We start from the raw sequence: 50,163 nt of genomic DNA, 5'->3' as shown, positions 1-50,163 counted from the left end.
CGCTCGGCGACCGCGATCTGCTGATCCTTGGTGGCCAACTGAGCCGACGGGGCGTACTCGCCGCCGCCATGCCCGGCGGCGGAAGCGGCGCATCCGGGGGAGGCGCGTCTGCCGGCGGAGCGTCCGGCGGTGGCGGCGGCGCCAGCCAGGGCGGTGGTGCCAGCGGCCCGCCGTTGAGCCAGGGCAGATCAAGGCCGGCCGGTGCCGGTGCCGGGGCGGGAGCCTCGCGCGGCGTCGGGCCCGACAGCGGACCACCGCACACGGGCCAGGCGCCGCGGCCTTGGGTGGCCAGCACCCGCTCGGCGACCGCGATCTGCTGATCCTTGGTGGCCAACTGAGCCGACGGGGCGTACTCGCCGCCGCCATGCCCGGCCCAAGTGGCCGCGGTGAATTGCACACCGCCGTAAAAGCCGTTGCCGGTATTGATTCCCCAGTTGCCGCCCGACTCGCAACGGGCTACTTGATCCCATTCGCCATCGGTGGCCGCTGCGGCCTGGCCGGCCAGGGCGATGCTGCCGCCGCCAAGAACCGCCCCCGTGAAGGCGATCTTGGCGACGCTGATGTTGGAACTAGTGGGCTTACGGTGCCGTCCACTCATGCGCGCCGAAATTTCCTCTCTCGTACGCGCCTGCGAGGTCAGCTGTCGGGTTCGGGTGGGAGAGGCTACCCGGCCGGCGTCGTCCTGCCGACGACACCGGCTTCACCCCAAGGAGCCGCATGCGACTCCAGTCCGATCACGGTGGACCGTGGGTCCCCCGCCTCCATCCAGGTACGGATTCCCCGCCCTATTGGATGGAGCTCGGCGCGATAGGGAGGGGAGGAACGCCACCGGTAACTTGGCGAGCCTCCGCAGACGCTAGCGGGTTCTGTTGGTCTCGTCACGTTGGGCGACACCGGGCGTTTCCCTCACGGTCACGGGGAAAACCGCCAGGAACGTCGCGCGATCGCGCAGGTCAGAGCGCCCGAGATCGGAGCGTGTCCGCGCCGTTATCAATCCGTTATGTGACGCGTTTCACACCCTCAGCCGCCGGCGAACGGGGGCAGCACGTCGACCGTGTCGCCTGATCGCAACGCCTTGGTCTCGTCGCGAACGGCGATTCCGTCGCACAAATACGAGCATCGACTCAGCACCGTGGCCAGACGAGTACCCGGAACCGCCAGTCGTTCAACCAATTCGGCCACCGTGGTGCCCGGCCGCAGGATCACCGACTCCGATTCGGCTCCGGCGGCGGCGCGCGCGGCGGCGAAGTAGCGAACCGTGACCTGGATTCCGTCAGGTTCGACAGGCAGTTCAGCCACCGATCGAACTCATCGGCCGGTCGGGCTGGATGAAGTTGGGGTCGTTGATGCCGTGCCCGGCGGGCTTGCCCCACATCGCGGTACGCCAGGCCGCCTCGATCGCGTCATCGGGCGCGCCGCTACGCAACAGGCCGCGAAGGTCGGTCTCCTCGGCCGCGAATAGGCAGCTGCGAATCTGGCCGTCGGCCGTCAGCCGGGTGCGATCACACGTCGAGCAGAAGGCGTGCGACACCGATGCGATGACGCCGAACTTTCCGGCCGGCGTGTTCGGGCCCGTGTCCACCAGCCAGAGCTCGGCCGGCGCCGAGCCACGCGGCGCGGGATCGGGCCGCAGCCGAAAGTGCGGGCGCAGCGCCTCCAGCACTTCGTCGGCCGTCAGCGCGGCCTCCCGGCGCCATTGGTGCCCGGCGTCCAGCGGCATCTGCTCGATCACCCGCAGTTGGTAGCCGTGCTCCAGGCAGAACCGCAACAGCTCGACCACGTCCTCCCGTCCGGTAGCGGGATCGAGCACGGCGTTCACCTTCACCGGTGTCAGGCCGGCCTCCTTGCAGGCGGCCAAACCGGCCAGCACGTCGGTGAGCCGGTCCCGGCGCGTGATGGCCGCGAACCGTTTCCGGTTCACGCTGTCCAGGGAGATGTTGACCCGGTCCAGTCCCGCCTCGGCGAGCGCAACGGCGCGGCGCGCCAGCCCGACGCCGTTGGTGGTCAGCGAGATCTCCGGTCGCGGCCGCAGGCCGGCCGCGGCGGCGACCACCTCTTCGAGATGGCGGGCCAACAGGGGCTCCCCGCCCGTGAACCGCACGCTGGTGATGCCGAGCCGGGTCACCGCAATGCGCATCAGCCGGGTCAGCTCGTCGGCCCGCAGCAGTTGCTCCCCGGGCAGCCAGTCCAGCCCCTCGGCGGGCATGCAATAGCTGCAGCGCAGGTTGCAGCGATCGGTCAGCGACACCCGCAGGTCGGTGGCGGCCCTGCCGTACGTGTCAAGCAGCGGGCCGTCGGTTGGGGCGTCGCTGGTACGGCCCGCGTTCGTTCCGGGCACCGTCGGGACACCGAGCGCGGTCAGCGTCATGCGGCCACCAGTCCTACGGCCGGCGAGTCGACCGGAACGATTTCCTTGCCCAGCGGCATCAGCGACACCGGGATCAATTTGAGGTTGGCCAGCGCCAGCGGAATGCCGATGACGGTGATCGCCATCGCCACCGCGCTCACCAAATGACCGATCGCAAGCCACAATCCGAACAGCAAGATCCAGATGACGTTTCCGATCAGGGCGCCCGTGCCGGCCGTCGGCTTTTCGACGATCGTCCGGCCGAATGGCCATAACGCGTAGGACGCGATCCGCAGCGAGGCGAAGCCGAAGGGGATGGTGATGATGAGCAGAAAACTGATCAGCGCCGCCACCAAGTATCCGGCGGCCATCCAGAGGCCGCCGAACACAAGCCAGATAATGTTCAGGATCAGGCGCATATCTCCTCCAGCGGTCCTCCCAGCCTACCGAGTAACCCCTAAACGGGGGTGCTGGGCGGGCGGCCACCCGAGTAGGATCTGAATCCGCATCGCGTCCTGCACAGGCGGGGCGCTTCTTGTGTTGTCCATTCCTAGTTATCCGTCAGACAAGCAGGTGAGACGAGTGCCGACCGGCAAGGTGAAGTGGTACGACGCCGACAAGGGGTTTGGCTTCCTGTCGCAGGAGGACGGCGAGGACGTCTACGTCCGCTCGTCGGCGTTGCCCGCGGGTGTCGAGGGCCTCAAAGCCGGGCAGCGCGTGGAATTCGGTGTGGCCTCGGGCCGGCGGGGACCGCAAGCGTTGAGCCTCAAGCTGATCGATCCGCCGCCCAGCCTGTCCAGGCCGCGCCGCGAGGGGCCCGCCGAGCACAAGCACAGCCCCGACGAGCTGCACGGCATGGTCGAGGACATGATCACGCTGCTGGAGAGCACCGTGCAGCCGGAGCTGCGCAAGGGGCGCTACCCGGACCGCAAGACGGCCCGCCGGGTCTCCGAGGTGGTCAAGGCAGTCGCGCGGGAGCTCGACGCCTAAACCCCGACAACGACCCAGAACGCACTGCCCCTCGAAGCTACCGGGTGGTAACTTCGAGATTCGTAGGCGTGGTATCCGGGCCAGTATTCACGCGTCGTGTGAGTCGTTAGCGAGGAGGCTGCGATGGCACAGCAAGCGCAGGTCACCGAGGAGCAGGCGAGAGCACTCGCCGAGGAATCCCGCGAAAGTGGTTGGGATAAACCGTCGTTCGCCAAAGAGTTGTTCCTCGGGCGTTTTCCGTTGGAGCTCATCCACCCATTTCCCAAACCGTCCGACGCCGACGAGGAGCGCATCCGCGCGTTTCTCGACAAGCTGCGGCAGTTTTTGGACACCGTCGACGGCAGCGTCGTCGAGCGCGACGCGCAGATTCCCGATGAATACGTGAAGGGCCTGGCCGAATTGGGCTGCTTCGGCATGAAAATACCGGCCGAATACGGCGGCCTGGGCATGTCGCAAGTCGCCTACAACCGCGCCCTGATGATGATTTCGAGCGTCCATCCCAGTCTTGGCGCGCTGTTGTCGGCCCATCAGTCGATCGGGGTACCTGAGCCGCTCAAACTCGCCGGGACCGACGAACAGAAGCGGAAGTTCTTGCCGCGCTGCGCCGCTGGGGCCATCTCGGCCTTTCTGCTTACCGAACCGGATGTGGGCTCGGACCCGGCGCGCCTGGCGTCGACGGCGACCCCGATTGAAGATGGCAAGGCGTACGAACTCGAGGGCGTGAAGTTGTGGACCACCAACGGCGTGGTCGCCGAACTGCTGGTGGTCATGGCCCGGGTGCCCAAGAGCGACGGGCACCGCGGCGGGATCAGCGCCTTCGTGGTCGAGGCCGATGCGCCCGGGATCACCGTGGAGCGGCGCAACAAGTTCATGGGGCTGCGCGGCATCGAGAACGGCGTGACTCGGCTGCACCGGGTGCGGGTGCCCAGCGAAAATCTGATCGGCCGCGAAGGCGACGGGCTCAAGATCGCGCTGACCACACTCAACGCCGGACGGCTGTCGCTGCCCGCGAGCGCGACGGGGTCGGCCAAGTGGGCGTTGAAGATCGCCCGCGAATGGTCCGGGGAGCGTGTGCAGTGGGGCAAGCCGCTGGCCAAACACGAAGCGGTGGCCAGCAAGATCTCGTTCGTCGCCGCGACGTGCTACGCGCTTGATGCCGTGCTCGAGTTGTCTTCGCAGATGGCCGACGAGGGGCGCAACGACATCCGCATCGAGGCGGCGTTGGCCAAATTGTGGGCCAGCGAAATGGCCTGCGTGATCGTTGACGAGGTTTTGCAGATCCGGGGTGGGCGGGGCTATGAGACCGCGGAGTCGTTGGCCGCGCGCGGCGAGCGCGCAGTGCCGGTCGAACAGGTGGCCCGGGACCTGCGGATCAATCGCATCTTCGAAGGCTCTAGCGAGATCATGAGGCTGCTCATCGCCCGCGAAGCGGTCGATGCCCACTTGAGCGCGGCCGGCGACCTCGCCAAGGCCGACGCCGGTCTGCGGCAGAAGGCCGCCGCGGCGGTCGGCGCGAGCGGGTTCTACGCAAAGTGGTTGCCTCAGCTGGTCTTTGGTGAAGGGCAGCGACCGAAGGCCTACAGCGAGTTCGGCCCGCTGGCAACGCACCTGAGGTTCGTCGAACGCTCGACGCGCAAGCTGGCGCGCAACACCTTCTACGGGATGGCACGGTGGCAGGCCAAGCTGGAGCAACGGCAGGGATTCCTGGGCCGCATCGTCGATATCGGTGCCGAGCTGTTCGCGATGTCCGCGGTGTGCGTGCGCGCCGAGGGCCAGCGGGCCGCCGACCCGACCGTGGGGAAGCAGGCGTACGAGGTGGCCGCGACGTTCTGCCAGCAGGCAACCCTCCGCGTCGAGGCGCTGTTCCACGCGCTGTGGAGCAACACCGACAGCACGGACGTCCAGCTGACCCACGACGTCATGGAGGGCCGCTACACCTGGCTCGAGGCGGGGATCGTCGACCAGTCGGAGGGGACCGGGCCGTGGATCGCGCACTGGGAACCGGGCGAGTCGACCGAGACCAACCTGGCTCGGCGGTTTCTGACGGTGTCCGCCGCGCCGACGGAGGCGAATCTCTAGGAGGCGCAGTCGTCGTCATGGCCACCTACGTTGCCGGGGCGGGTGAATTCACTCGCGACACCAACTACATCACCACCCGCATCACTGCCGACGGGCGCGATGGTTATCCCGTAGAGCCGGGCCGGTATCGGCTCGTGGTTGCCCGCGCCTGCCCGTGGGCCAACCGCACGATCATCGTGCGGCGGCTGCTGGGCCTGGAAGGCGTTCTCTCCATTGGTTTTTGCGGTCCCACCCACGACGAGCGCAGCTGGACTTTCGACCTCGACCCGGGCGGCGTCGACCCGGTCCTGAAGATCCCGCGGCTACAGGACGCCTACTTCAAGCGGTTCCCCGACTACCCCAAGGGGATCACCGTCCCGGCGATCGTCGACATCCCGACCGGCGCGGTGGTCACCAACGATTTCGCGCAGATGACGCTGGATTTCTCCACGGAGTGGACCGCCTACCACCGCGAGGGCGCGCCGCAGCTATACCCCGAGCCGCTGCGGGCCGAGATCGACGAGGTGAGCAAAAGGATCTACACCGAGATCAACAACGGCGTCTACCGCTGCGGCTTCGCCGGGTCGCAGCAGGCCTACGATGCCGCCTACGACCGGCTGTTCACCGCATTGGATTGGGTGAGCGATCGCCTGAGCGCGCAGCGATACCTGGTGGGCGACACCATCACCGAAGCGGACGTGCGGCTGTTCACCACGCTGGCCCGCTTCGATCCCGTCTACCACGGCCACTTCAAGTGCAATCGAAGCAAACTGTCCGAGATGCCGGTGTTGTGGGCATACGCGCGCGACCTGTTCCAGACGCCCGGTTTCGGCGACACCATCGACTTCGTCCAAATCAAGCAGCACTACTACATCGTGCACGCCGACATCAATCCCACCAGGATCGTTCCCAAGGGGCCGGACCTGGCAGGCTGGCTGAGTCCACACGGCCGGGAAGCGTTGGGAGGCAGGCCTTTCGGAGACGGGACGCCTCCCGGGGCGCCGCTCGAGGCTGAGCGGGTCCCGGCCGGTCACGGCGCGTAACCCCTCCGCCGAACGTCGACTTGTTGGGCGAAATCGAATCGAGTGTGCGCCCACGGCGGCGACACGCCGCTGGAGGCCGCCCTGAGCGCACACTCAACGCCCTAAAGGGCTAAGAAACCAGGCGCACTGACCATTCCGCGTGCGGGGCATCGCGCAGCTCGCCGGAGGGATCAACCACCAGCGTCAGCAACTGCACCACGATCCCGGTCAATCGCCCCCGATGCGGGTCGACCGTCGGAATGGTGACCGCGAGCCGGGTCCCCGGGCGAAACATGGTGGTGGCCGTGTTCGCGGGATCCTCGTACACCTGCAGCAGCCGCCACGGTGCCCGCGAAATGGCCTCGGGCACCGAGAGCTGCACCGGATAGCGGTCGGTGACCTTCAATTCGCCCTGCGCCTGCGGTGTTTGACAGTCCTCGAGGTTGAGCACGTTGCAGTAGAGGTACGGCCCCACCCGGGTCAGATGCCCATGCGAATACACGCTGATCTCGGGTCGCTGCGGGCCGGGCCGGCGCACGAGTAGCCAGGTTCCCACCCCGGCGCCCACGGCCAGCAGTGCCACCAGGGCCGTAAGCAGAACGGCGACACCGCGTTTCACTCCGGCACCGCCGCCGGACGCCGGCCGTGACCGCGGTGCATGCTCTCCTGCTCGACCATGACCGGCCGGTTACCCCCGAGGCCGGGAATCAACGAGTTGCCGCGGAAGCTGACGACGGTCTGCGCCAGCCCCAGAATGAGCAGGGCGCTGACCGCGGTGAAGCCGACCCACAATTCGGTGTAGACCATGACGCCGAGCGCACCGCCGAGCACCCAGGCCAGCTGCAGCGTCGACTCCGACCGTCCGAACCCCGATGCCCGCGATTCCTCGGGCAGGTCGTGTTGCAACGACGCGTCCAGGGACGCCTTCGCGATCGCGCTGGAACCCGAGGTGACCAGGGTGGCTATCACGGCCACCAGCAGGTTGCCCGCCACGGCTGCGGCCAGGGCGACCGCGCACACCGCCACCGTGCAGCGCACCACCAGCACGGCCGGCCTACCCAATTTCAGCCGTGCGCTGGTGAAGTTGCCGGCGAAATTGCCGATCGCGGCCGCGGCGCCGATCATCCCCAGCATGGCGAGCTGGGCCCAGCCGTTGGCTTGGTGCGCCTTGGCGACGAACGCCGGATACAGGAACAGGAAGCCGACCATCACCTTGATGGTGCAATTGCCCCACAGCGAGGTGATGATGTTGCGGCCCAACGGTTGTCGCAGTGTCCCGCCGACCTTCTTGACTTCCTCGGGCCAGCTTCGCCGGAGCGGGTTGCTGTCCTTGCGATAGCTCAGGGTGGCGGGGACCTCGCCCGCGGTCACCTCGACCCAGCGCGGAATCCGCATCGACAGCAGGGCGCCGGCGACCGTGACCGCGACCACCACGAACAACGCCCCGGGCAGCTTGAACAGGTGGGTGCAGACGAACTCGACGCCGCCCGCGATGGCGCCGCCGACGATGGTGCCGCCCAGCAGCCCGAAGACGGTGAGCCGCGAGTTGACTCGCACCAGGTCGATACTCGGCGGCATCACCCTGGGCGTCACGGCACTGCGCAGCACGCTGAACGATTTCGAGAAGACCATCATGGCCAGCGCGCACGGATACAGCACCATCGACGGGAAGCTGCCGGTGGCCCCGTCGTAGTTCACGATCAGCACCACCGCCAACGCCGTGCGGAGCGCGAACGACAGTGCCAGCGCGACGCGGCGGCCGTGCTGCAACCGGTCCAGCGCCGGGCCGATCAGCGGAGCGATGACCGCGAACGGCGCGATCGTGATCAACAGGTACAGAGCAACTTTCGACTTGCTCTCCCCGCTGGCCGCCGCGAAGAACAGCGTGTTGGCCAATGCGACCGCCATCGCGGAGTCAACCGCGAAGTTCGCCACCACGGGCCAAGTCAGCGCCGTCAGGCCGGACTTGTCGGCGCCGTCCGCGGTGGCCGCCCGCTGGACCATCCAGTACATACGGGAGCCCATCTCGCGGCTTCGCTGGGCCGCCGCGCGGGTGACGGTGATCCGTTCGCCAGAGGCGGGCCCACGCGGCGGCGTGGGCGGGCGGTCCGGTTCCGGCTGCTGGCCCAGCGGTGGGAGATAGCGGTTTGCGCTGGGCGTGGGCGCCGAGCGGCGAGCCCGCCGGTAGTCCGGATCGTCGGCGGGGTAATTGGCCATGCCGGGGTGCTGGTTGCCCGACCCGTTGCGCGTCCGCCGGCCCGGGTGGGAGGCCACCCGGCCGGGATCGTCACGCCGCCGCCCAGACACAAATCAATTCTGTCCTATCCCGGCAGGCAACCGGGTGTGGCTCGCCAACCTAGTATTGGAGGCGCAGTGCAGAGAGGGGACAGCGTGACCGGATCCATCGGGGAATCCGCCGTGGCAACCGAGGCCGAGTGGCCGGCAGGGTTGGCGGCGGTGCTCACGGGTGCGGTCGACGCGGCCCGGGCGGCCGTCGTGGAGTTCGCTGGCGCCGAGGCCGTCGGGGATTACCTGGGCGTCAGCTACGAAGATCCCAGTGCTGCGACGCACCGGTTCCTGGCCCACCTGCCCGGCTACCAGGGATGGCAGTGGGCCGCCGTCGTCGCGGCCTATCCGGGCGCCGACCACGCGACGATCAGCGAAGTGGTGCTGGTGCCCGGCCCGACGGCGCTGCTAGCGCCCGAATGGGTGCCATGGGACCAGCGGGTGCGGCCCGGAGATCTGAGCCCCGGGGACCTCCTGGCGCCGGCCGCCGACGACCCGCGGTTGGTGCCCGGCTACGCCGCCAGCGGCGACCCGCAGGTCGACGAGACCGCCGCCGAAGTGGGGCTTGGCCGCCGCTGGGTGATGAGCGCATGGGGCCGCGCCGAGGCCGCCGAACGGTGGCACACCGGGGACTACGGTCCCGATTCGCCGATGGCGCGATCCACCAAACGCGTGTGCCGCGACTGCGGTTTCTTCCTGCCGCTGGCGGGATCGCTCGGCGCGATGTTCGGGGTGTGCGGCAACGAGCTTTCCGCCGACGGGCACATCGTCGACAAGCAGTACGGGTGCGGCGCGCATTCCGATACGCCCGCCGCCGCAGGCACCGGCTCACCTATGTATGAGCCGTACGACGACGGTGTGCTCGACGTCATGGACAAGCCCGCGGAGCAGCCCTCGCCGGAACCGGCGGACGAGCCCACGCGGGAACCGAGCGATTCGCCGGAGCCCCCCGCGGAGCCGTCGGACTAGCTTTTCTCGGCAGCGGCTTTGATGTTCGCGAGCGAGGCGTTCATGCCCTCGACCAATTCGCGTTCGAAGTTCGACGTTCCGCCGAAGAGCGTTTTCACCGAGACGTTCGAGAACGCGCTGACGCCGTTTTCGGCGTGCCGGCTCTCGATCACCCGCGTGCCCTGGCCGCTCGGCTCGAGCTCGTAGCTCCAGATCGTGCGATTGGTGTTGACCCGGAACGCCAGCTTCTTCTCCGGTACGACCTCGACGACGGTGCACGTGGTGGTCCAGAACAGGCGGTTACGCCGATTCAGGTTGAGGGTGCGCGTTCCGGGGCGCAGCGGGCCGAAGGGCTTCATCCACCGACACTGCGGGCTCCACTCGGGCATCCGTCGAAAGTCGGAAATCAACGCCCAAACCTTCGAAGCCGGCGCGTCGATGTCGACCTGCGCTTGAAGTAGCGGGGCTACCATTGCACCTCCCTATTTGGGGTCGAGATAGTTTTCGAGTCCCGTTTGCGCGCCACGGTCGCCGCGGCGGGCGGCGGCGACCTGTAACACGACGATGCTGCTGCCGAGCAACCCCGTGCCCAGCCCGGCGAGCGTCACCGGTCGCCAACCCTCGAGCGCCGGTACGACGAACGCGGCCGCCGCAGCGACCAGCCAACCCAGAAAGCCCACGACCACGACGGGCCAGACCTGGAGCAGCATCGGCGGCAGGGCCGGCGCTTCGGGGCTTTCGCCAGGTCCGGTCTCGCCGGGTGCGCTTTCGCCGGGTGCGACAGACATCACGCTCAACATAGCCTGCGCTCCGGCGTGGGGTGCGTTCGTGTTCCTAGTTATCGGCTTCCGATGTAACCTCGCGCCATGCCTGACAGCGATGCGCGGCTGGCCAGTGACTTGTCGCTGGCCGTCATGCGGCTGGCCCGCCAACTACGCTTCCGGAATCCGTCGTCGCCGGTGTCGTTGTCGCAGCTTTCGGCGCTCGCGACGCTGGCCAATGAGGGCCCAATGACGCCCGGCGCCCTGGCGATTCGGGAACGGGTCCGGCCGCCGTCGATGACCCGGGTGATCGCCTCGCTGGCCGACGAGGGCTTCGTTGACCGCGCGCCGCATCCCGTCGACGGCCGGCAGGTGCTGGTGTCGGTGTCCGAGTCCGGCGCCGAATTGGTCAAGGCGGCCCGGCGCGCCCGCCAGGAGTGGCTGGCCGAGCGGCTGGCGACGCTGGACAGCGACAAGCGCGCCACCTTGCGCGAGGCCGCCGATCTGATGTTGGCCCTGGTCGACGAAAGCCCGTGAGCGACGGCCCGAATGTCCAGGACGTCGACGATCCCGACGACCCGCGACTCGACGATTTCCGCGACCTGAACAGCGTCGACCGCCGTCCCGATCTGCCCAGCGGAAAAGCGTTGGTGATCGCCGAAGGTGTCCTGGTCGTGCAGCGCATGCTGGTGTCGCGGTTTACCCCGCACGCCCTGCTGGGCACGGACCGCAGGCTGGCCGAACTCAAAGCGGACCTCGCCGACTGCGCGGCGCCGTTCTACCGGGCCTCTGCCGAAGTCATGGCGCGGGTGGTCGGCTTTCACCTCAATCGCGGCGTCCTGGCGGCCGCGAGGAGGGTGCCCGAGCCGGCCGTCGCGCAGGTTGTCGACGGCGCCCGCACGGTCGCGGTGCTCGAGGGCGTCAACGACCACGAGAACCTGGGCTCGATCTTTCGTAACGCGGCGGGACTGGGCGTGGACGCGGTGGTGTTCGGCGGCGGCTGCGCGGATCCGCTGTATCGCCGCGCGGTTCGGGTGTCGATGGGCCATGCGCTGCTGGTGCCGTACGCCCGGGCGGCAACCTGGCCTGGTGACCTGATTACGCTGAGGGACAAGGGATTTCGTCTGCTTGCGATGACTCCGCACGGCCGGGCCTGCGCGCTGGCCGAGGCGATGGCCGCGGCGCGCGACGAACGTGTTGCGGTGTTGGTGGGCGCCGAGGGGCCCGGGTTGACGCCGGCCACGCTGCGATTGAGCGATGTGCGGGTACGCATTCCGATGTCGCGCGGCACCGACTCGCTCAACGTCGCGACCGCGGCCGCTTTGGCGTTCTACGAGCGGGTTAGGCTCGGCCCGTGAGCGACCAGCGCTCCCAGTCTGTGCCGTGGGCAACGGGTTTGACGGTGGCCGGGTTCGTCGCGGCGGTGACCGCGGTCGCGATCGTCGTGCTCAGCCTCGGGCTGGTGCGAGTACATCCGCTGTTGGCCGTCGGGCTCAACATCGTCGCGGCCGGGGGACTGGCGCCGACGTTGTGGGGGTGGCGACGCACCCCGGTGCTGCGCTGGTTTGTGTTGGGTGCCGGCGTAGGTGTGACGGGCGCGTGGCTGACGCTGCTCGCGCTGGCGGTGTCGTAGCTAGCGCTGCCCGCCGGAGCGCACCCCGAGCAGTACGTCCTCCCACGCGGGAATGACCGGCTTGCCGCGTCGCGTGTGCACCGGCTGCTCTTGCGGCGTTGCGACGGCCGGCTTCACCGGCGTCGCGACCGACGGCTTCGCGGGCTCGTCGAAGTCGACGTGGGCCACCGGCGCCACCGGCCGCAGCGGACGCTCGAAGTTCGGGTCGATCAGCTCACTGGCCGCGTCGTCGATCGCGGTGACCGTGCCGCCGTGAGCGCCCGGCGTGAAGCAGAAGTGTGCGTTGTTGTCGGAGCGGCCGGCCTTCCACGCGAGCTGCACCGTCCATCGGTTGTCTTCGTTGCGCCAGGCGTCCCAGCTGAGCTTCTCGTGGTCGAGGCCCCGCGTCACCAGCGCGGCGCTGACGGTCTCCAGCAGAGTGAGCACCGCGGGCCCGTCGTCGAGCATCGGATGTGCGGCCGTTGCCAGCTCCGCCGCGCGAAAACGCTCCAGCAGCACCGGGTGGGCGAAGCGGCGGATCCGCGCGATGTCGGAACCCGACGCCGCGGCCACTTGCTCGACGGAGGCGCCCGCACGGATCTTGGCCTGAATCTCTTTGGGGCTCAGCATGTTGGTGACGTCGATCTCGAGGTGCGGTTGCTCCGGCTGCGCGGTTTCGCCGTTCAGCGCGGCCCGCAATCGGTCGTCGATCGCCAGCCTGAACTCCTCTGCGGGATCATCGCTCTCGCAGACGATGTATTTGCTGTCGGCATCGAGCCTAACCATTTTGAGTTCCCGCATGGTGTTCTCCTCGCAGGCTCCGTGCAGGTCAGCGACGGACCCGTCACGTGCGCACTCTAGTCCAGCCGACGCCCATCACCTGTGCTGACACGCTGGGCGGTTGCGTGCGGATTGCCGGCGGGTTAAAGCCGTTCGACCACCCAGTCGACACACTGGGTGAGGGCGCTGACGTCGTCGGGCTCGACCGCGGGGAACATCGCGACCCGCAGCTGGTTGCGGCCGAGTTTGCGGTACGGCTCGGTGTCGACGATGCCGTTGGCCCGCAGGATCGATGCGACCGCCGCGGCGTCGACGTCGTCGACGAAGTCGATCGTGCCGACCACCTGGGAACGCAGCCCGGGATCGGCGACGAACGGCGTCGTGTACGGCCGCTCCTGCGCCCAGGAGTACAACCGCTGCGACGAGTCGGCCGTGCGCTTGACCGCCCAATCCAGCCCGCCGTTGCCCAACAGCCAGTCGAGCTGTTCGGCCAGCAGGGCCAGGGTGCCGATCGCGGGCGTGTTGTACGTCTGGTTCTTCAGGCTGTTCTCCACCGCGATAGGCAGCGACAGGAAGTCGGGCACCCAGCGACCGGACGCGGCGATCGACTCGACCCGGGCCAGCGCGGCCGGGCTCATGATCGCCAGCCACAGGCCGCCGTCGCTGGCGAAGTTCTTCTGCGGCGCGAAGTAGTACGCGTCGGCGTCGGTGATGTCGACGGGCAGGCCGCCGGCGCCCGAGGTCGCGTCGATGACGACTAACGCGTCGCCCGAATCCGCCGGGCGCTGGACCGGCACCGCGACGCCGGTCGAGGTCTCGTTGTGCGCCCACGCGATCACGTCGACCGACGGATCGCTCCGCGGCTCCGGTGCGCTGCCGGGATCCGCCTTGACGATGATGGGATCCCCGATGAACGGGTTCTTGACGACGGCGGAGGCGAACTTCGAGCTGAACTCGCCATAGGAAAGGTGCAGCGAGCGCTTGTCGATCAGCCCGAAGGCCGCGGAATCCCAGAACGCCGTCGCGCCACCGTTGCCCAGGATGACCTCGTAACCGTCGGGCACCGAGAAAAGCTCCGCGAGTCCCGACCGGACCCGCCCCACCAGATTCTTGACCGGCGCCTGCCGGTGCGAGGTGCCGAACAACGCCGCCGCGGTGGTGCTCAGCGCCTGCAATTGCTCGGGTCGGACCTTCGACGGACCCGATCCGAAGCGGCCGTCGCGGGGTTTGAGGTCAGCGGGGATCTGGAGCTCGTCAGCCATGCCAGCCAGCGTAGTAAGCGGCGCGGGATCGGTGCTGCGGCGGCCCGGCCGCCGGCTTCTCGGTGTGAGCCAGGACACACGATTGGGCTGACCACTGGTCAGCCCACACTGCCCGGCGGGGTCTGGAACATTCCCGGTACCCGCGGTACTGTCTAGACACAGCACGTCCAAATGTAAACCTCGTTGGGGAGGGCTTGGATATGGCCAGGACGCGAATGGTCCGGCGTTGGCGCCGCAACATGGAAGTCCGCGACGACGTCGACTACGTCAACATGCTTGCCACACTGTCCGAGGGGTCGGTGCGGCGAAACTTCAACCCGTATACCGATATCGATTGGGAATCACCGGAATTCGCGGTCACGGACAACGATCCCCGCTGGATCCTGCCGAAGACCGACCCGCTGGGCCGCCATCCCTGGTATCAAGCCCAGTCCGACGAACGCAAGATCAAGATCGGCATGTGGCGCCAGGCCAACGTGGCCAAGGTGGGGCTGCACTTCGAGTCCATCCTGATCCGCGGGTTGATGAACTACACGTTCTGGGTGCCCAACGGGTCACCGGAGTACCGGTACTGCCTGCACGAGTCGGTCGAAGAGTGCAACCACACCATGATGTTCCAGGAGATGGTGAACCGCGTCGGCGCCGATGTGCCGGGGATGCCGCGGATGCTGCGCTGGATCTCGCCCCTGGTTCCGCTGGTCGCCGGACCGTTGCCGGTGGCGTTCTTCATCGGTGTGCTGGCCGGCGAGGAGCCGATCGACCACACCCAGAAAAACGTTCTGCGCGAAGGCAAGTCGCTGCACCCGATCATGGAGCGGGTGATGGCGATCCACGTGGCCGAGGAAGCCCGGCACATCTCCTTCGCTCATGAGTTCCTGCGAAAGAGGTTGCCGCAGTTGACTAAACGGCAGCGGTTCTGGGTCTCGCTGTACTACCCGCTGACCATGCGGGTGCTGTGCCAGGCGATCACCGTGCCGCCCAAGGCGTTCTGGGGGGAGTTCGACATTCCGCGCGAGGTCAAGAAGGAGTTGTTCTTCCGGTCGCCGGATTCGCGAAAGTGGTTGAGCGACATGTTCGCCGACGTCCGGATGCTGGCCAACGACACCGGGTTGATGGAAACCCGTTCGGCGCGGCTCATGTGGCGCCTGTGCAAGATCAACGGCAAGCCGTCGCGCTACCGCAGCGAACCGCAACGCCAGCATCTGGCCGCGGCGCCGGCCGCCTAGCGGTTCCGGGAGTTCTATGCCGCACGTTATTACCCAGTCGTGCTGCAACGACGGGTCCTGTGTCTTCGCATGCCCGGTGAATTGCATTCACCCGACACCGGACGAGCCTGGCTTCGCGACCTCGGAGATGCTCTACATCGATCCGGTGGCCTGCGTGGACTGCGGCGCCTGCGTGAGCGCCTGCCCGGTGGGCGCGATCGCGCCCGACACCCGGTTGGAGCCCAAGCAGCTGCCGTTCGTCGAGATCAACGCGTCCTTCTACCCGCCGCGGCCCGCGGGCGAGAAACTGCCGCCGACCTCGAAGCTGGCCGCGGTGATCCCGGCGGCGGAGGTGCGCGCCCGCCGTCAACCGCTGACCGTCGCGATCGTCGGGTCCGGGCCCGCGGCCATGTATGCCGCCGACGAGCTGCTGACCCAACATGGCGTGCGCGTCAACGTCTTTGAGAAGCTGCCCACGCCCTACGGCCTGGTTCGCGCGGGGGTGGCGCCGGATCATCAGAACACCAAGAAAGTCACTCAGCTGTTCGACCGGGTCACCCGTCATCGCCACTTCCGGTTCTATCTCAACGTCGAGATCGGCAAGCACTTGAGCCACGCCGACCTGCTGGCGCACCATCACGCCGTGCTGTACGCCGTCGGTGCGCCCGACGACCGCCGCCTGGACATCGAAGGCATGGGGTTACCGGGCACGGGAACCGCCACCGAATTGGTCGCATGGATCAACGGACATCCCGACTTCACCGAGCTGCCAGTCGATCTCAGCCACGAGCGGGTGGTGATCATCGGCAACGGCAATGTCGCCCTCGATGTGGCCCGTGTGCTCACGGCGGACCCGGACGACCTGGCCCGCACCGACATCTCCGATCGTGCGCTGGAGGCATTGCGCGGCTCAGCGGTCCGCGAGGTGGTGATCGCCGCGCGGCGCGGCCCGGCGCATTCCGCGTTCACGTTGCCCGAACTGATCGGGCTCACCGGCGCCTCGGAGGTCGTGCTCGATCCGGGCGATCAGCGGTTGGTGGCGCGCGATCTCGCGTCCACCTCGGACATGTTGACCCGGAACAAGCTGGAGATCGTGAGCAAGCTCGGCGATGCTTCGGCGCCGCGTGCGGACACCCGGCGGCCACGAGTCCGGCTGGCCTACCAGCTCACGCCCCGGCGCGTGCTGGGCCAGCATCGCGCCACCGGTGCCGAGTTCTCCGTCACCGGCACCGATGAGGTGCGCCGGCTGGACGCGGGCCTCGTGCTCACGTCGATCGGCTACCGCGGCAAGCCGATTCGCGATCTTCCATTCGACGAATCCGCGGCGGTCGTGCCGAACGAGGGCGGGCGCGTCGTCGATCCCGCCTCCGGTGGCCCGGTGCCCGGCGCTTACGTCGCGGGATGGATCAAGCGCGGACCGACCGGCTTCATCGGCACCAACAAGTCCTGCTCCTTGCAGACCGTGCACGCGCTGGTCGCCGACTTCAACACCGGCAGGCTGGCGGATCCGCTCGCCAAGCCGGACGCGCTGGACCGGCTGGTGCTTGCCCACCAGCCCGACGCCGTCGACTCCGCGGGGTGGGGCGCCATCGACGCCGCCGAGATCGCCCGCGGCAGCGACGCCAGTCGACCGCGCGTCAAGTTCACCGCCATCGGCGACATGCTTGCCGCCGCGGCCACGGCCAGGCCGGCGCCGTCGAGGCGCCGGCTGCTGGCCCGGCTGCGTGACTTCTAGCCGGCCTGCCCGGACATCGCCGCTTGAATGTCCTCGGGGCTGACCTCGCGCACCGGCTGACCTAACGACCAGTGATGCCCGAACGGGTCCTCGACCACGCCGTAGCGGTCGCCCCAGAACTGGTCGTCCAGCGGCGTCACCACGGTGGCGCCCGCGTCCAGCGCCTGCTGGAACTTGGCGTCGACGTCGGTGACCGTCAGATGGATCGTGACCGGCGTGCCGCCGAGTGACTTCGGCGTCATCGACTTGCCGCCGCACACTTCCGGGAAGTCGTCGTTGAGCATCACCAGCGAGCCGTTGATGCGCAGCGCGGCGTGGACCAATTTGCCGTCCGGGCGGGGCACCCGGCCCAGCTCAACGGCGCCAAAAGCCTTGACGTAGAAGTCGATCGCCGCTGCGGCGTCGCCAACGACGAGGTGTGGGGAAACTGCGGGTTCGATGTCGATTGCCATGCTGGCCTCCTTGCTGTCGGTCTCGTGCGCGGCCTCGGGCGGGGACCGCTCACGGTTATTGACTGCGCCCGCGATGCAAACTCATCGCGGCGATGGCCATTTAACCGCCGGGCACCGACAACTAGCGGACGCGAGCGTAACGCCAGGGCGAAAAATTGGGCCGAAGTTCGCCGTGACGTTACGCCCGCGGGCGGAAGCTCAGGCCGTGGTGAGCACCCGGTCCCAGCCCTGCACGGACTCCGGGCTGCGCGGCCCCGGCCCCACATAGATCGCCGACGGGCGGACCAGCTTGCCCAGCCGCTTCTGCTCGAGAATGTGCGCGCACCATCCGGCGGTGCGGCCGCAGGTGAACATCGCCGGCATCATGTGGGCCGGCACCTGGGCGAAGTCCAGGATCACCGCGGCCCAGAACTCGACGTTGGTCTCGATCGGGTGGTCGGGACGCCGTTCGCGCAGCTCGGCCAGCGCGGCCTGCTCGAGTGCGACCGCCACCTCGTAGCGCGGCGCACCCAGCCGTTCCGACGCTGCCCGCAGCACCCGCGCCCGGGGGTCTTCGGCGCGGTAGACCCGGTGCCCGAAGCCCATCAGCTTGTCGCCGCGGTCCAGGATCCCCTTGACCAGGCCGCGGGCGTCGCCGGTGCGCTCGACCTCCTCGAGCATCGGCAGCACCCGGGCCGGCGCCCCGCCGTGCAGCGGGCCGCTCATCGCCCCGATCGCCCCGGACAGGGCTGCCGCGACGTCGGCGCCGGTCGAGGCGATCACTCGCGCCGTGAACGTCGAGGCGTTCATGCCGTGCTCGGCCGCGGACACCCAATAGGCGTCGATGGCCTCGACGTGCCTGGGATCGGGCTCGCCCTGCCAGCGAGTCATGAATCGTGCTGTCACCGTAGAGCATTCGTCGATGACGCGCTGCGGGACCGCGGGCTGATAGATTCCGCGCGCCGACTGCGCGACATAGGACAGCGCCATCACCGACGCCCGGGCCAGTTGCGTGCGGGCGGTGGCGTCGTCGACGTCCAGCAGGGGCTTGTACCCCCAGATCGGCGCCAGCATCGCCAGGCCGGCCTGCACGTCGACGCGGACGTCGCCGGTGTGGATCGGCAGCGGGAACGGCTCTGCCGGAGGCAGTCCGCGGCCGAACTCACCGTCCACCAGCAAGCCCCACACCTCGCCGAACGTGACCCGCTGGCTCACCAGATCCTCGATATCGACGCCGCGATAGCGCAAGGCGCCGCCGTCTTTATCCGGCTCGGCGATCTCGGTGGTGAACGCGACCACACCGTTGAGGCCAGGGACGAAATCTTCCGGGACCACAGTCATGGGAAAATTCTCGCACCCCGCTTCCGGGCGGACGCTACCGGCCGGTAGCAAGCGCCGGTAGCGTTGGCGCGATGGCAGGACCAGACGACGACCACCTGCAACGAATGCGAGTCGAGTACGGGTCGGTCGAGCGGGACGGTGGTCCCGACCTCGACGCGGATTGGCTCGATGACGGTTGGCTTGCCTTGCTGCGCAAGTGGATTGACGACGCCGAACACTTCGGGGTGCCCGAACCCAATGCGTTTGTGCTGGCCACCGTCGCCGAGGGTAGGCCGATGAGCCGGTCGGTGCTGTGCAAGGGCGTGGACGAGACGGGGATCACATTCTTCACGAACTATGACTCAGCCAAAGGCATCGAGCTCGCGGCGACGCCGTACGCGTCGGCGACCTTCCCCTGGTATCTCCTGGGGCGACAGGTGCACGTCCGCGGCGCGGTGACCAAGGTCGACCCGAGGGTCACCGCGGAGTATTGGTCCAAACGGCCGCGCGGCTCGCAGCTTGGCGCGTGGGCCTCACACCAGTCGCAGCCGATCGCCTCGCGCGCGGCGCTGCTCGACCAGCTGGCCGACGTGACCGCGCGCTTCGCCGACGACGAGCGCATCCCGGTGCCACCGGGGTGGGGTGGCTACGTCATCGCACCCGAAGTGGTGGAGTTCTGGCAGGGCCGGGAAAACCGGGTGCACAACCGGATCCGGGTCATCGGCTCGCGGGTCGAGCGCCTCCAGCCCTGACCGAGGTGAGCAGCGGACGGGCCACGTAGCGCCCGTTGTGACGGGTCGCCTGATGATTGCCTAAGGAAGATCGTCGAGACCCACCCCGGGCAGGCGCTCCGCCACCATAACGACTACCTTCAGCTATAAGCACCTAGTCAGGGCAGCCATACCAGCCAGAGCGCAAAGGGGTTCTCGTGGCCGACACCGACGACACCGCAACTCTCAAGTACCCGGGAGGCGAGATCGACCTGGAGGTCGTCCACGCCACCGAGGGAGCTGACGGCATCGCGCTGGGCTCGCTGTTGTCCAAGACCGGCCACACCACGTTTGACAACGGGTTCGTCAACACCGCCGCCTGCAAGAGCTCCATCACCTACATCGACGGCGACGCCGGGATCCTGCGCTACCGCGGTTACCCCATCGAGCAGCTGGCCGAGAAGTCGACCTTCATCGAAGTCAGCTACCTACTGATCTACGGCGAGCTACCGGACAAGGAGCAGTTGGCCGAGTTCACCACCAAGATCCAGCGGCACACCATGTTGCACGAGGACCTCAAGCGGTTCTTCGACGGCTTCCCGCCCAACGCCCATCCGATGCCGGTGTTGTCCAGCGTGGTGAACGCGTTGAGCTCCTACTATCCGGATTCGCTGGATCCGATGGACAACGGGCAGGTGGAGTTGTCCACGATTCGTCTGCTGGCAAAGCTGCCCACCATCGCCGCGTACGCCTACAAGAAGTCGGTCGGACAGCCGTTCCTCTACCCGGACAATTCGCTGTCGCTGGTGGAGAACTTCTTGTGGATGACCTTCGGGTTGCCGGCCGAGCCGTATCGGGCCGATCCCGAAATCGTGCGGGCGCTGGACATGTTGTTCATCCTGCACGCCGACCACGAACAGAACTGTTCGACGTCCACGGTTCGGCTGGTGGGCTCGTCGCGGGCCAACCTGTTCACCTCGATCTCCGGCGGCATCAATGCGCTCTGGGGCCCGCTGCACGGCGGCGCCAACCAGGCGGTGCTCGAGATGCTGGAGGAGATCCGCGCGAGCGACGACGACGTCAGCGAATTCGTCCGCAAGGTGAAAAACCGCGAGGCCGGCGTCAAATTGATGGGCTTCGGTCACCGCGTCTACAAGAACTACGACCCCCGCGCGCGGATCGTCAAGGAGCAGGCCGACAAGATCCTGTCGAAACTCGGTGGCGACGACGACCTGCTGAGCATCGCCAAGGAGCTCGAGGAGAAGGCGCTCACCGACGACTACTTCATCGAGCGCAAGCTCTACCCCAATGTCGACTTCTACACCGGCCTGATCTACCGGGCGCTCGGTTTCCCCACCCGGATGTTCACCGTGCTGTTCGCGTTGGGCCGGCTGCCCGGGTGGATCGCGCACTGGCGCGAGATGCACGACGAGGGCGACAGCAAAATCGGCCGCCCGCGCCAGATTTACACCGGGTACACCGAGCGCGACTACGCCACGATCGAGCAGCGCTAGGTGGCCGGGCCGGGCCCGGCGAACACTGCTGTAAGTGCCGCCATCGCGGCGTTGTGGCCCGCGATGCCCGATACCGCTCCGCCGCGGCGGGCGCCCGACCCGCACAACATAATTCGCTCGTGCGCGGTGGCGACGCCCCATTGCCGTGCCGGGGTGTCCAACGCGTCGCCGTCGTCCGCGAACGGCCACGACAACGCGCCGTGAAAGATGTTGCCCGCGGTCATCCCCAGTTTGCGGTGTAAGTCCAGGGTGGTCGTCGTCTCGATGCATGGCCGGCCGTTCGCGTCGCTCATCAGCACGTCCTGAATCGGTTCGGCCAGAACGGAATTCAGCGACGCCAGCACCGAATCGGTCAGCCGGTCACGCAGTGCCCCGGAGTAGGTCCCGTCGAATAGCGAATGTGGGGTGTGCACGCCGAACACCGTCATCGTGTGAGCGCCCGAGTCACGCAGCTTGGGCGGAAGGATGCTCGGGTCGGTCAGCGAGTGGCAATAGGCCTCGCACGGCAACGGATCCGGCAGCTGTCCGGCGGCCGCGTGCGAATACGCCGTATCCAGTTGCGTCCATGTCTCGTTGACGTGAAAGGTCCCGGCGAATGCTTGTTCGGCGGTGATGCTGTCGTCGCGCAAGCGCGGCAACCGCCGCAGCACCATGTTCACCTTGACCTGCGCGCCCTGGGCCGGCCTCGCAGGCCGTTCCCCGAGCAGGCCGGCCAACACCGTCGGCGTCACGCCCGCCAGGACGAAGCGGCAACGGGTGGTGTGCTCTTCGTCGCCGCTGCGGTAGCGCACCAGGCCGTCCGGATCGACGGCGAAAACGTCTGCACCGGTGGTGATTTCGGCACCGTGACCGACGGCCGCCGCGGCCAGGGCCGCTGTCACCGAGCCCATCCCGCCGATGGGGACATTCCACTCTCCGGTGCCTCCACCGAGCACGTGATACAGGAAGCAGACGTTCTGGATCAGCGACGGCTCGTCCAGGCGGGCGAAGGTGCCGATCAGCGCGTCGGTGGCGATCACGCCGCGCACCAGGTCGTTGCGCACCGCGCCCGCGATCGCGTGTCCGATCGGCTCGTCGACGATGGCCCGCCACGCCGACGCCGTATCGGGATCGCCGCCGTCGAGGACGTGCCGGCGGGCTTGTTCGCGGGTGCGCAGCGGTTCGAGCAGCGTCGGCCAGAGGCGTTCCGTGACTACTCGGCAGCGCCGGTAGAACGTCGCGAAACCGTCCTCGTCGTCGGCTGCGCCGATCGCTGCGAATGTGCCGGGTTGCCCGACCAGCAGCCCGGTGCGGCCACCGGTGTCGGGGTCGGGCGTGTACGACGAGAACCGCCGCCGGGCCAGGGGCGCCGCGGCGCCCAGGTCGTCGAGGATCCGCGGGGGCAGCAGGCTGACCAGGTACGCGTAGCGCGAGACCCGGACGTCGACACCGTCGAACGGCTGCGCGGAGACCGAGGCACCGCCGACGTGTCCCAGCCGCTCCAGCAGCCGCACCCGAAGGCCCGCCCGGGCCAGGTAGCCCGCCGCGACCAGGCCATTGTGGCCCCCGCCGACCACGACAACATCGCACTCCCGGACGCCGTCGACCGCCATGTTCCGGATGTGCTCCTAGCCGAGGTAGCCCTCGACCTGGCCGGGCGGACGTACGGCCGCTTCCTTTGGGTCGCCACCCGTCTCGCGCAGTGCCCGACGCTGCCGCAGCAGGTCCCAGCACTGGTCGAGTTCGATCTCCACCTGGCGCAGGCGTTCGTGCTCTTCGGACTCGGTGATATCCCGGCGCTGCAGCTGCGTCCGCAGCGCTTTCTCCTCGGCGACCAGGTCGCGGATGTGCGCCAGGGCGTCGCTGTCGGTTGGTGTGTTGCCATCGGCCATCGTCCTAGTGTGCCCGAGACCGGCGGCGCGTGACGGCGACGCTAGCTCGGACCGGGCAGGCGCAGCACCAGCCGCGCGCCGCCCAGCGGGCTGTCCTCCAGCGACGCCGTTCCGCCGTGCAGATGCGCCTGCTGTGCCACCAACGCGAGCCCCAAGCCCGAGCCCGAGTGTGAGGCCGTCGAACCGCGAGAGAATCGGTGGAACACCACCTCGCGCTCGCCTTCGGGCACCCCGCTGCCGTTGTCGTCGACGGCGATCTCCACTCCGGCCCGCGAGCTGACCGCGGACAGCTGGACCTTGGTGGCGCCGCCATGCTTGACGGCGTTCGCGATCGCGTTGTCGACCGCGAGGCGCAACCCCGCCGGCAATCCCACGATGATGCAGGTTGGCGACGGCACCAGCGAGACGTCGACGGTGGGGTAGATCCGTGTCGCGTCGTGGGCGGCGCGGTCGAGCAGATCGGTGATGTCGACCGGCACGTGATCGTCGGACGTCGACAGTTCGCCCTGGGCCAACCGCTCCAGGGCGCTCAGGGTGGCCTCGATCCGCGACTGGGTGCGGATCACGTCGTTGAGCACTTCTTTGCGTTGGTCGTCGGGCAGATCCAGGGTCGACAGCACTTCGAGGTTGGTGCGCATCGCGGTCAGCGGAGTGCGCAGCTCGTGGGAGGAGACGGCCGCGAAGTCGCGCGCCGAAGCCAGTGCCTCCTTGGTCCGGTTCTGCTCGTTCCAGATGCGCTGCAGCATTCCCCGCATCGCCTCGGCGATTTCGACCGCTTCGCTGGCGCCGTGCACTTCGACTCGCGGCGCCTCGTCTCCCGCGTCGATCGACCGGGTCTGCTGGGCGAGCTGCTTGAACGGGCGCACCGCGAAAGCGGCCAGCAGCCAAGCGAATACGGCCGCCGCGCCGATGGCGAAGCCACAGATCAGCATCACCCGTCGATGCAAATTGTTGGTCTCGGCGAGGGTGGCGTCGTAGGTGGCGCCGACGGCGAGCGACGTTGGCCCCGGCCCGGGAATCTCCACCGTCCGCACCCGGTAGCGCACTCCGTTGATGTAGGTGTCGGCGTAGCCGTCGTCCAGCTTGGGCAGCGTGACATCGGAATTCGACTTGATCAGGTTGCCGCTGCGGATCGTCATGATGGCGTCACGGTCGTTGGGCGAGCGGGGGATTTCGCCAAGACCGCGGGGCAGGAACGGGATCGCGAAGCCCGCGGCCTCGTCGAGACGGCGATCCAGCCGCTCTTTGCGGTCGTTGGTGATGCCGACCCAGACCACGGCGCCGACGATGAGCACCGGAATCGCGGCCCCGATGGCCGTCGCGACCACCACCCGGGTCCGCAGCGACGGCGTACGAGCAACGATTCGCGACAGGATGTTCATGGCCTGCTTCGATCCGGTTACTGCATGCGCAGCACGAACCCGACTCCTCGAACGGTGTGCAGCAGCCGGGGCCCACCGTTGGCCTCGAGCTTGCGGCGCAGGTAGCCGATGAACACGTCGACGACGTTGGTGTCGGCCGCGAAGTCATACCCCCACACCAGCTCCAGCAGCTGCGCGCGTGACAGGACCGCGGTCTTGTGTTCGGCCAGCACCGCCAGCAGGTCGAACTCCCGCTTGGTCAGGTCCACGTCGACGCCGTTGACCCGGGCCCGCCGGCCCGGGATGTCCACCTCCAGCGGCCCGACCGTGATGGTTTCCGAGGACGACGTCGCGGTGGCGCCGCGGCGGCGCAGCAGCGCCTTCACCCGGGCCACGAGTTCGGCCAGCACGAAGGGTTTGACCAGGTAATCGTCGGCGCCGGCCTCTAGCCCTGCCACGCGATCGTCCACCGAGCTGCGGGCGGACAGCACACAGACGGGCACGTCGTTGTCCATGGCGCGCAATGCCGTGACGACGCTGACGCCGTCCAGCACGGGCATGTTGATGTCGAGGACGATCGCGTCGGGCCGGGTCTCGGTGGCGCTGCGCAACGCCTCGGCGCCGTCGACCGCGGTCGATACCTCGAATCCGGAGAGTCGCAGTCCGCGTTCGAGCGAGGCGAGCACGTCGGAGTCGTCGTCGACGACCAAGACGCGAGGTGAGGTCACACCAGTGTCCATGTCGCCCATTTTGCCGGATTGTTCGCTATCGGGGTGGGAGGCGCGACTCTGCTCACCGGCGGTCGAGGCCGCTGAGCTGAACCGCAATCTGCCGGCGCACCGCGGGAACTCCCGCGGCCAGGCGCATGGCCGAGTTGCGGACCGGGCGCACCGGGCGCGGCAGGGTCGCCATCTTGGTCAGGCGTCCGGTCAGTTTCAGAACCTGCTCGGCATATCCGCGCTGGACGGCGGCGTAGGCGTCCAACGCGGTGTCCGAACCGCCGCCCACGACCTCGGAGAGCGCGCGGGCAAGCGAAATCGCGTCGAGGATACCGAGATTCATGCCCTGTCCGCCGGCGGGGCTGTGCACGTGGGCGGCGTCACCGGCCAGCAATAGTCGCCCGGCCCGGTAGCTGTCGGCGACGCGGTGGTGGATGTGGAACCGCGTTCCCCACAGCAGCTCGGTGACCACCGACTCGCCGGGTCCGAATCCCCGGCTGTCCAGCAGCGCCTGGACGAACTCCGCCGAGGGCTCCTTCGGTGCGTCCGCGGCGGGCGCGACGATGCGGAAGATGTCGCCGGGTAGCGGCGCCAGCACGGTCAGGCCTTCGTTGGCGTAGAACAGGATCACCTCGTCGCGGGGTGCGGCACCGGCCAGCCGCACGTCGGCGAGTGTGAACGATTCGGCGAATTCGCTTCCGGCAAAGCCGATCCCGGCCTGCTCACGGACCACGCTCTTCATACCGTCGGCACCGACGACATAGCGGGCTCGAATGGTCTCGCCGTCGTCGAAGGTGGCCGTGACGCCGTCCGCGTCCTGGGCCAGCCGGCGCAGCGTCTTGGGTCGGATCACCTCACCGCCCAGTTCGTGGAGTCGCTCCAGCAGGAGCCGTTCGGTGTCGGCCTGGGAGATCATCAGGCTGTACGGATATTTCGTCGGCAGCTTGCTGAAGTCGATGGAGACCAGCACGTGTCGGCCCTCCCGCATCGTGAAGCGCGGCGCGATCAGCCCGGCGTTAACCAGCCGCCGGGAGACGTCGATGTCTTCGAGCACCTCGAGCGTGCGGGCGTTCACCACGGCCGCGCGGGTGGTGTTCTGGCCCTCGGCCAGCGCGTCCACCAGGACGGCGCGGACTCCGCGGGTGATCAGGGAAGCGGTGGCGGCGAGGCCGGTGGGACCTGCGCCAACGACGAGGACGTCGGTGTCGTTCATGGTTGGCTCCTTTGCTGTGGATAAGTCAACGCTTGTTGGCATAACTCCATGCTGGCGCGTCTTCCGTGCAATGTCAACAGTTGTTGGCCTACAATTGTTGACATGAGGCGATCATCGGAACGGACGAAAGCGGCGATCCTGGCGGCGGCCCGCGAACGGTTCGGCGCGGCCGGTTTCCAGGCGGCGACGATCCGGGCGATCGCCGCCGACGCCGGCGTGGATCCGGCGATGGTGATGCGCTACTACGGGAGCAAGGACAAGTTGTTTGCCGCCGCGGCCGAGTTCGACCTCAGGTTTCCCGACTACGCGGCGACCGACCCGGCACAGGTCGGACGCTCGCTCGTCCGGCACTTTCTCGAACGCTGGGAGGGCGACGAGGCGCTGGTGATCCTGCTGCGGTCCAGCGCCACCAACGGCGAAGCGGCGCAACGGATGCAGCGGATCTTCGAAAGCCAGGTGGAACCGTTGGTTGCGGCCCTGGCGCCAGCGGCCGAACACGAAGTTCGCGCCGGGCTGATCGCCACCCAGATCATCGGTATGGCGTTCTGCCGCTTCGTATTACGGCTGCCACCCGTCGTTCAGATGACGCGCGACGAGATCGTCGACTGGCTCGGCCCGACGATACAGCGCTATTTCGGCCTCGCCTCCGAGGACGCCGTCGCCGAGACATAAACCATCGCCTAAGCGGCTCAGGGCAATCCGATACGGCGGTAACGCCGCAACCGCGCGGCCAGGCGTTCGGCATCGGCAATTCCACGCAGCGCGTGCAGTTCGGCGGCTATCGCGTGCGACAGTCGCTGGGAGAACTCGACCGGCTCGTCGGCGGCGTCGGGATATTCCGGCACGATGACGTCGACGATGCCCGACCGCACCAGGTCGGTCGACCGGATGCCTTGGGCCGCAGCGAGTTCGGGCGCATGCGCGGTGTCGCGGTACACGATCGCACTGGCTCCCTCCGGCGGGAGCGGCGCGAGCCAGCCGTGCAGCGCGGCCAGCACCCGGTCGGCGGGCACCATCGCCAGCGCCGGGCCGCCGCTGCCCTGGCCCAGCAGCACCGACACCGTCGGGGTCTCCAACGTCACGAGCTCGGCCAGGCACTGGGCGATCTGGCCGGCCAGCCCGCCCTGCTCGGCGTCGGCCGACAACGCGGGGCCGGCGGTGTCGATCACCAGCACCAGCGGTAGGCGCAGTTCGGCGGCCAGCGCCATGCCGCGCCGGGCCTCACGCAGCGATGCGGGCCCGACCAGCCCGCCGGTGAGCCGCTGCTGGCCGAGCACGACCGCGGGCTGGCCGCAAAACCGGGCCAGCGCCAGCATTGTCGTCGCCGCCTCGCCCTGTCCGGTGCCGGAGAGCAGCACCCGGTCGGTGGTTCCGTGTCTTAGCAGGTGCCCGACGCCCGGCCGGTCCGGTCGTCGCGACGCCACCACCGAGTCCCACGCCGGCACGTCGGGGATCGGCCCGGCCGGCTGCGGCGAAATGGGCGGTTCGGGCTCGTCGGCGATCACCGTGAGCGCGCGATCGACCATGCGCCGCAGGCCGTCCAGTGCGACGACGCCGTCGATCACCCCGTGTCGCTGCAGGTTCTCCGCGGTCTGGATCCCGGCCGGGAACGGCTCGCCGTAGAGCAGCTGGTACACCCGCGGCCCGAGGAAGCCGATCATGGCGCCCGGCTCGGCGACCGTGACATGGCCCAGCGAACCCCAGGAGGCAAAGACCCCGCCGGTAGTGGGATGCCGCAGGTAGACCAGGTAAGGCAGGCGCGCCTGTTTGTGCAGCCGGACGGCCGCCGCGATCTTCACCATCTGCAGAAACGCGACGGTGCCCTCCTGCATGCGGGTCCCACCGGAGCTCGGCGAGGCCAGCAGCGGCAGCCGCTCGGCGGTCGCCCGCTCCACGGCGGAGGTGATCCGCTCCGCCGCCGCCACGCCGATCGAGCCGGCGAGGAAGCCGAACTCGCAGACGACCACCGCCACCCGGCGCCCGTGCACGCGCCCCTCCCCGGTCAGCACCGATTCGTCCAGGCCGGTGGCGGAGCGGGCGCCTGCAAGCTCTCGCGCGTACGAGTCGCTCACCGGCACGGCCAGCGGCTCTCGGTCCCAGCTGACGAAGGAGCCGTCGTCCAGGACCGCGTCGCGCAGCTGCTCGGTCGTGATACGACTCACGCGACGAGGCTATATACAAAGCGGCTATATAGGCTGGGCCCCATGATCGGTGTCACACAGGCCGAAGCCGTCATGACGATTGAGCTGCAGCGCCCCGAGCGTCGTAATGCCTTGAACTCCCAGCTCGTCGAGGAGCTGCGGGAGGCCGTGTTGAAGGCGGCGGCGGGGTCAATCCGCGCGATTGTCCTGACCGGTCAGGGCACGGCCTTTTGCGCCGGCGCGGACCTCAGTGGCGACGCGTTCGCCGCCGACTACCCCGACCGGCTCATCGAGCTGCACAAGGTATTGGACGCCGCCCCGATCCCGGTGATCGGCGCCATCAATGGGCCCGCCATCGGTGCCGGCCTGCAGCTGGCCATGCAATGTGACCTCAGGGTCGTCGCGCCGGATGCCTTTTTCCAGTTTCCGACGTCGAAATACGGTCTGGCCCTTGATAACTGGAGCATTCGTCGGCTTGCGTCGCTCGTCGGCCACGGCCGGGCCCGCGCGATGCTGCTAGCCGCCGAGAAGCTCACCGCCGAGACGGCGCTGCAGACCGGGATGGCCAACCGCATCGGCAACCTCGAAGACGCCCAGGCCTGGGCCGCCGAGATCGCCGGCCTGGCCCCCTTGGCGATCCAGCATGCCAAGCGGGTGCTCAACGACGACGGCTCCATCGAGGAGGCGTGGCCGGAGCACAAGGAACTGTTCGACAAGGCCTGGGCGAGCCAGGACGTCATCGAGGCGCAGATCGCCCGCGTGGAGAAGCGACCGCCGAAGTTCCAGGGAGCCTGACCATCATGGTCCGTGCAGCGCTACGACTGGCCGCCGGCACGGCCACACTGGCGGCTGGCGGTTGGGCCTTGCGCGCCCTGCACGGCGCACCGGCGGCGCTGGGCGCCCATCCGGCCTCGATCCGGGCGGTGGTGCAGCGGTCGCCGAACTATCGCGACGGCGTCTTCGTTAACATCGACCCGGCCACGATCAATATGGACCGCGAGCAGCTGGGGATGATCGCGTGGGAGTTCGTGGGGGGACGCAACAGGAGCCGCCCGGCAGCGCCGATCCCGCTGGCCGCGCCGCGACTCTTCGAAGGCGACCCCGGCCGGCTCGCGGTCAGCTGGCTCGGCCACTCCACGGCGTTGCTGGAGATCGACGGTTACCGGGTGCTCACCGATCCGGTATGGAGCGACCGATGCTCCCCGTCCGACGTGGTCGGTCCGCAGCGACTGCATCCACCGCCGATAGCACTCGAAGCGTTGCCCGCCCTCGATGCCATCGTCATCAGCCATGACCACTACGACCACCTCGACATCGACACCGTGCTGGCGCTGGCCCGGACGCAGCGGGCCCCGTTCTTCGTGCCCCTCGGCGTCGGCGCCCACCTCCGCTCGTGGGGTATACCCGAGCACCGCATCGTCGAACTCGACTGGAACGAGAGCAAGAAGGTCGACGAGCTGACCCTGATTTGCATGCCGGCGCGCCACTTTTCGGGGCGGTTCATGGACCGCAACACCACGCTGTGGGCGTCGTGGGGCATCATCGGCCCGAGCCATCGCGCGTACTTCGGCGGCGACACCGGTTACACGAAGAGCTTCGCGCAGATCGGCGCCGACCATGGACCGTTCGACCTGACCCTGCTGCCCATCGGGGCCTACAACCCGGCGTGGCCGGACATCCACATGAACCCCGAGGAAGCGGTCCGCGCTCATCTCGATGTGACCGTGTCCGGGTCGGGACTGCTGGTGCCGATCCATTGGGGCACCTTCCGGCTGGCCCCGCACCCGTGGGCCGAACCCGTCGAACGCCTGCTCGCGGCCGCCGAAGCCGCCGACGTCAAGGTGGCCGTCCCCGCGCCGGGGCAGCGCATCGATCCGTCCGGGCTCACCCGATTCAACCCGTGGTGGCGGCTCTGATCCGGTAGCCGCCGGGCTAAAGTTTGCGGCCATGACGAAACGCGCGGCAACGGCCGCTGTCGTGGTGGCCCTGCTGGCGCTGACGGGATGTGGGCCCGCCCCGGCATCGAGCCCGCTGTCGGACGCGTCGCCCGATGAGTTCTCGGGTCTGGACATCCCGGCGGGCCGTGTCGACGATGCCGTCGCCAAGGTCGACGGCCTGGTGAACGACCTGATGAAGAACTCCGGTGTCCCGGGCATGGCCGTGGCGATCGTCCATGGTGGAAAGACGTTGTACACCAAGGGCTTCGGCGTAAAAGACGCAAGCAAGGGTGACGGCCAAGCCAACAAGGTAGACGCCGACACCGTCTTCCAGCTGGCGTCGATCTCCAAGTCGGTCGGTGCGACGGTGGTGGCGCATGAAGTGACCGACAACGTGATTGGCTGGGACACGCCCGTCGTCTCCAAGCTGCCGTGGTTCGAGCTGTCAGATCCCTACGTCACTAGCCACGTGACCGTCGCCGACCTGTACTCACATCGCTCCGGGCTGCCCGACCACGCCGGTGACCGGCTCGAGGATCTGGACTACGACCGCCGCCAGACACTCGAGCGGCTGCGGTATCTGCCGCTGGCACCTTTTCGAATCAGCTACGCCTACACCAACTTTGGCCTGACGGCTGCCGCAGAGGCGGTGGCGGCCGCCGCGGGCAAGCCGTGGGCGGACCTGTCCGACGAGGTGCTCTACCGCCCGCTGGGGATGGCGTCGACGAGTTCACGGTTCGCCGACTTCCTGGCCCGGCCCAACCGCGCCGTCAACCACGTCAAGGTCGGCGACAAGTGGGAACCGCGGTTTCAGCGGGATCCCGATCCGCAGTCTCCGGCCGCCGGGGTGAGTTCGTCGGTCAACGACATGGCCCGCTGGCTGACGATGCTGCTCGCCAACGGGACGTACAACGGGCAGCGGATCACCTCGCCCGAGGCGCTGCTGCCGGCCGTTACCCCGCAGGCCGTTTCGAGGCCCCCGGCGACGCCCAAGTCGCGGGGGAGCTTCTACGGCCACGGATTCGCGGTTTCGGTGAACTCGTCGGGCCGCACCACGTACAGCCATTCGGGCGCCTTCACCTTGGGGGAGTCGACGAACTTCGTGGTGATGCCGTCCGAGGACCTGGCCATCATCGCCCTGACCAACGCCGCGCCGTACGGCGTGCCGGAGACGCTGACCGCGCAGTTCATGGATCTGGTGCAGTACGGGCAGATTCGCGAGGACTGGGCGTCGGTGTACAAGAATGCGATCGCCCCGATCAACAACCCGGAGGGCTCGCTTGTCGGCAAGAAACCGCCCGACAACCCGGCGCAGGCCAGGCCGCTGAGCGATTACGCGGGAACCTATGCCAATGATTACTGGGGCCCGGCCATCGTCAGCGAACACGACGGCGCCCTGCAGCTGGAGCTCGGGCCGAAAAATCAGAAGTTCGCCCTGACCCACTGGGACGGCGATACGTTCACCTTCTCGCTGACGAACGAAAATGCCCCGCCCGGAACGGTTTCCAAGGCAACGTTCGCCGGAAACACGCTGAACCTCGAGTACTACGACGCAAACAAGCTGGGGACGTTCACCCGATGAGCTCGTCGGTGAGCGACGGTCTGACCGATGCCGAGGTGGTACATCGCGTAGCCGACGGCAAGAGCAACGCCATTCCGCAACGCGCCGCGCGCAGCGTCGCGGAAATCGTTCGGGCCAACGTCTTCACCCGGATCAACGCGATCCTGGGTGTCCTGTTCGTAATCGTGCTGACAACAGGCTCGGTGATCAACGGATTGTTCGGCCTGCTCATCATCGCCAACAGCGTCATCGGCATGGTCCAGGAGATCCGGGCCAAGCAGACGCTGGACAAGCTGGCGATCATCGGGCAGGCGAAGCCGTTGGTGCGCAGGCAATCCGGGACACGAGCAGTGCCGCCGGACGAGGTGGTACTCGACGACGTCATCGAGCTCGGCCCGGGAGACCAGATCGTCGTCGACGGCCAGATCCTCGAGGAGGAGAACCTGGAGGTTGACGAATCGCTGCTGACCGGTGAGGCGGACCCCATCGACAAGGACGTCGGCGACGCGGTGATGTCGGGCAGTTTCGTCGTCGCCGGAACCGGAGCATACCGCGCCACCAAGGTCGGCCCGGACGCCTATGCCGCCCGGCTTGCCGAGGAGGCCAGCAAGTTCACCCTGGTGAAATCCGAACTGCGCAACGGCATAAACCGGATTCTGCAGTTCGTCACCTACCTCTTGGTGCCGGCCGGCCTGCTGACGATCTACACCCAGTTCTTCACCACGCACGCGGGATGGCGGCAGTCCGTGCTGCGCACGGTCGGCGCGCTGGTGCCGATGGTGCCCGAAGGCCTGGTCCTGCTGACGTCGGCCGCGTTCGCGGTCGGGGTCGTCCGGCTGGGTCAGCGGCGATGCCTGGTGCAGGAGTTGCCCGCGATCGAGGGATTGGCCCGCGTCGACCTGGTCTGCGCCGACAAAACCGGCACCTTGACCGAAACCGGCATGCGGATCTCGGACGTCGAGCAATTGGGTCCCACACCACAATCCGTCGCCGATGTGCTGGCCTCGCTTGCCGCCGCCGACGCCCGCCCCAACGCAAGCATGCGTGCGATCGCCGAGACCTATGGTGAACCGCCCGGCTGGATCGCCACGGCCAGCGCGCCTTTCAAGTCGGCCACCAAGTGGAGTGGCGTGTCCTATCGCGACCACGGCAACTGGGTGATCGGCGCCCCCGATGTCCTGCTCGATCCGGCATCGGCGGCAGCGGAACGGGCCGAACGTGTCGGCGCCAAGGGGTTGCGGGTGCTTCTGCTGGGCTCCGCCGAGCAGCCCGTGAATCATCCGGACGCGCCGGGTCAGGTCACGCCGGTCGCGCTGGTGGTGCTCGAGCAGAAGGTGCGGCCGGATGCCCGTCAGACGCTGGAGTACTTTGCCGCCGAGGGTGTTTCGGTCAAAGTGATCTCCGGTGACAATGCGGTGTCGGTGGGCGCCGTGGCAGGCAAGCTCGGGCTGCACGGCGAGACGATGGACGCGCGGCAACTGCCAATGGACAAGGACGAACTGGCTGACACACTAGAGTCCTACACCACGTTCGGGCGGGTCCGGCCCGACCAGAAACGTGCGATCGTGCACGCCCTGCAATCGCGCGGCCACACGGTGGCGATGACCGGTGACGGCGTCAACGATGTGCTGGCGCTCAAGGATGCCGATATCGGCGTCGCAATGGGCGCCGGAAGCCCGGCGTCGCGGGCGGTTGCACAGATCGTGTTGCTGGACAATCGATTTGCCACACTTCCTTACGTCGTCGGTGAAGGCCGGCGGGTGATCGGCAACATCGAACGGGTCGCCAACCTGTTTTTGACCAAGACCGTGTATTCGGCGCTGCTGGCACTGTTCGTGGGTATCGAATGCCTGTTTTCCGGTCCGCTCAAGGCGGACCCGTTGCTGTATCCGTTTCAGCCGATCCACGTCACCATCGCGGCGTGGTTCACGATCGGCATCCCGTCGTTCGTCCTGTCGCTGGCACCAAACAACGAGCGCGCACACCCAGGCTTCGTGCGGCGGGTGTTGACGTCCGCGCTGCCGTCGGGACTCATCGTCGGCGCCGCTACCTTTGCCTCCTATCTGCTGGCCTATCACGGTCGCCATGCCACCTTCCAGCAACAGGACCAAGCTTCGACCGCGGCGCTGATCACGTTGCTGGTGACCGCGCTGTGGGTGCTGGCGGTGGTGGCGCGTCCCTACCAGTGGTGGCGGGTGGCGCTGGTGATCGGCTGCGGGTTGGCGTACGTGGTGATCTTCAGCGTCCCGCTGGCCCAGAAGAAGTTCCTGCTCGACCCGTCGAATGTGGCTGTGACGTCGACCGCGCTGGGCATCGGGGTGTTGGGCGCGGTCGCGATCGAGACGGCGTGGTGGATCAGGGCCAGGATCCTCGGCGTGCGGCCGCAGTTGTGGCGGGAACCGGTGAGGGTCGCCAAGTAGAATTCGCGGGGTATCAGCGGGGAAGGAACGGCGCATGGGATTCCTGGACAAGGCGAAAGACCTGTTGTCGCAGAACGCCGACAAGGTCGGGGAGGCAATCGACAAGGCCGGCGAGTTCGTCGACGAAAAGACGCAGGGCAAATACTCCGACACCATCCACAAGGTGCAGGAGGAGGCCAAGAAGGCCGCCGACTCGGCCGCCAAGGGCGACCAACAGAACTGAGCGCATGGCCAAACTCTCCGGATCGATCGACGTACCCCTGCCGCCCGAAGAGGCCTGGAAGCACGCCTCCGATCTCTCCCGGTATCGGGAGTGGCTGACCATCCACCGGGTGTGGCGCAGCACGCTGCCCGAGCAGATCGAGAAGGGCACGGTCGTTGAGTCGATCGTCGAGGTCAAGGGCATGTACAACCGGATCCGCTGGACGGTCGTGCGCTACAAGCCACCGGAAGGCATGACCCTCAACGGCGACGGCGTCGGCGGGGTGAAGGTCAAGCTGATGGCCAAAGTCGCGCCGAAGGACGACGGCTCCGTCGTCAGCTTCGACGTGCACCTCGGTGGCCCGGCGCTGTTCGGCCCGATCGGCATGGTCGTCGCCGCCGCGCTGCGAAGCGATATCCGCGAATCGTTGGAGAACTTCGTCACCGTGTTCACCGGACCGAATCCGCGCCTGAACGGGGATCGTGGCTCCGGTCGCTGATCGCCTGGCGGACCTGCTTCGAACCACCGCCGGCGTCGACCCGCCCGTCCGCGTCCGCGCATGGGACGGAAGCGAGATCGGCCCGGACGACGGCCCCGTCCTGGTGCTGCGGTCCCGGCGCGCCCTGCGCCGATTGCTGTGGCGCCCAGGCGAACTCGGCCTGGCCCGCGCCTACGTGACCGGTGACATCGATGTCGAGGGTGACCTGACCGAGGGATTGCGGCGGGCCTGGCAGCTGGCCCGATCGCGCCCCGGTGCCGGCGCGACGATTGCGCCGCAGGCTCGGGCCCTGGCGGCGCTGCACGCCGTGCGGCTGGGGGCGCTCGGCCCGCCGCCCAAGGCACCGGCGAGCGAGGCGCGGCTATCGGGCCGGCTGCATACCCGGCGCCGCGATCGCGCCGTCATCGCGCACCACTACGACCTGTCCAACGATTTCTACCGGCTGCTGCTCGACGAGCACATGGCCTACTCATCGGCGTATTTCACCCGCCCCAGCCAGTCGCTGCACGACGCGCAGACGGCGAAGCTGGACATGATCTGCCGCAAGCTTGACCTCAAATCGGGGATGCGGCTACTCGACGTCGGCTGTGGCTGGGGATCGCTGATCCTGCACGCGGCGCACCGCTACGGGGTGCGCGCCGTCGGGATCACGCTGTCGGCGCAGCAGCGCGACTTCACCCTCGCCCGCGCCGCCGAGCGCGGTCTGGCCGACAGCGTCGAGGTCCGGCTGCAGGACTATCGCGATCTGAGTGATGAGACGTTCGACGCGGTCGCGTCCGTCGAGATGGGCGAGCACGTGGGCGAGCGGCTATATCCCAGCTACATCGCGATCCTCGATCGCGCGCTGCGGCCCGGCGGCAGGCTGCTGCTGCAGCAGATGTCGCGGCGCGCCGATGCCGCGCCGGGCGGGGGAGCGTTCATCGAGGCCTACATCGCGCCCGACATGCACATGCGGCCGCTCTGGCAGACGCTGCGCTACCTGCAGGACGCGGGCCTGGAGATCCGATCCGTCGCGGCGATGCGCGAGCACTACGCGCGCACCGCCGAACATTGGCTGAACACGCTGGAGAGCCGCTTCGACGAATTCGTGGCGTTGCAGGGTGAAGAGGTCGCCCGGGTGTGGCGGCTGTACCTGGCCGGCGGCGGCCTGGCCTTCGAGGAAGGCCGGATGGGTGTGGATCAGATCTTGGCAGCCAAGCCTCGATGAGTTTCCGGTTCGCCGCGAGTCGATATGTGTGAACCCGCGACCGCGGGGCACTGCGACACCTGATGGAGGAGATCGTGCCCATTCGTGACGGCGCGCCGCTGGGCGCTCCCTGCTGGATCGATTTGACGACGTCGGAACTCGACCGCGCCCAGGACTTCTACGGCACGGTGTTCGGCTGGACCTTCGAGTCCGCCGGTCCCGAGTACGGGGGATACGTCAACGCCGCCAAGGACGGCCACCCCGTGGCCGGGCTGATGGCCAACCGGCCCGAGTTCGGCGCCCCGGACAACTGGGCCACCTACTTCCACACCGCCGATGTCAACGCGACGATGGCGGCCGCGACCGCGGCGGGTGGCATGGCGTGCATGGGGCCGATGGAGGTCCCGGCCAAGGGCCACATGGGCCTGGCGAGCGATCCGTCGGGTGCGATCTTCGGGCTGTGGCAGCCGTTGGAGCACCGTGGGTTCGAGGTGATCGGTGAGGCCGGCTCCCCGGTCTGGCATCAGCTGACCACCCGCGATTACCGCGCCGCGGTCGACTTCTACCGTGAGGTCTTCGGGTGGCGGACCGAGCAGGTTTCCGACACGGACGAATTCCGGTACGCCACAGTTTCGTTCGGCGATCAGCAATTGCTCGGAATGATGGACGGCAGCGGCTTCCTCCCCGAGGGCGTGCCCTCGAATTGGAGCATCTTCTTCGGGGCCGAGGATGTCGACAAGACCCTGCAGGTGATCGCCGACAACGGCGGTGCCGTGGTGCGGGGGGCCGAGGACACCCCGTACGGCCGGCTGGCCGCGGCCAGCGACCCGACGGGTGTCATCTTCAACTTGTCGTCGCTGGAGAGCTAGCAGGCATCGTCGCGCCGCGTGGCGAGCGACGACTGGTTCGACGTCCTATTACTGTCGGAACCATGACTCGCCGCCTGCACCCCGGTTGGCTGGTGGCGTTTTTCGCCTTGTTGGTTTCGGCCAGCGCGTGGATGCCGTGGCTGACGACGGCGGTCAACGGCGGCGGCTGGGCCAACGCGATCGGGGGCACCCACGGCAACCTGGAACTCCCGCGGGGGTTCGGGGCGGGGCAGCTCATCGTGTTGCTGTCCTCGACGCTGTTGGTCGCCGGGGCGATGGTGGGCCGGGGGCTGTCGGTGCGGGTCGCTTCGATTGCGGCGCTGGTTATTTCGCTGCTGCTGTTGGCGTTGACGGTGTGGTACTACAAGCTCAACGTCAATCCGCCGGTGTCCGCCGACTACGGGCTTTACGTGGGTGCGGTCGGCGGGGGTTGCGCGGTGGTCTGCTCGCTTTTCTCGGTGATCGCCGCGCTCGCGTCCGGTCGGCCTCCTCGCTGAAGCTCAGGCGGGCGGGAACTCGTGCTTGCCTGAGGCGGAGCCGCCGTCGGGTTCGTTGACGCCGAACACGAAGGGCGCGAACACGACTTCGCGGCCGTCCGGGTCGCGGTAGGTGACCGCCCCCGTCGCCTCCCAGTAGGGGTGCTGCTCGACGGGCTCCTGCCCCGCCTGCTGCAAGCGCGCGATCGCGGCGCGCTGGGCGTGCTTGTCCGGGAAGTACAGGCACAGCTGCTCGTGACGGTCCACCGCGACTTCCTCGTCCGCCTCGACGATTTCCATCGTCAGGTTCCAGCTGGGCAAGCCGAAGATCGCGCCGTTGCTGCCGTAGCTGGCCTCGAATGTCTCGTAGAGCGGCAGCCCTACCAGTTCGCGGTAAAAGCGCACTGTCTCTTCGAAGTTCGACGAGCGCCGGGCGAAGCGAAGGGCGCCGATCGACGCCAATTCCAGTGGCCAGTGCGTCGTCCGGCGGTGCTTCTGCTTGTCCACTCCTACTCCGATTCGCCGAGCCTGTAATTCTGCAGGCCGCTACTCGTACTTTTCCTGCCGTATTACAGGCTCGGTGAGCGGCCCGATCGCATCATAGCCCGATGGCGGCGGCCGCCGACTCCGCGTTGTCCCAGCGCCGCAGCTGTTCGCCGGGCGCCCACGTCGAATGCGTGCCGCTGGAAATGCGTTCGGGCAGTTGAAGTTTGCACACGGGCCCGTCGCCGATCCTAGCGGCGTCGAAGATCACGCAGTAGGAGGCGTCGGCGTTCATATCGGTGGTGAGAGTGATCAGATAGCCGTCGTCCTCGCTAATAGATCCCACCCGCGGCGCCATCGCGGTCTCGCTGCCGTAAACACCGTCGCCGAACGAAAATCCCTCCTGGCCGCCGGCGCGCACGTCGTGTTTGACCAGCCCGTCGAACAGGAACCAGCCCGGCTTGCCGGTGGCAGCGTAGATGTAGCGGTAGCCGGTGGCGGCGTAGGCGGGGTTGATCGTGCCGAATTCGGTGATGGACTCCGACAGCCGCTCTTCTTTGACCTCCCCGGTGACCAAGTTGAAGCGCCAGCGGTGCAGCCGGGCCTGCAGGCGATCCAGCGCCAGGAAGCGAAAGACCTTCTCCCACTTGGTTCCACCGGTGTCGATCGGCTGAGGATCGCCTTCGAAGAAGCCGTCGAGCACGATCTCGTCGCCATCCTCGTAGGCGTTCGTGAAGTGCAGCACGAACGTCGGGTCCGCCTCGAACCATCGGATGTCGTCGGTGCCGCCGCGGCGCGGGATCACCGCGAAGCGCGACGGAATGTCGGGGTAGAAGCGCGGCAGGTGCACTTCGTGTTCGAGCAGGCGCGGGTCCCAGAACAACGGGAAATCGTTGAGGATCGCGTAGTTTTCCGTGAACGCCATATCGTGTGGCAGCCGCGGCCCGGGTAGCGGGATGTCGACGTAGTGGGCCAGTTCGTTGTTCTGGTCGACGACGCCGTAGTGCATGTACGGGTCCTGCTTGCTGTAGTTGAAGAACAACAGTTCGCCCGTCCTGTGGTCGACCTTCGGATGCGCCGAGATACCCCAGTCGACCGGGAAGCGCCCGTTCCAGGTTTCCTTGCCGAGGGTATTGGCCGAGTACGGGTCGATCCGGTAGAGGTCGCCGCACTGGTAGAAGCTGGTCAGCGCGATACCGCGGTGGACGATGACGTCGGTGCTCGACGCGTCCTTCATCCGGGTGCGGGCGCCCCAGCCGTCTTCCCGCTTGGTCAATTGCACCGGCTCGGCGAGCCCCGGCCACAGCGGCTCGCCGGCCTCGTTCTCGGCCAGGAATCCGTCGGTCCGCACAAAGCGGTTGCGGTAGAAGGCTTTTCCATCACGGAAACCGACCACGTGGAGCATCCCGTCGCCGTCGAACGGATGGTAGGTCTTCAACGCCGGGTGCAGCGGGTTCTCGGTGTTGCGGAGGTAGACGCCGTCCAGGTCGGCCGGGATCTCGCCCGCTACGGGGGCGAGGTCGTCGGCGTCCCACTCGGTGGTCTGCGGCCGCCACGGCCCCGTTCGGTACGGGTGGTCGTCGTCCTCGGGCAGTGTGGACAGGAACTTGCCGACGATCTCAACGTCCATGTCACGAGCCTTCGGTGGTGCTGACAACGAAACTGACCGTGGTGGCGGTGCTGCCGCCGAAGTTCAGGGTGCCAAAGGTTTTCGCGTCCTCGACCTGGTAGTCGCCGGCCGCGCCGCTGACTTGTTTGGCCGCGTCCAGCAGCATCCGCACACCGGAAGCCCCGACCGGGTGTCCGCCGCCGATCAGACCCCCGCTGGGGTTGATCGGCAGCCGGCCGCCGATCTCGATCTCGCCGTTTTCGATGGCCTTCCATGATTCGCCCGGGCCGGTGAGCCCGATGTGGTCGATGGCCAGGTACTCGCTGGGGGTGAAGCAGTCGTGCACCTCGATTCCGTCGAGGTCGTCGAGCGTTACCCGGGCGCGACGCAACGCGTCGAGCACCGCGGCCCGCACGTGCGGCAGCACGTACGGATCGTCTGCGGCGCGGTCAAGTTTTTGTCGCAGGCCGAGCCCGACGGTGCGATGTCCCCAGCCGTCGATGCGGCCGATCGGGCGCGCATCCGGATGATCGCGCAGGTAGGCATCGTTGACCAGAACCACTCCCGCGCCGCCGTCGGTCATTTGGCTGCAGTCGAAGCGCCGTAGCCGGCCCTCGGTGATCGGGTTGGTCGCGTCGTCGTCGGTGATGGGGTCGGGGACGGTCCAGCCGCGGGTCTGGGCGTTGGGGTTGCGGCGGGCGTTGGCGAAGTTGAGTTGGGCGATGGCCCGCAGATGGGTCTCGTCCAGGCCGTAGCGCCGGTCGTATTCGTCGGCGATCTGCGCGAACATCGACGGCCACAGGTAGCGCGCGCCGGCGCCCTCGTGTCCGGTCCATGCGGCGGCGCCCAGATGCTTGGCGGCGGTGTCGCCCGGCACGGTCTTTTCCAGCTCGATCCCCACCACGAGCGCGCTGTCGTAGGAGCCCGAGCGCAGATCGGCCATCGCCGTCAACGCCGCCACGCTGCCGGACGCGCATGCGGCCTCGTGCCGAGTGGCCGGTGTGTCCCAGAGGTCGTCGCAGACGGTGGCCGGCATCGCGCCGAGGTGGCCCTGGCCGGCGAACATCTCGCCGAAGGCATTTCCGACGTGGACCACTCCGATGTCGGCGGCGTCCAGCTTGGCCGACGCGAGGGTGCATTCGACGACCTCGGCGGTCAATGCCGCGAAATCGCGGTTTTCTTTGGAGAGGTTACGGGCGAAATCGCTTTGGTAGCCCCCGAGAATCCACACGCCTGCCGAGCCATCCATACGCCGCACGCTACTCCTGAATGGCACGGCCGAACGGCCGTATGCGAAGCGCTCAGGAGTTCAAATGCGGACCCGTCGGCTCTCGGGCTGAACCGACGGGACCTAGGTGTGCGCGTAGGCCGGCCAACACGCTCACCCGTTTGGGGCATTACCACCCCTGACGGAAGGCAAACACACGAGCCAGCCGGCGAAGCCGGGCTGACCCTTCCGAATGCGGGCTTTCCACTGCTCAGCGAGGTGTTTGGAGGCTAGACAGCGCCTTCGACAAGAGTGTCGATTCCGGCGCGTCGGCGGCGGCGTAGCGAGAGCGTGGTGTCCGCCGAGGCAGTCTCGGCCTGTCCGAGTCGGATCGGTTGGGCTGCAACTCATTACGCATACTCACCTCGGGTCGCCGTTGTTGGCGGACTCGTCTACCCGGAAGTCCCGATCGGGTCCGTCGCAGGTCACGCGGGTGATATCCATCTCGCAGCGAGAAGCTGGTGCAATATCGATGTTGATGACCTTGTTGTGGGAGCAGCACACCTGTCTGCCGCTGCAGACCGATGCCGACATCGACCTGCTGGGCCGATACCGGCGCGCCGGGGGAGCGCTCGTTTCGGTCAACGCCGGATATGCGCCGCACAGTCTCGACGACACAACCGCGTTGTTGCGCCACTATCGCGGCGCGGTCAACCTGCATCCAGGCCTGGAGCTGGCGGGCAGCGTCCGGGAGGTCGACGCGATCGCCGGTAGCGGTCGCATCGCGGTTGTCTTCGACCTGGAGGACTGCGCTCCGCTCGACGGCGACCTCGACAACCTGGCCACTTTGGTCGATCTCGGGGTCCGCACGCTGCTGCCCACGTACAACCACGCCAACCGCGCCGGCAGTGGTTGCTTGGACGGCGTCGACGGCGGCCTGACCGCGTGGGGCCACTCCCTCGTTTCCGAGATGAACAGCGCCGGAATCGTTCCGGACGGATCACACTGCAGCACCCGCACCGGACTCGACATGTGCGAGGTGTCTCGGGGCCCTGTGATCTACAGCCATTCCTGCATGCGGGCGATCTGGGATCACCCGCGCAATATCTCCGACGATCAAGCTCGCGCGTGTGCGGCCACCGGCGGTGTCGTCGGAATCACCGGAGTCGGCATATTTCTTGGGCCCAACACGCCGACTCTCGAGGCAATGACACGACATCTCGAATACGTCATTGAATTGATCGGCATTGATCACGTCGGTGTCAGCACCGACTTCTCGTTCGATTTCGCCGATTTCAACGAGGAACTCGCACGCAACCCGCACTTGTTCGACGACAGCTACACGAGTTGGGGCCCAATTCAATGGATGCCGCCCGAAACGTTCCTGGGGCTGGGGGAACACCTGCGCCAGCGCGGGTGGAGCGTTGCCGACCTGCAAGCCGTCCTTGGCGGGAACTTCCGTCGGGTGGCACAACAAGCCTGGCGCAACTAGCAATCATCGGAATCTTTCGCGTCTGCTCCGCCCGCCGCATTTCGGCAGTTCGCATATGACATACACGCTTGTGCATGTGACAATTTGAGGCCACAGTGGAAGGTATGACCGAACAGAAAACAATCGAGCAGTGGCTTGAGGGCTGTGCGGTACAGCGGATTATGTTCCGCGACGGTCTGGTGCTGAATTTCGAGGATTACAACGAGCTTGTGATCACCGTACCGATGCGTCTGACGCTGCCAGCCATCGAATCCTCTCCCGCAGAAGTGGTTGCAATCGACCCGAACGATCCGGCGGACCAGGTGCGTCCGCTCTTCGATTTCGCCGGTGAAAAATGCACGGGTGCTGTCTGGTACGACACTGGAGATCTCCATCTCGAGTTCGCCGACGGTCACAAGATCGATGTGCCGCCCAATGAACACGTCACCTCGTGGGAGCTGTACGGCAAGTACCACGGTTACGCTGCCTGCCTACCGAACGGTGAGATGCGGGTGGTGCGCCACGACGTGGCCGAAAGCGGCCGCGCCGAGTGAGCTGACGAGCGGCGCCAGCTAGGCGAAACCGGTTGCGGCGCAGGATCTCTGTGCGCTTAGGGGGCCGATACTGTGGTGCCATGCCTCGCGTGGACTATGTCATCCAATACGTCGAATCACTGGCACGCTCGGTGGCGTTCTACCGGGACGTGATAGGGCTCAAGACACGGATCGAGGGCGACGGCTACGTCGAGTTCGAGATGGCGAACACCAAGTTCTCGCTGTTCGAACGGTCCAAGCTCCCGGAGCTCATCGGCCGCGAGGGCGGGAAACCGCCGTGCGGCGAGATCGGCTTCCTGATCGACGACGTCGATCGGGAAGCGGAGCGGCTGAAAGACCTCGGTGTCGAGATTCTCAGCGGACCGATGGACCGGCCATGGCGTGAAAGGACGCTGCACATCGCCGACCCGGACGGCAACATCATCGAATTCGCGCAGAAGCTGCGATGATCCCGGGTCACCAAAGGTTGGTCATAACGCACTGCACTTCTGCAGTGGCGTCGTGCGGCTTCACTCCCATAGCCGTTAATCTCTGGGCTACTTCGGTAGGGGATAAAGCGCCATTGAGATTGAACTCAATAACGTTGATCGTGGGCGACCAATCATCTGCGTTTTGCTTCGGCGGAACCCCCGCGCTGTCTATGCAACGAAGGAAGCCGTCCCCGCCCATGCCCAGGTCAGCGTGAGCAGCCGGCGCCCCCAGCACAACCGATGCGATGAACGGGCCGGCGATGGCTACGCCGGCCGCCGCAGCGACGTACTTGTTTGTGTGCGCAACAGACGCGCGACCGCCGTCCCCGGCAGCCACCCCGCGCGCAGCATCGCGATGAAGCCTGGTTCGATCTGTGGTTACCCCCGAATTGCGTGACACCGCGGTCCAGTACCCGCAATTTCTAATTATGAAACCGGGTTTTACCGATCATTTTCTTATTAAACTTTCGTCTAAGTCATTAAATTATTTTACTTTCGTCTAAGTCAATAAAAATTGGCCTTTTTGGCGATAGATACCAAGCCAGTTCGCGCTTGTAGAAGGGTCTATCCACGGGATTTCGGTGAAGTGGCTGCGACCGCTAGGGAAGGTCCTTCGCTGAACGGCCGCGCGACGGGCTAACCAGCAGTGCGGTAAGGAATAGTCCGCCAGCCACCGCTAGAGGGATACCCCAGGCGCGACGCACCGCTATGGCACTGCCGCATCGATCGACGAAATGGGTTCCAGTCGAGTCCGCGGTCGTGGCCTGGCTGAGTGCGCTGTGAAGCCCGCTGCCGCAATTGATTTGGAAACCCCACTGGTCGAAGTCGCCGAGGAATACCGGGGAGCGAAGCGCGAACAGACCGCCGATCAGCAACAAAAGGCCAACCGCGACGATCACAACGCGTCGAGTAGACACATTTGCCTCTGCGTCTGGCGTCGCTGATTTGTCACCCCCTAGCCAGGAACTTGGATCCATCGTTCGTCCGGTCTCAGACGGATCGAGGAAGTCCAAGCGCGGTGGATAGTGCCGCGGCGGGCGGAGATCTAGCGGCGAAATCCTGACCGCCGGCCTCGTCGCGGCAACAGCTGGGATAACGCCGTTCCGCGAAGTGATGGGCCGTAGCGCCGCGGCGCCTGCGGTTCCACCGGGGTCGTGGTCGGCGATGACGGCCGGCGCCGGTGAAGGACTGACGTCGACTTCTTCTTCGGCTGTGTTGGTTCGTGTGTCGGCTATTACGGACATTTGAGTGCCTCCTGATCGGCCGTCTTCGCAGCACCGGCTGGTTCCTAGCTCGTAGGGTCCACCCGCCGCTCTGGATGCTACCTATTTCCGAAGTATGCAACATCATTTGGAAGTAATCAAGGATTTCCGGTAGTATCGTCCTCGTGTGGACCGTAAGGTGGGATCGGTGACACGTCGCAGCTATAGCCAGTACTGCGGGCTTGCCCGGGCACTCGACCTGGTGGGCGAGCGCTGGATGCTGTTGATCGTGCGCGATCTGGCGATACGCCCGCGCCGGTTCGGTGAGATCCTCGACGGCTTGCCGGGTTTGGGCACCAGCCTGCTGTCCGAGCGGCTGAAAAACCTCGAGGACGACGGGATCATCGAGCGGGCGATCAGCGGCAAAGGCCGGGGCGGCGTCGTGTATCGCCTCACCGCGCGAGGAAAAGCCTTAGCCCGTGCCCTTCAACCGTTGGCAGCCTGGGGCGCAATGTTTCTGGACCCAGCCAAAGCCGACACGTTTTCGCCCGATTGGCTGTTCTTCGCGATCCGGTCCGCCTTCCATCCCGAAGCCGCCGCAGGAGTTCACGGCTGCTACGAGTTTTGTGTGGACAAGGAAATTACGTTCTGGATCACCGTCGACGACGGCGACATCCAAATAACCCAGAAGCGCCCGCGGAAGCCGGATTTCATCCTCAACGTGGCACTTTCGGACCTCGGGGGCATCGCGTCAGGTCAACTCAAACCTAAAGATCTCTTCGAGCAGGGGCGGGCAACGCTCCGCGGCGACCGCCACGCCGCCGACCGCGCACTCGCACTCTTCGGCGCCGGTCGAACTCCGTCCGCCAACGTCTCGGGTGAGGCATCGCAACATCAATAAGGAGGTTCGAAATGCCGTTCATTGAGATGTATGTCCCGGAGGGCCTGCTCGACAATGAGACCAAGCAAACCCTCCACAACAATGTCAGCCGCCAGGTGCTGGAGGCGGAGGGCGCAACCTACGACGAGTCGCCCTTGGCCCGGGCAATCACCTGGATGCTGATCCACGAAGTGCCCGAGGGCAACTGGTCGATAGGCAGCCGGGTTCAGTCAAGCACCGACGAGCCACGCGTTCTCACTCGGATAAGCGTGCCGCATGGATCGATGGATGACGCGCGGCGGGCCGATATCGCGATGCGGGTGAACCGAGAGGTCGTCGATGCGCTCGGGGACCAGTTCACCGATCCGACGAAAAGCTTCTGTCTGATCTCGGAGCAGACGTTCAGCGGTGGTGGAACCGTCGTTAGCTTCGACGATCTCGTCCAGTGGCTCGGACTGCCAGACCCGTTGTCGCACTCAAAGACAGCGGCGCAATCGGCGGAGTAACCCAACCTATTGGACGGCCAACTCAAGACGATTTAGGCGCCGGACGAGGATGCTGGGCAACCACTCTCCGACATCGGTCGCCTCGATCCAGGTGGAGCGTTCCAACAGCGTCCGAAATACAATCTGGGCCTCGAGCCGTGCCAGCGCGGCGCCGATACAGAAATGCACCCCCTTGCCGAATGTCACGTGGCCTTTGGCGCCGATGCGATCAAGACGGAATTCGTTTGGCGCGTCGAAGTGTGCCGGGTCGCGGTTCGCCGCTCCCCACATCAGCAGTAGGTGAGCGTTGGCGGGCACGTCGACTCCGCCGAGGGTCGTGTCGCGCCATACGTGCCGGTAATGCCCCCGGAACGGTGCCTCGTAGCGGAGCGCCTCCTCGATGAAGGCGTTCAACAATTCGGGGTTCTCCCGCACCTGCTTTTGGATCTCTGGACGGTCGGCGAGAATCCACGCGGCGCTGCCCAGCAAGGAAGCCGTGGATTCGCCGGCGGCGCTGAACAGGGTGAGCATGATGCCCAATGCCACGGTCTGGTCCACCTCGCCCGAGGCGTAGCGTGCGGCCATGTCGGGAATCAGGCCGGATTCAGGTAGGGCACTTGCGTTTTCAAAATGTTCCATGACGTAACCCGACAGTTCGAATGCCGCGGCTCCTGCCGCCTCGAGCTGCGCGGCCGTGACGACACCATCCAGCAGCGTGGTGGTGGCGAAGCCCAGCCGGATGAGATTGTCGACATCGGTGTCGGGCAGGCCCAGCAGCTTGGCGACCACCATCATGGGCAGGCGGTTGGCCATCGCGCTCATCCACTCGATGCGCCCCTCGTGCAGATTCTCGTCCCAGAGGCGCTCGGCGACGTGGCTCGCGAATTCTTCGATGATGCGGACGCGTTTCGCGGACAGATGCGGCAACAGGATTTTGCGGTGCATCGCGTGTGCCGGATCGTCGGCGGTGGCCAAGGCGTGGTTGGGACTTCCAGCCTCGATCATTGGGAAGGGGGCGACCGTCCCATCCTCGTGGTAGACCATGGTCGCGCTGAGGTTGGACGAGAAGTCCTCGACCCGGTTGACCGCATCGATCACCGCATCCCAGCCGCACACGGCGTAGAACTCGGAGTCACCGATGCGGTGCACCGGCGCCTCGGCGCGCATACGGTCGTAAAGCGGGTATGGATCTTGCAGAGCCTCGGCGCCGAAGAACTGGATCGGATCGGCCAAGACGGTCATCCTGTCAGGCTGGATGAAGGCCGTGAGCAGCGTCAATGGTGGCTACCAAGGTTGATAAACGCCTGGTCGCACTACCCACGCCCACGAAATCGCCTGCACGACACCACCAGCGGGTTATGCTGAGAAAAACGTGCAAAAATTCTCATCCTGAGAGAAGTTTTTCAGCGCACCGCAGCTCGGGAGCACTTTCAGATGCCACAGAACGATTGGCTGCTTGGACGGGATCGCCGCGGCGAGGCCGCCGAACGGATCTACGCTGCGGCCGCCGACCTCATTTCCCGCGTCGGATACGACGCATTCACCATCGAGGCCTTGGCCGCCAAGGTCCATTGCTCACCGGCGACGATCTACCGGCATGCCGGCGGCAAGGCGGCCATCCGTGACGCCGTTGTCGCCATTCAGGCGAACCGGATCGTCGACACGGTGCGCGACGCGATCAAGGACCTCACCGGACCGGACCGGGTGGTGACCGCCACCATCCTTGCCCTGGAACGCATGCATTCAGATCCCTTGGTTCGGCTCATGCAGTCAATGCAATTGGCGCCGGGCAGCGAGTGGCTCACGACCTCACCAGTCGTTGCCGCCTTTGCCTCCGAAATGCTCGGCCAGGACCACCCCGACCCGCTGGCCGCGCAATGGCTGATCCGCGTCTTCCTCGCGCTGTGGTGCTGGCCGCTGAAGGACCCCGCTACCGAACGCGCCATAGTGGAGCGCTTCCTTCGCCCGTCCTACATCAACAACACCTGAAAGCCGAGATCCTCGACCAAACACTGCAACGACGCAGGACCCGCCGCCGCCCATCGCCTGCGCCAGACCGATCCGCGGATCTGAGACCTGGCGCGAATCCGCTTCTCCCCGAAGCTGGCTGATTGTCTCGGCGTCCCGGGCCAAACCCGTCGCGCCGAACGCGTGACTGCACTCGCTTGTGCCCCCGGCAGGATTCGAACCTGCGACACCGGCTTTAGGAGAGCCGTGCTCTATCCCCTGAGCTACGAGGGCGGACGGGCTGAGCTTACCGGCAACTGGCACGCAGACCGCGGGCTGCGAACGTCAGCGCAGCTCTGCGATCACCTTCGCGAACGCATCGAGGTTGTTGTCCTGGACCGTGAAGGATGTCAGCCCGTACTTTTCACGCAGTCCGGCCAGTGTGTCGGCCATCTCTCCGGGTGACCCGCTGAGTACCGACGTCATGGACAGCAATTGCTCATCGGACAGGTCCGGCGCGTACTGACGGGTCATTCGCAGGTCGGGCGCGGTCTCTCCCTCGGGCGGCATCGCCGTGATCACCATGTTCAGCTCCAGCTGATCAAACCGATCGCCCGCGGCGTTGCGCACGAACTCGATGCGTTCGGCCAGCGGGTCGTCGACGTCTCGGACCCTGGCGCCGGTCAGCCCGATGATGTCCGCGTGCCGGGCGGCCAGGGTCAGCACCCGATCGCCGTTGCCGGCGATCAGGATTGGCGTCTTGGGATGGTGTTCCTTCAAGTAGGTCGTCATGTGTTCGAGGTAGTCGACCCGCGCTCCGGCGCTCGGGTAGGGCAGCTCCGCGGCCTCGAATTCTTCCTTGACATAGCCGGTTCCGAGCCCGATCTCGAGGCGCCCGTCACTGAGCACCTCCACCGCGTGCAGGTCCCTGCTCAGCAGGGCCGGCTTGTAGAAGGCGGCGTTGAGCACATACATGCTCAGCCGCAACCGCGTCGTCACCATCGCGACCGCGGTCAGCGTCGGGCACGGTGCCGCCGCACCGAGATGGTCGGGCACGCACAGAATGTCGTAGCCGAGGTCTTCGGCTCGCTTCGCCTTGTCCACCAATTTCTCGCGGGACTTGAAGAACCGCATGCTCATCGAGAAGCGAAAATCTTTGGCCACCAACAACCTCCGTTCAACCAGCTGAGGACAATTACCAGGCGCGCGCCGCCGCCGCCAAGCCCTGCACCAGGGCAGTGGTGACCGGCGACAAGCCGTCGGGACCCGGCAGCGGGCTGCGCGGGCTCAGGCCCCTGACGCGAACGGACAGCTCGAGTTGTGTTCCGCCGTTGCGCACCCGGTTGACCGGGTTGTCGGGATGTAGGCCTCGCAGTTCGGGTGGGATGTCGTCGAGATCGGTGACGACCTGATAGCCCGTCAGCCGGATGTGCCGGGCCAGGTGGGCGGCCAGCGCGCGATTGCGACCGCCGGCCAACAGCTGGGTGCTGCGACCGATGCGGCCGTAGCCGTGCAACGACACCGCGACGTCGACATGATCGAGAAACTCGGCCAGTCGGGTGGATTCGCCGGGCTGGAACATGACCGACGGCAGGTGATGCGGGTAGTGGTCGGGATGGCGCACCACATAAACAGACGCGTCGGCGGCCTCGGCGGCGCGTTCGGCGATGACGTCGGTCATCTGCTCCAGGCCGCCGCCGTGGATGGCAAGGAAACCGAAACGCGACCGCAGCTGGCTGGACTCGATCACGCCGGGCTCGTTCAACAACGCTGAAAGTGACTGTGGCCCAGGGCCAGAACGCGGTCTCGCGGATGCCGGGCGAGGCCAGCGTGTTGGGTCCCAGCGGTGCAGGAAGTCGATCCAGCGTTGCGGAAGCCCGTGGTGCACCGCGCCGTCGATGATCCGCGGGAGGTAGCCGGGCCGCGGCGGACCCGGAGTCACCCGGTGATCGATGTAGACCCAGGCGGGTGCGGGCCCGTCGTTGGTCGTTACGGTGAGCCGGTCGCGGCGGTAGCGCACCGGCACGCCCTCGGCGCTGTCCAGGGTGGCCAGGTCGTGATCGGAGATCTGCCAGAGCACCCCGTGCACCTGGTTACCGGTAAACGGCTCGACAGTGGCCACCCCGCGCTCGTTGATCAGCCAGTCGTGGTCGGACAGGATCGCCGGTCGCGGATCGGCGGCGTCCGGACAGCGCAGCGCCATCTGGTTGACGCACAGATTCGACCCATATGCGAAATAGGGGTGCCTGCGAGCCAGCATCTATTCAGTCACCGTCTGGGTGCTGAGATCTTGAACCAAGCTAACTCCCGCGAGCCTTTCCACGGATGACAACGCTCCCAATAGTGCCGCACAGGGCTACCTGCGCGCCACGTACGGGGTCACCGGATGACGGGCGGTGGCGACGGGGCGGAGTGGGTG

The 50,163-nt window shown here is 67.0% G+C and carries 51 protein-coding genes, 1 tRNA gene, 1 pseudogene and 1 riboswitch; of the genes and pseudogenes, 27 read left to right on the top strand and 26 right to left on the bottom strand.

The genetic code is table 11. The features are described from left to right. From A5745_RS23455 to A5745_RS23440, 4 genes are all read right to left on the bottom strand, one after another. Window positions 1-598, bottom strand: a 598-nt coding sequence (locus A5745_RS23455) for a transglycosylase family protein (protein WP_076119304.1), incomplete at its 3' end; no start/stop codon positions are given. Between the two features lie 10 nt (window positions 599-608). Next, window positions 609-815: riboswitch (cyclic di-AMP (ydaO/yuaA leader) on the bottom strand. Between the two features lie 205 nt (window positions 816-1,020). Then, the gene (locus tag A5745_RS23450; protein WP_371337084.1) at window positions 1,021-1,290 is read right to left on the bottom strand and encodes a MoaD/ThiS family protein; all 270 of its coding nucleotides are present in this window, start codon (window positions 1,288-1,290) and stop codon (window positions 1,021-1,023) included. Window position 1,291: 1 nt separating this feature from the next. Continuing rightward, window positions 1,292-2,368: a GTP 3',8-cyclase MoaA gene (moaA, locus tag A5745_RS23445; protein WP_076119302.1), complete on the bottom strand. Its 1,077-nt coding sequence runs from the start codon at window positions 2,366-2,368 to the stop codon at window positions 1,292-1,294. Further along, a complete protein-coding gene (locus tag A5745_RS23440) occupies window positions 2,365-2,766 on the bottom strand; it encodes a YccF domain-containing protein (protein WP_076057905.1) in 402 nt (133 codons plus the stop codon). Before A5745_RS23440 ends, moaA begins: the two co-directional genes overlap by 4 nt. A 163-nt stretch (window positions 2,767-2,929) precedes the next feature. Between A5745_RS23440 and A5745_RS23435 the strand changes: the two genes are divergently transcribed. From A5745_RS23435 to A5745_RS23425, 3 genes are all read left to right on the top strand, one after another. Continuing rightward, window positions 2,930-3,337: a cold-shock protein gene (locus A5745_RS23435; protein WP_076057904.1), complete on the top strand. Its 408-nt coding sequence runs from the start codon at window positions 2,930-2,932 to the stop codon at window positions 3,335-3,337. A gap of 123 nt (window positions 3,338-3,460) precedes the next feature. Then, on the top strand, window positions 3,461-5,416 hold the full coding sequence (locus A5745_RS23430; protein WP_076119300.1) for an acyl-CoA dehydrogenase family protein: 1,956 nt from the start codon (window positions 3,461-3,463) through the stop codon (window positions 5,414-5,416). A 17-nt stretch (window positions 5,417-5,433) separates the two neighbouring features. Then, window positions 5,434-6,438 carry a glutathione S-transferase family protein gene (locus tag A5745_RS23425; RefSeq protein WP_076119298.1) on the top strand — a complete coding sequence of 335 codons (1,005 nt, stop codon included), beginning with the start codon at window positions 5,434-5,436 and terminating at the stop codon, window positions 6,436-6,438. Between the two features lie 109 nt (window positions 6,439-6,547). Here A5745_RS23425 and A5745_RS23420 read toward each other — a convergent pair whose 3' ends face one another. Then, window positions 6,548-7,036, bottom strand: coding sequence for a DUF2771 domain-containing protein (locus A5745_RS23420; protein WP_076057901.1), 489 nt, complete (start codon window positions 7,034-7,036; stop codon window positions 6,548-6,550). Next, window positions 7,033-8,691 (bottom strand): MFS transporter, encoded by a 1,659-nt coding sequence (locus A5745_RS23415; protein ID WP_139329773.1) that lies wholly within the window; start codon window positions 8,689-8,691, stop codon window positions 7,033-7,035. The genes A5745_RS23420 and A5745_RS23415 overlap by 4 nt, the downstream gene beginning before the upstream one ends. 117 nt (window positions 8,692-8,808) lie before the next feature. Here A5745_RS23415 and A5745_RS23410 point away from each other — a divergent pair, with 117 nt between their 5' ends. Next, window positions 8,809-9,672: a DUF3027 domain-containing protein gene (locus tag A5745_RS23410; RefSeq protein WP_139329771.1), complete on the top strand. Its 864-nt coding sequence runs from the start codon at window positions 8,809-8,811 to the stop codon at window positions 9,670-9,672. On the opposite strand, the gene A5745_RS23405 is transcribed toward A5745_RS23410, so the two are convergent. Further along, window positions 9,669-10,124, bottom strand: coding sequence for an SRPBCC family protein (locus A5745_RS23405; protein WP_076057898.1), 456 nt, complete (start codon window positions 10,122-10,124; stop codon window positions 9,669-9,671). The two genes, A5745_RS23410 and A5745_RS23405, sit on opposite strands and share 4 nt — an antisense overlap. A gap of 9 nt (window positions 10,125-10,133) precedes the next feature. After that, window positions 10,134-10,439 carry a DUF2530 domain-containing protein gene (locus tag A5745_RS23400; protein WP_076057918.1) on the bottom strand — a complete coding sequence of 102 codons (306 nt, stop codon included), beginning with the start codon at window positions 10,437-10,439 and terminating at the stop codon, window positions 10,134-10,136. A gap of 78 nt (window positions 10,440-10,517) precedes the next feature. On the opposite strand from A5745_RS23400, the gene A5745_RS23395 reads away from it, so the two are divergent. From A5745_RS23395 to A5745_RS23385, 3 genes are read left to right on the top strand one after another with little or no spacing between them, the layout of a single operon-like run. Continuing rightward, window positions 10,518-10,949 (top strand): MarR family transcriptional regulator, encoded by a 432-nt coding sequence (locus tag A5745_RS23395; RefSeq protein WP_076057897.1) that lies wholly within the window; start codon window positions 10,518-10,520, stop codon window positions 10,947-10,949. Further along, complete coding sequence (locus A5745_RS23390) at window positions 10,946-11,770, top strand: RNA methyltransferase (RefSeq protein ID WP_076119294.1); 825 nt, start codon at window positions 10,946-10,948, stop codon at window positions 11,768-11,770. Before A5745_RS23395 ends, A5745_RS23390 begins: the two co-directional genes overlap by 4 nt. After that, on the top strand, window positions 11,767-12,045 hold the full coding sequence (locus A5745_RS23385) for a DUF2537 domain-containing protein (protein WP_076119292.1): 279 nt from the start codon (window positions 11,767-11,769) through the stop codon (window positions 12,043-12,045). Before A5745_RS23390 ends, A5745_RS23385 begins: the two co-directional genes overlap by 4 nt. Here A5745_RS23385 and sepH read toward each other — a convergent pair whose 3' ends face one another. Together sepH and serC are read right to left on the bottom strand one after the other, a co-directional pair. Next, on the bottom strand, window positions 12,046-12,825 hold the full coding sequence (sepH, locus tag A5745_RS23380; protein ID WP_076119290.1) for a septation protein SepH: 780 nt from the start codon (window positions 12,823-12,825) through the stop codon (window positions 12,046-12,048). A 122-nt stretch (window positions 12,826-12,947) separates the two neighbouring features. Beyond that, window positions 12,948-14,066, bottom strand: a complete 1,119-nt coding sequence (gene serC / locus A5745_RS23375) for a phosphoserine transaminase (RefSeq protein ID WP_076119287.1) — start codon at window positions 14,064-14,066, stop codon at window positions 12,948-12,950. Between the two features lie 200 nt (window positions 14,067-14,266). Here serC and A5745_RS23370 point away from each other — a divergent pair, with 200 nt between their 5' ends. Both A5745_RS23370 and A5745_RS23365 read left to right on the top strand, forming a co-directional pair. Further along, window positions 14,267-15,292 carry a diiron oxygenase gene (locus A5745_RS23370; protein WP_076119285.1) on the top strand — a complete coding sequence of 342 codons (1,026 nt, stop codon included), beginning with the start codon at window positions 14,267-14,269 and terminating at the stop codon, window positions 15,290-15,292. Between the two features lie 16 nt (window positions 15,293-15,308). After that, window positions 15,309-17,006, top strand: a complete 1,698-nt coding sequence (locus A5745_RS23365) for an FAD-dependent oxidoreductase (RefSeq protein WP_076119283.1) — start codon at window positions 15,309-15,311, stop codon at window positions 17,004-17,006. Here A5745_RS23365 and A5745_RS23360 read toward each other — a convergent pair. Together A5745_RS23360 and A5745_RS23355 are read right to left on the bottom strand one after the other, a co-directional pair. Further along, window positions 17,003-17,458, bottom strand: a complete 456-nt coding sequence (locus A5745_RS23360) for a VOC family protein (RefSeq protein ID WP_076119280.1) — start codon at window positions 17,456-17,458, stop codon at window positions 17,003-17,005. The two genes, A5745_RS23365 and A5745_RS23360, sit on opposite strands and share 4 nt — an antisense overlap. A 198-nt stretch (window positions 17,459-17,656) precedes the next feature. Further along, window positions 17,657-18,778, bottom strand: coding sequence for a citrate synthase 2 (locus A5745_RS23355; RefSeq protein WP_076119278.1), 1,122 nt, complete (start codon window positions 18,776-18,778; stop codon window positions 17,657-17,659). A 71-nt stretch (window positions 18,779-18,849) separates the two neighbouring features. On the opposite strand from A5745_RS23355, the gene pdxH reads away from it, so the two are divergent. Together pdxH and A5745_RS23345 are read left to right on the top strand one after the other, a co-directional pair. Beyond that, a complete protein-coding gene (gene pdxH, locus A5745_RS23350) occupies window positions 18,850-19,509 on the top strand; it encodes a pyridoxamine 5'-phosphate oxidase (protein WP_076057888.1) in 660 nt (219 codons plus the stop codon). A gap of 176 nt (window positions 19,510-19,685) precedes the next feature. Then, a complete protein-coding gene (locus A5745_RS23345) occupies window positions 19,686-20,981 on the top strand; it encodes a citrate synthase (protein ID WP_076057887.1) in 1,296 nt (431 codons plus the stop codon). On the opposite strand, the gene A5745_RS23340 is transcribed toward A5745_RS23345, so the two are convergent. The 5 genes from A5745_RS23340 to A5745_RS23320 are packed head-to-tail and all read right to left on the bottom strand — an operon-like array spanning window position 20,978 to window position 26,145. Beyond that, the gene (locus A5745_RS23340) at window positions 20,978-22,573 is read right to left on the bottom strand and encodes an NAD(P)/FAD-dependent oxidoreductase (RefSeq protein ID WP_076119276.1); all 1,596 of its coding nucleotides are present in this window, start codon (window positions 22,571-22,573) and stop codon (window positions 20,978-20,980) included. The two genes, A5745_RS23345 and A5745_RS23340, sit on opposite strands and share 4 nt — an antisense overlap. 15 nt (window positions 22,574-22,588) lie before the next feature. Further along, complete coding sequence (locus tag A5745_RS23335; RefSeq protein WP_076057885.1) at window positions 22,589-22,852, bottom strand: DUF2630 family protein; 264 nt, start codon at window positions 22,850-22,852, stop codon at window positions 22,589-22,591. 41 nt (window positions 22,853-22,893) lie between these two features. Further along, window positions 22,894-24,234 carry a HAMP domain-containing sensor histidine kinase gene (locus A5745_RS23330; RefSeq protein WP_076119274.1) on the bottom strand — a complete coding sequence of 447 codons (1,341 nt, stop codon included), beginning with the start codon at window positions 24,232-24,234 and terminating at the stop codon, window positions 22,894-22,896. Window positions 24,235-24,251: 17 nt separating this feature from the next. Further along, window positions 24,252-24,962, bottom strand: a complete 711-nt coding sequence (prrA, locus tag A5745_RS23325; RefSeq protein ID WP_139329770.1) for a two-component system response regulator PrrA — start codon at window positions 24,960-24,962, stop codon at window positions 24,252-24,254. Window positions 24,963-25,005: 43 nt separating this feature from the next. Beyond that, window positions 25,006-26,145: an FAD-dependent monooxygenase gene (locus A5745_RS23320; RefSeq protein ID WP_076119272.1), complete on the bottom strand. Its 1,140-nt coding sequence runs from the start codon at window positions 26,143-26,145 to the stop codon at window positions 25,006-25,008. A 102-nt stretch (window positions 26,146-26,247) separates the two neighbouring features. On the opposite strand from A5745_RS23320, the gene A5745_RS23315 reads away from it, so the two are divergent. Next, on the top strand, window positions 26,248-26,817 hold the full coding sequence (locus A5745_RS23315) for a TetR/AcrR family transcriptional regulator (protein WP_076119270.1): 570 nt from the start codon (window positions 26,248-26,250) through the stop codon (window positions 26,815-26,817). A 17-nt stretch (window positions 26,818-26,834) separates the two neighbouring features. Here the strand turns inward: A5745_RS23315 and A5745_RS23310 are convergent, their stop codons facing one another. Next, window positions 26,835-28,307 (bottom strand): carboxyl transferase domain-containing protein, encoded by a 1,473-nt coding sequence (locus A5745_RS23310; RefSeq protein ID WP_076119268.1) that lies wholly within the window; start codon window positions 28,305-28,307, stop codon window positions 26,835-26,837. Window positions 28,308-28,349: 42 nt separating this feature from the next. On the opposite strand from A5745_RS23310, the gene A5745_RS23305 reads away from it, so the two are divergent. The 9 genes from A5745_RS23305 (at window position 28,350) to A5745_RS23265 (ending at window position 37,457) form a co-directional block, all read left to right on the top strand. Continuing rightward, complete coding sequence (locus tag A5745_RS23305; RefSeq protein WP_076119265.1) at window positions 28,350-29,081, top strand: enoyl-CoA hydratase; 732 nt, start codon at window positions 28,350-28,352, stop codon at window positions 29,079-29,081. A 5-nt stretch (window positions 29,082-29,086) separates the two neighbouring features. Then, window positions 29,087-30,202, top strand: a complete 1,116-nt coding sequence (locus A5745_RS23300) for an MBL fold metallo-hydrolase (RefSeq protein WP_076119263.1) — start codon at window positions 29,087-29,089, stop codon at window positions 30,200-30,202. A gap of 31 nt (window positions 30,203-30,233) precedes the next feature. Then, window positions 30,234-31,805, top strand: a complete 1,572-nt coding sequence (locus A5745_RS23295; RefSeq protein ID WP_076119262.1) for a serine hydrolase — start codon at window positions 30,234-30,236, stop codon at window positions 31,803-31,805. After that, a complete protein-coding gene (locus tag A5745_RS23290) occupies window positions 31,802-34,204 on the top strand; it encodes a cation-translocating P-type ATPase (protein ID WP_076119260.1) in 2,403 nt (800 codons plus the stop codon). The genes A5745_RS23295 and A5745_RS23290 overlap by 4 nt, the downstream gene beginning before the upstream one ends. A 34-nt stretch (window positions 34,205-34,238) precedes the next feature. Continuing rightward, on the top strand, window positions 34,239-34,427 hold the full coding sequence (locus A5745_RS23285) for an antitoxin (RefSeq protein WP_076119258.1): 189 nt from the start codon (window positions 34,239-34,241) through the stop codon (window positions 34,425-34,427). Between the two features lie 4 nt (window positions 34,428-34,431). After that, window positions 34,432-34,905: an SRPBCC family protein gene (locus A5745_RS23280; RefSeq protein ID WP_076119256.1), complete on the top strand. Its 474-nt coding sequence runs from the start codon at window positions 34,432-34,434 to the stop codon at window positions 34,903-34,905. Beyond that, the gene (locus A5745_RS23275) at window positions 34,889-36,112 is read left to right on the top strand and encodes a cyclopropane-fatty-acyl-phospholipid synthase family protein (RefSeq protein WP_083663033.1); all 1,224 of its coding nucleotides are present in this window, start codon (window positions 34,889-34,891) and stop codon (window positions 36,110-36,112) included. The genes A5745_RS23280 and A5745_RS23275 overlap by 17 nt, the downstream gene beginning before the upstream one ends. Before the next feature lie 74 nt (window positions 36,113-36,186). Continuing rightward, on the top strand, window positions 36,187-36,960 hold the full coding sequence (locus A5745_RS23270) for a VOC family protein (protein WP_076119306.1): 774 nt from the start codon (window positions 36,187-36,189) through the stop codon (window positions 36,958-36,960). A 62-nt stretch (window positions 36,961-37,022) separates the two neighbouring features. Continuing rightward, window positions 37,023-37,457: a hypothetical protein gene (locus A5745_RS23265; protein ID WP_076057875.1), complete on the top strand. Its 435-nt coding sequence runs from the start codon at window positions 37,023-37,025 to the stop codon at window positions 37,455-37,457. A 3-nt stretch (window positions 37,458-37,460) separates the two neighbouring features. Here A5745_RS23265 and A5745_RS23260 read toward each other — a convergent pair whose 3' ends face one another. The 3 genes from A5745_RS23260 to A5745_RS23250 all read right to left on the bottom strand — a co-directional run bounded on the left by A5745_RS23260 (window position 37,461) and on the right by A5745_RS23250 (window position 40,777). Continuing rightward, window positions 37,461-37,943, bottom strand: coding sequence for a VOC family protein (locus A5745_RS23260; protein WP_076119254.1), 483 nt, complete (start codon window positions 37,941-37,943; stop codon window positions 37,461-37,463). A 91-nt stretch (window positions 37,944-38,034) separates the two neighbouring features. Then, a complete protein-coding gene (locus A5745_RS23255; RefSeq protein ID WP_076119252.1) occupies window positions 38,035-39,549 on the bottom strand; it encodes a carotenoid oxygenase family protein in 1,515 nt (504 codons plus the stop codon). 1 nt (window position 39,550) lies between these two features. Beyond that, window positions 39,551-40,777, bottom strand: coding sequence for an acetyl-CoA acetyltransferase (locus A5745_RS23250; protein WP_076119250.1), 1,227 nt, complete (start codon window positions 40,775-40,777; stop codon window positions 39,551-39,553). Window positions 40,778-41,273: 496 nt separating this feature from the next. On the opposite strand from A5745_RS23250, the gene A5745_RS23245 reads away from it, so the two are divergent. The 5 genes from A5745_RS23245 (at window position 41,274) to A5745_RS23215 (ending at window position 45,818) form a co-directional block, all read left to right on the top strand. Further along, complete coding sequence (locus tag A5745_RS23245; protein ID WP_076119248.1) at window positions 41,274-42,227, top strand: dipeptidase; 954 nt, start codon at window positions 41,274-41,276, stop codon at window positions 42,225-42,227. Between the two features lie 104 nt (window positions 42,228-42,331). After that, window positions 42,332-42,760 carry a DUF6188 family protein gene (locus tag A5745_RS23240; RefSeq protein WP_076119246.1) on the top strand — a complete coding sequence of 143 codons (429 nt, stop codon included), beginning with the start codon at window positions 42,332-42,334 and terminating at the stop codon, window positions 42,758-42,760. 80 nt (window positions 42,761-42,840) lie between these two features. After that, window positions 42,841-43,209, top strand: coding sequence for a VOC family protein (locus A5745_RS23235; RefSeq protein ID WP_076119244.1), 369 nt, complete (start codon window positions 42,841-42,843; stop codon window positions 43,207-43,209). Between the two features lie 1,485 nt (window positions 43,210-44,694). Continuing rightward, window positions 44,695-45,333 carry a winged helix-turn-helix transcriptional regulator gene (locus A5745_RS23220; protein ID WP_083663032.1) on the top strand — a complete coding sequence of 213 codons (639 nt, stop codon included), beginning with the start codon at window positions 44,695-44,697 and terminating at the stop codon, window positions 45,331-45,333. An 11-nt stretch (window positions 45,334-45,344) separates the two neighbouring features. Further along, window positions 45,345-45,818, top strand: a complete 474-nt coding sequence (locus A5745_RS23215) for a hypothetical protein (protein WP_076119237.1) — start codon at window positions 45,345-45,347, stop codon at window positions 45,816-45,818. 6 nt (window positions 45,819-45,824) lie between these two features. Here A5745_RS23215 and A5745_RS23210 read toward each other — a convergent pair whose 3' ends face one another. Then, complete coding sequence (locus A5745_RS23210; RefSeq protein WP_076119234.1) at window positions 45,825-47,039, bottom strand: cytochrome P450; 1,215 nt, start codon at window positions 47,037-47,039, stop codon at window positions 45,825-45,827. A gap of 192 nt (window positions 47,040-47,231) precedes the next feature. Between A5745_RS23210 and A5745_RS23205 the strand changes: the two genes are divergently transcribed. After that, window positions 47,232-47,786, top strand: a complete 555-nt coding sequence (locus A5745_RS23205) for a TetR/AcrR family transcriptional regulator (RefSeq protein WP_076119232.1) — start codon at window positions 47,232-47,234, stop codon at window positions 47,784-47,786. Window positions 47,787-47,831: 45 nt separating this feature from the next. Here the strand turns inward: A5745_RS23205 and A5745_RS25400 are convergent. The 4 genes and pseudogenes from A5745_RS25400 to A5745_RS23190 all read right to left on the bottom strand — a co-directional run. Beyond that, a pseudogene (locus A5745_RS25400) lies at window positions 47,832-47,984 on the bottom strand (thiolase family protein); the annotation flags it as partial. Further along, window positions 47,966-48,038 (bottom strand) — tRNA-Arg (locus tag A5745_RS23200). The gene A5745_RS23200 and the pseudogene A5745_RS25400, both read right to left, overlap by 19 nt. Window positions 48,039-48,089: 51 nt before the next feature. Beyond that, complete coding sequence (locus A5745_RS23195) at window positions 48,090-48,914, bottom strand: LLM class F420-dependent oxidoreductase (RefSeq protein ID WP_083663031.1); 825 nt, start codon at window positions 48,912-48,914, stop codon at window positions 48,090-48,092. 25 nt (window positions 48,915-48,939) lie between these two features. Next, on the bottom strand, window positions 48,940-50,004 hold the full coding sequence (locus A5745_RS23190) for a poly-gamma-glutamate hydrolase family protein (RefSeq protein ID WP_076119228.1): 1,065 nt from the start codon (window positions 50,002-50,004) through the stop codon (window positions 48,940-48,942). Between the last annotated feature and the right edge of the window lie 159 nt (window positions 50,005-50,163).

The organism is Mycobacterium sp. IS-2888 (assembly GCF_001954215.1).
In the GTDB taxonomy this organism is placed as follows: Bacteria; Actinomycetota; Actinomycetes; order Mycobacteriales; family Mycobacteriaceae; genus Mycobacterium.
The sequence above is the reverse complement of the archived record's forward strand: the minus strand, read 5'-3'. Positions and strand labels throughout refer to the sequence as shown.

What these genes read in the sequence shown, in the direction of transcription:
- moaA (WP_076119302.1), bottom strand. Translation starts at nt 2,368, where the DNA reads ATGACGCTGACCGCGCTCGGTGTCCCGACGGTGCCCGGAACGAACGCG.
- A5745_RS23440 (WP_076057905.1), bottom strand. Translation starts at nt 2,766, where the DNA reads ATGCGCCTGATCCTGAACATTATCTGGCTTGTGTTCGGCGGCCTCTGG.
- A5745_RS23430 (WP_076119300.1), top strand. Translation starts at nt 3,461, where the DNA reads ATGGCACAGCAAGCGCAGGTCACCGAGGAGCAGGCGAGAGCACTCGCC.
- A5745_RS23425 (WP_076119298.1), top strand. Translation starts at nt 5,434, where the DNA reads ATGGCCACCTACGTTGCCGGGGCGGGTGAATTCACTCGCGACACCAAC.
- A5745_RS23405 (WP_076057898.1), bottom strand. Translation starts at nt 10,124, where the DNA reads ATGGTAGCCCCGCTACTTCAAGCGCAGGTCGACATCGACGCGCCGGCT.
- A5745_RS23400 (WP_076057918.1), bottom strand. Translation starts at nt 10,439, where the DNA reads ATGTCTGTCGCACCCGGCGAAAGCGCACCCGGCGAGACCGGACCTGGC.
- A5745_RS23395 (WP_076057897.1), top strand. Translation starts at nt 10,518, where the DNA reads ATGCCTGACAGCGATGCGCGGCTGGCCAGTGACTTGTCGCTGGCCGTC.
- sepH (WP_076119290.1), bottom strand. Translation starts at nt 12,825, where the DNA reads ATGCGGGAACTCAAAATGGTTAGGCTCGATGCCGACAGCAAATACATC.
- serC (WP_076119287.1), bottom strand. Translation starts at nt 14,066, where the DNA reads ATGGCTGACGAGCTCCAGATCCCCGCTGACCTCAAACCCCGCGACGGC.
- A5745_RS23370 (WP_076119285.1), top strand. Translation starts at nt 14,267, where the DNA reads ATGGCCAGGACGCGAATGGTCCGGCGTTGGCGCCGCAACATGGAAGTC.
- A5745_RS23365 (WP_076119283.1), top strand. Translation starts at nt 15,309, where the DNA reads ATGCCGCACGTTATTACCCAGTCGTGCTGCAACGACGGGTCCTGTGTC.
- A5745_RS23360 (WP_076119280.1), bottom strand. Translation starts at nt 17,458, where the DNA reads ATGGCAATCGACATCGAACCCGCAGTTTCCCCACACCTCGTCGTTGGC.
- A5745_RS23355 (WP_076119278.1), bottom strand. Translation starts at nt 18,778, where the DNA reads ATGACTGTGGTCCCGGAAGATTTCGTCCCTGGCCTCAACGGTGTGGTC.
- pdxH (WP_076057888.1), top strand. Translation starts at nt 18,850, where the DNA reads ATGGCAGGACCAGACGACGACCACCTGCAACGAATGCGAGTCGAGTAC.
- A5745_RS23340 (WP_076119276.1), bottom strand. Translation starts at nt 22,573, where the DNA reads ATGGCGGTCGACGGCGTCCGGGAGTGCGATGTTGTCGTGGTCGGCGGG.
- A5745_RS23335 (WP_076057885.1), bottom strand. Translation starts at nt 22,852, where the DNA reads ATGGCCGATGGCAACACACCAACCGACAGCGACGCCCTGGCGCACATC.
- A5745_RS23330 (WP_076119274.1), bottom strand. Translation starts at nt 24,234, where the DNA reads ATGAACATCCTGTCGCGAATCGTTGCTCGTACGCCGTCGCTGCGGACC.
- prrA (WP_139329770.1), bottom strand. Translation starts at nt 24,962, where the DNA reads ATGGGCGACATGGACACTGGTGTGACCTCACCTCGCGTCTTGGTCGTC.
- A5745_RS23320 (WP_076119272.1), bottom strand. Translation starts at nt 26,145, where the DNA reads ATGAACGACACCGACGTCCTCGTCGTTGGCGCAGGTCCCACCGGCCTC.
- A5745_RS23315 (WP_076119270.1), top strand. Translation starts at nt 26,248, where the DNA reads ATGAGGCGATCATCGGAACGGACGAAAGCGGCGATCCTGGCGGCGGCC.
- A5745_RS23305 (WP_076119265.1), top strand. Translation starts at nt 28,350, where the DNA reads ATGATCGGTGTCACACAGGCCGAAGCCGTCATGACGATTGAGCTGCAG.
- A5745_RS23300 (WP_076119263.1), top strand. Translation starts at nt 29,087, where the DNA reads ATGGTCCGTGCAGCGCTACGACTGGCCGCCGGCACGGCCACACTGGCG.
- A5745_RS23295 (WP_076119262.1), top strand. Translation starts at nt 30,234, where the DNA reads ATGACGAAACGCGCGGCAACGGCCGCTGTCGTGGTGGCCCTGCTGGCG.
- A5745_RS23290 (WP_076119260.1), top strand. Translation starts at nt 31,802, where the DNA reads ATGAGCTCGTCGGTGAGCGACGGTCTGACCGATGCCGAGGTGGTACAT.
- A5745_RS23285 (WP_076119258.1), top strand. Translation starts at nt 34,239, where the DNA reads ATGGGATTCCTGGACAAGGCGAAAGACCTGTTGTCGCAGAACGCCGAC.
- A5745_RS23280 (WP_076119256.1), top strand. Translation starts at nt 34,432, where the DNA reads ATGGCCAAACTCTCCGGATCGATCGACGTACCCCTGCCGCCCGAAGAG.
- A5745_RS23265 (WP_076057875.1), top strand. Translation starts at nt 37,023, where the DNA reads ATGACTCGCCGCCTGCACCCCGGTTGGCTGGTGGCGTTTTTCGCCTTG.
- A5745_RS23255 (WP_076119252.1), bottom strand. Translation starts at nt 39,549, where the DNA reads ATGGACGTTGAGATCGTCGGCAAGTTCCTGTCCACACTGCCCGAGGAC.
- A5745_RS23250 (WP_076119250.1), bottom strand. Translation starts at nt 40,777, where the DNA reads ATGGATGGCTCGGCAGGCGTGTGGATTCTCGGGGGCTACCAAAGCGAT.
- A5745_RS23245 (WP_076119248.1), top strand. Translation starts at nt 41,274, where the DNA reads ATGACCTTGTTGTGGGAGCAGCACACCTGTCTGCCGCTGCAGACCGAT.
- A5745_RS23240 (WP_076119246.1), top strand. Translation starts at nt 42,332, where the DNA reads ATGACCGAACAGAAAACAATCGAGCAGTGGCTTGAGGGCTGTGCGGTA.
- A5745_RS23235 (WP_076119244.1), top strand. Translation starts at nt 42,841, where the DNA reads ATGCCTCGCGTGGACTATGTCATCCAATACGTCGAATCACTGGCACGC.
- A5745_RS23215 (WP_076119237.1), top strand. Translation starts at nt 45,345, where the DNA reads ATGCCGTTCATTGAGATGTATGTCCCGGAGGGCCTGCTCGACAATGAG.
- A5745_RS23210 (WP_076119234.1), bottom strand. Translation starts at nt 47,039, where the DNA reads ATGACCGTCTTGGCCGATCCGATCCAGTTCTTCGGCGCCGAGGCTCTG.
- A5745_RS23205 (WP_076119232.1), top strand. Translation starts at nt 47,232, where the DNA reads ATGCCACAGAACGATTGGCTGCTTGGACGGGATCGCCGCGGCGAGGCC.
- A5745_RS23190 (WP_076119228.1), bottom strand. Translation starts at nt 50,004, where the DNA reads ATGCTGGCTCGCAGGCACCCCTATTTCGCATATGGGTCGAATCTGTGC.